At 71.7% G+C, this 54,882-nt stretch carries 61 protein-coding genes (2 of these 61 running past the window's edge); 23 read left to right on the forward strand and 38 right to left on the reverse strand.

Going from position 1 to position 54,882, the window contains the following annotated elements:
- The 4 genes in view from ACU436_RS39265 to ACU436_RS39280 are tightly spaced (at most 14 nt apart) and all read right to left on the reverse strand, a layout consistent with a single transcriptional unit that may run on beyond the window.
- Positions 1–197, reverse strand: the 5' portion of a protein-coding gene (locus ACU436_RS39265; RefSeq protein WP_459032214.1) for a xanthine dehydrogenase family protein molybdopterin-binding subunit. It extends 823 nt beyond the left edge of the window; 197 of the gene's 1,020 nt are visible here — the first part of the coding sequence; the start codon lies at positions 195–197; the stop codon falls past the left edge of the window.
- Positions 197–1,576 carry a xanthine dehydrogenase family protein molybdopterin-binding subunit gene (locus ACU436_RS39270; protein ID WP_459032215.1) on the reverse strand — a complete coding sequence of 460 codons (1,380 nt, stop codon included), beginning with the start codon at positions 1,574–1,576 and terminating at the stop codon, positions 197–199. Before ACU436_RS39270 ends, ACU436_RS39265 begins: the two co-directional genes overlap by 1 nt.
- Entirely contained in the window at positions 1,576–2,064 is a 489-nt protein-coding gene (locus ACU436_RS39275) for a (2Fe-2S)-binding protein (RefSeq protein ID WP_459032216.1), read from the reverse strand. Before ACU436_RS39275 ends, ACU436_RS39270 begins: the two co-directional genes overlap by 1 nt.
- A gap of 14 nt (positions 2,065–2,078) precedes the next feature.
- Complete coding sequence (locus ACU436_RS39280; protein WP_459032217.1) at positions 2,079–2,876, reverse strand: FAD binding domain-containing protein; 798 nt, start codon at positions 2,874–2,876, stop codon at positions 2,079–2,081.
- A gap of 124 nt (positions 2,877–3,000) precedes the next feature.
- On the opposite strand from ACU436_RS39280, the gene ACU436_RS39285 reads away from it, so the two are divergent.
- A complete protein-coding gene (locus ACU436_RS39285; protein WP_459032218.1) occupies positions 3,001–3,690 on the forward strand; it encodes a GntR family transcriptional regulator in 690 nt (229 codons plus the stop codon).
- A gap of 64 nt (positions 3,691–3,754) precedes the next feature.
- On the opposite strand, the gene ACU436_RS39290 is transcribed toward ACU436_RS39285, so the two are convergent.
- Both ACU436_RS39290 and ACU436_RS39295 read right to left on the reverse strand, forming a co-directional pair.
- A complete protein-coding gene (locus ACU436_RS39290; RefSeq protein WP_459032219.1) occupies positions 3,755–4,867 on the reverse strand; it encodes an enolase C-terminal domain-like protein in 1,113 nt (370 codons plus the stop codon).
- A complete protein-coding gene (locus ACU436_RS39295; protein WP_459032220.1) occupies positions 4,864–5,787 on the reverse strand; it encodes a ketopantoate reductase family protein in 924 nt (307 codons plus the stop codon). Before ACU436_RS39295 ends, ACU436_RS39290 begins: the two co-directional genes overlap by 4 nt.
- A gap of 106 nt (positions 5,788–5,893) precedes the next feature.
- Here ACU436_RS39295 and ACU436_RS39300 point away from each other — a divergent pair, with 106 nt between their 5' ends.
- Positions 5,894–6,478: a TetR/AcrR family transcriptional regulator gene (locus tag ACU436_RS39300; RefSeq protein WP_459032221.1), complete on the forward strand. Its 585-nt coding sequence runs from the start codon at positions 5,894–5,896 to the stop codon at positions 6,476–6,478.
- A 98-nt stretch (positions 6,479–6,576) separates the two neighbouring features.
- The gene (locus ACU436_RS39305) at positions 6,577–7,314 is read left to right on the forward strand and encodes a response regulator transcription factor (RefSeq protein ID WP_459032223.1); all 738 of its coding nucleotides are present in this window, start codon (positions 6,577–6,579) and stop codon (positions 7,312–7,314) included.
- Between the two features lie 30 nt (positions 7,315–7,344).
- Here ACU436_RS39305 and ACU436_RS39310 read toward each other — a convergent pair whose 3' ends face one another.
- Positions 7,345–8,802, reverse strand: coding sequence for a sensor histidine kinase (locus tag ACU436_RS39310; RefSeq protein ID WP_459032224.1), 1,458 nt, complete (start codon positions 8,800–8,802; stop codon positions 7,345–7,347).
- Here ACU436_RS39310 and ACU436_RS39315 point away from each other — a divergent pair.
- Together ACU436_RS39315 and ACU436_RS39320 are read left to right on the forward strand one after the other, a co-directional pair.
- The gene (locus ACU436_RS39315) at positions 8,732–10,000 is read left to right on the forward strand and encodes a lipid II:glycine glycyltransferase FemX (RefSeq protein WP_459032225.1); all 1,269 of its coding nucleotides are present in this window, start codon (positions 8,732–8,734) and stop codon (positions 9,998–10,000) included. The genes ACU436_RS39310 and ACU436_RS39315 overlap by 71 nt on opposite strands.
- Positions 10,001–10,264: 264 nt before the next feature.
- A complete protein-coding gene (locus ACU436_RS39320) occupies positions 10,265–10,837 on the forward strand; it encodes a histone-like nucleoid-structuring protein Lsr2 (protein WP_459032226.1) in 573 nt (190 codons plus the stop codon).
- Positions 10,838–10,849: 12 nt separating this feature from the next.
- Here the strand turns inward: ACU436_RS39320 and add are convergent, their stop codons facing one another.
- Entirely contained in the window at positions 10,850–11,863 is a 1,014-nt protein-coding gene (gene add, locus ACU436_RS39325) for an adenosine deaminase (RefSeq protein ID WP_459032227.1), read from the reverse strand.
- 51 nt (positions 11,864–11,914) lie between these two features.
- Between add and ACU436_RS39330 the strand changes: the two genes are divergently transcribed.
- Entirely contained in the window at positions 11,915–12,286 is a 372-nt protein-coding gene (locus ACU436_RS39330; RefSeq protein ID WP_459032287.1) for an SIP domain-containing protein, read from the forward strand.
- Here the strand turns inward: ACU436_RS39330 and ACU436_RS39335 are convergent.
- From ACU436_RS39335 to ACU436_RS39350, 4 genes are all read right to left on the reverse strand, one after another.
- A complete protein-coding gene (locus ACU436_RS39335; RefSeq protein ID WP_459032228.1) occupies positions 12,202–13,200 on the reverse strand; it encodes an iron-siderophore ABC transporter substrate-binding protein in 999 nt (332 codons plus the stop codon). The genes ACU436_RS39330 and ACU436_RS39335 overlap by 85 nt on opposite strands.
- Before the next feature lie 61 nt (positions 13,201–13,261).
- The gene (locus ACU436_RS39340) at positions 13,262–14,035 is read right to left on the reverse strand and encodes a hypothetical protein (RefSeq protein WP_459032229.1); all 774 of its coding nucleotides are present in this window, start codon (positions 14,033–14,035) and stop codon (positions 13,262–13,264) included.
- A 153-nt stretch (positions 14,036–14,188) separates the two neighbouring features.
- A complete protein-coding gene (locus ACU436_RS39345) occupies positions 14,189–14,404 on the reverse strand; it encodes a hypothetical protein (protein WP_459032230.1) in 216 nt (71 codons plus the stop codon).
- Between the two features lie 26 nt (positions 14,405–14,430).
- Entirely contained in the window at positions 14,431–14,784 is a 354-nt protein-coding gene (locus ACU436_RS39350; RefSeq protein WP_459032231.1) for a DoxX family protein, read from the reverse strand.
- 92 nt (positions 14,785–14,876) lie between these two features.
- On the opposite strand from ACU436_RS39350, the gene ACU436_RS39355 reads away from it, so the two are divergent.
- Positions 14,877–15,770 carry a LysR family transcriptional regulator gene (locus ACU436_RS39355; RefSeq protein WP_459032232.1) on the forward strand — a complete coding sequence of 298 codons (894 nt, stop codon included), beginning with the start codon at positions 14,877–14,879 and terminating at the stop codon, positions 15,768–15,770.
- Positions 15,771–15,858: 88 nt separating this feature from the next.
- Here the strand turns inward: ACU436_RS39355 and ACU436_RS39360 are convergent, their stop codons facing one another.
- Genes ACU436_RS39360 through ACU436_RS39370 form a run of 3 tightly spaced genes read right to left on the reverse strand, consistent with a single transcriptional unit; the run spans position 15,859 to position 18,077 of the window.
- A complete protein-coding gene (locus tag ACU436_RS39360) occupies positions 15,859–16,926 on the reverse strand; it encodes a methyltransferase (RefSeq protein ID WP_459032233.1) in 1,068 nt (355 codons plus the stop codon).
- Positions 16,919–17,143: a hypothetical protein gene (locus ACU436_RS39365; RefSeq protein ID WP_459032234.1), complete on the reverse strand. Its 225-nt coding sequence runs from the start codon at positions 17,141–17,143 to the stop codon at positions 16,919–16,921. The genes ACU436_RS39360 and ACU436_RS39365 overlap by 8 nt, the downstream gene beginning before the upstream one ends.
- Positions 17,144–17,171: 28 nt before the next feature.
- Positions 17,172–18,077: an LLM class flavin-dependent oxidoreductase gene (locus tag ACU436_RS39370; RefSeq protein ID WP_459032235.1), complete on the reverse strand. Its 906-nt coding sequence runs from the start codon at positions 18,075–18,077 to the stop codon at positions 17,172–17,174.
- Positions 18,078–18,232: 155 nt separating this feature from the next.
- Here ACU436_RS39370 and ACU436_RS39375 point away from each other — a divergent pair, with 155 nt between their 5' ends.
- The 13 genes from ACU436_RS39375 to hypB all read left to right on the forward strand — a co-directional run bounded on the left by ACU436_RS39375 (position 18,233) and on the right by hypB (position 29,866).
- A complete protein-coding gene (locus ACU436_RS39375) occupies positions 18,233–19,363 on the forward strand; it encodes a helix-turn-helix transcriptional regulator (protein ID WP_459032236.1) in 1,131 nt (376 codons plus the stop codon).
- Between the two features lie 147 nt (positions 19,364–19,510).
- Positions 19,511–20,557, forward strand: coding sequence for an NADH-quinone oxidoreductase subunit B family protein (locus ACU436_RS39380; protein WP_459032237.1), 1,047 nt, complete (start codon positions 19,511–19,513; stop codon positions 20,555–20,557).
- 10 nt (positions 20,558–20,567) lie between these two features.
- Positions 20,568–22,376, forward strand: a complete 1,809-nt coding sequence (locus tag ACU436_RS39385) for a nickel-dependent hydrogenase large subunit (RefSeq protein WP_459032238.1) — start codon at positions 20,568–20,570, stop codon at positions 22,374–22,376.
- Between the two features lie 12 nt (positions 22,377–22,388).
- Entirely contained in the window at positions 22,389–22,922 is a 534-nt protein-coding gene (locus ACU436_RS39390) for a NifU family protein (RefSeq protein WP_459032239.1), read from the forward strand.
- A complete protein-coding gene (locus tag ACU436_RS39395; RefSeq protein WP_459032240.1) occupies positions 22,919–23,560 on the forward strand; it encodes a DUF5947 family protein in 642 nt (213 codons plus the stop codon). Before ACU436_RS39390 ends, ACU436_RS39395 begins: the two co-directional genes overlap by 4 nt.
- The gene (locus ACU436_RS39400; RefSeq protein ID WP_459032241.1) at positions 23,553–24,203 is read left to right on the forward strand and encodes a DUF6084 family protein; all 651 of its coding nucleotides are present in this window, start codon (positions 23,553–23,555) and stop codon (positions 24,201–24,203) included. Before ACU436_RS39395 ends, ACU436_RS39400 begins: the two co-directional genes overlap by 8 nt.
- On the forward strand, positions 24,200–25,549 hold the full coding sequence (locus ACU436_RS39405) for a hypothetical protein (protein WP_459032242.1): 1,350 nt from the start codon (positions 24,200–24,202) through the stop codon (positions 25,547–25,549). The genes ACU436_RS39400 and ACU436_RS39405 overlap by 4 nt, the downstream gene beginning before the upstream one ends.
- The gene (locus ACU436_RS39410) at positions 25,546–26,070 is read left to right on the forward strand and encodes a hydrogenase maturation protease (protein WP_459032243.1); all 525 of its coding nucleotides are present in this window, start codon (positions 25,546–25,548) and stop codon (positions 26,068–26,070) included. Before ACU436_RS39405 ends, ACU436_RS39410 begins: the two co-directional genes overlap by 4 nt.
- 128 nt (positions 26,071–26,198) lie before the next feature.
- On the forward strand, positions 26,199–26,480 hold the full coding sequence (locus ACU436_RS39415; RefSeq protein ID WP_459032244.1) for a HypC/HybG/HupF family hydrogenase formation chaperone: 282 nt from the start codon (positions 26,199–26,201) through the stop codon (positions 26,478–26,480).
- Positions 26,477–27,604 (forward strand): hydrogenase formation protein HypD, encoded by a 1,128-nt coding sequence (gene hypD, locus ACU436_RS39420; protein ID WP_459032245.1) that lies wholly within the window; start codon positions 26,477–26,479, stop codon positions 27,602–27,604. Before ACU436_RS39415 ends, hypD begins: the two co-directional genes overlap by 4 nt.
- Positions 27,601–28,761, forward strand: coding sequence for a hydrogenase expression/formation protein HypE (gene hypE / locus ACU436_RS39425; protein ID WP_459032246.1), 1,161 nt, complete (start codon positions 27,601–27,603; stop codon positions 28,759–28,761). The genes hypD and hypE overlap by 4 nt, the downstream gene beginning before the upstream one ends.
- 15 nt (positions 28,762–28,776) lie before the next feature.
- Positions 28,777–29,106, forward strand: a complete 330-nt coding sequence (locus tag ACU436_RS39430) for a hydrogenase maturation nickel metallochaperone HypA/HybF (RefSeq protein ID WP_459032247.1) — start codon at positions 28,777–28,779, stop codon at positions 29,104–29,106.
- 1 nt (position 29,107) lies between these two features.
- Entirely contained in the window at positions 29,108–29,866 is a 759-nt protein-coding gene (hypB, locus tag ACU436_RS39435) for a hydrogenase nickel incorporation protein HypB (protein ID WP_459032248.1), read from the forward strand.
- Here the strand turns inward: hypB and hypF are convergent.
- From hypF to ACU436_RS39510, 15 genes are all read right to left on the reverse strand, one after another.
- Positions 29,846–32,113, reverse strand: a complete 2,268-nt coding sequence (hypF, locus tag ACU436_RS39440; protein WP_459032249.1) for a carbamoyltransferase HypF — start codon at positions 32,111–32,113, stop codon at positions 29,846–29,848. The genes hypB and hypF overlap by 21 nt on opposite strands.
- Positions 32,110–32,772, reverse strand: a complete 663-nt coding sequence (locus ACU436_RS39445; RefSeq protein ID WP_459032250.1) for a D-sedoheptulose-7-phosphate isomerase — start codon at positions 32,770–32,772, stop codon at positions 32,110–32,112. Before ACU436_RS39445 ends, hypF begins: the two co-directional genes overlap by 4 nt.
- A complete protein-coding gene (locus ACU436_RS39450) occupies positions 32,769–32,981 on the reverse strand; it encodes a HypC/HybG/HupF family hydrogenase formation chaperone (protein ID WP_459032251.1) in 213 nt (70 codons plus the stop codon). The genes ACU436_RS39445 and ACU436_RS39450 overlap by 4 nt, the downstream gene beginning before the upstream one ends.
- Positions 32,978–33,508 carry a phosphoheptose isomerase gene (locus ACU436_RS39455; RefSeq protein ID WP_459032252.1) on the reverse strand — a complete coding sequence of 177 codons (531 nt, stop codon included), beginning with the start codon at positions 33,506–33,508 and terminating at the stop codon, positions 32,978–32,980. The genes ACU436_RS39450 and ACU436_RS39455 overlap by 4 nt, the downstream gene beginning before the upstream one ends.
- Positions 33,459–33,965: a PadR family transcriptional regulator gene (locus ACU436_RS39460; protein WP_459032253.1), complete on the reverse strand. Its 507-nt coding sequence runs from the start codon at positions 33,963–33,965 to the stop codon at positions 33,459–33,461. The genes ACU436_RS39455 and ACU436_RS39460 overlap by 50 nt, the downstream gene beginning before the upstream one ends.
- A gap of 61 nt (positions 33,966–34,026) precedes the next feature.
- The gene (locus ACU436_RS39465) at positions 34,027–34,635 is read right to left on the reverse strand and encodes a mycothiol transferase (protein ID WP_459032254.1); all 609 of its coding nucleotides are present in this window, start codon (positions 34,633–34,635) and stop codon (positions 34,027–34,029) included.
- 97 nt (positions 34,636–34,732) lie between these two features.
- On the reverse strand, positions 34,733–35,989 hold the full coding sequence (locus tag ACU436_RS39470; protein ID WP_459032255.1) for an MFS transporter: 1,257 nt from the start codon (positions 35,987–35,989) through the stop codon (positions 34,733–34,735).
- A gap of 18 nt (positions 35,990–36,007) precedes the next feature.
- A complete protein-coding gene (locus ACU436_RS39475) occupies positions 36,008–37,189 on the reverse strand; it encodes an LLM class flavin-dependent oxidoreductase (protein ID WP_459032256.1) in 1,182 nt (393 codons plus the stop codon).
- Positions 37,190–37,436: 247 nt separating this feature from the next.
- Positions 37,437–38,459, reverse strand: coding sequence for a branched-chain amino acid ABC transporter permease (locus ACU436_RS39480; RefSeq protein ID WP_459032257.1), 1,023 nt, complete (start codon positions 38,457–38,459; stop codon positions 37,437–37,439).
- Positions 38,456–39,316 (reverse strand): branched-chain amino acid ABC transporter permease, encoded by an 861-nt coding sequence (locus ACU436_RS39485; RefSeq protein WP_459032258.1) that lies wholly within the window; start codon positions 39,314–39,316, stop codon positions 38,456–38,458. The genes ACU436_RS39480 and ACU436_RS39485 overlap by 4 nt, the downstream gene beginning before the upstream one ends.
- Positions 39,313–40,011 carry an ABC transporter ATP-binding protein gene (locus ACU436_RS39490; protein ID WP_459032259.1) on the reverse strand — a complete coding sequence of 233 codons (699 nt, stop codon included), beginning with the start codon at positions 40,009–40,011 and terminating at the stop codon, positions 39,313–39,315. Before ACU436_RS39490 ends, ACU436_RS39485 begins: the two co-directional genes overlap by 4 nt.
- The gene (locus ACU436_RS39495; protein WP_459032260.1) at positions 40,004–40,792 is read right to left on the reverse strand and encodes an ABC transporter ATP-binding protein; all 789 of its coding nucleotides are present in this window, start codon (positions 40,790–40,792) and stop codon (positions 40,004–40,006) included. The genes ACU436_RS39490 and ACU436_RS39495 overlap by 8 nt, the downstream gene beginning before the upstream one ends.
- 6 nt (positions 40,793–40,798) lie before the next feature.
- Positions 40,799–41,983: an ABC transporter substrate-binding protein gene (locus ACU436_RS39500; RefSeq protein ID WP_459032261.1), complete on the reverse strand. Its 1,185-nt coding sequence runs from the start codon at positions 41,981–41,983 to the stop codon at positions 40,799–40,801.
- A 106-nt stretch (positions 41,984–42,089) separates the two neighbouring features.
- On the reverse strand, positions 42,090–42,650 hold the full coding sequence (locus ACU436_RS39505; protein WP_459032262.1) for a MerR family transcriptional regulator: 561 nt from the start codon (positions 42,648–42,650) through the stop codon (positions 42,090–42,092).
- Between the two features lie 44 nt (positions 42,651–42,694).
- Positions 42,695–43,420, reverse strand: coding sequence for a hypothetical protein (locus ACU436_RS39510; RefSeq protein WP_459032263.1), 726 nt, complete (start codon positions 43,418–43,420; stop codon positions 42,695–42,697).
- 330 nt (positions 43,421–43,750) lie between these two features.
- Here ACU436_RS39510 and ACU436_RS39515 point away from each other — a divergent pair, with 330 nt between their 5' ends.
- The gene (locus ACU436_RS39515; protein ID WP_459032264.1) at positions 43,751–44,767 is read left to right on the forward strand and encodes a fatty acid desaturase family protein; all 1,017 of its coding nucleotides are present in this window, start codon (positions 43,751–43,753) and stop codon (positions 44,765–44,767) included.
- A gap of 125 nt (positions 44,768–44,892) precedes the next feature.
- Here ACU436_RS39515 and ACU436_RS39520 read toward each other — a convergent pair whose 3' ends face one another.
- The 7 genes from ACU436_RS39520 to ACU436_RS39550 form a co-directional block, all read right to left on the reverse strand.
- Entirely contained in the window at positions 44,893–45,504 is a 612-nt protein-coding gene (locus tag ACU436_RS39520; RefSeq protein ID WP_459032265.1) for a GntR family transcriptional regulator, read from the reverse strand.
- Between the two features lie 117 nt (positions 45,505–45,621).
- Positions 45,622–46,998, reverse strand: coding sequence for a mycothione reductase (locus tag ACU436_RS39525; protein ID WP_459032266.1), 1,377 nt, complete (start codon positions 46,996–46,998; stop codon positions 45,622–45,624).
- A gap of 160 nt (positions 46,999–47,158) precedes the next feature.
- The gene (locus ACU436_RS39530) at positions 47,159–48,454 is read right to left on the reverse strand and encodes an SLC13 family permease (RefSeq protein WP_459032267.1); all 1,296 of its coding nucleotides are present in this window, start codon (positions 48,452–48,454) and stop codon (positions 47,159–47,161) included.
- 16 nt (positions 48,455–48,470) lie between these two features.
- Positions 48,471–49,343, reverse strand: coding sequence for an isocitrate lyase/PEP mutase family protein (locus tag ACU436_RS39535; RefSeq protein WP_459032268.1), 873 nt, complete (start codon positions 49,341–49,343; stop codon positions 48,471–48,473).
- Positions 49,336–49,845 (reverse strand): LeuD/DmdB family oxidoreductase small subunit, encoded by a 510-nt coding sequence (locus ACU436_RS39540; protein WP_459032269.1) that lies wholly within the window; start codon positions 49,843–49,845, stop codon positions 49,336–49,338. Before ACU436_RS39540 ends, ACU436_RS39535 begins: the two co-directional genes overlap by 8 nt.
- An 8-nt stretch (positions 49,846–49,853) precedes the next feature.
- Positions 49,854–51,086, reverse strand: coding sequence for a 3-isopropylmalate dehydratase large subunit (locus ACU436_RS39545; RefSeq protein WP_459032270.1), 1,233 nt, complete (start codon positions 51,084–51,086; stop codon positions 49,854–49,856).
- A gap of 106 nt (positions 51,087–51,192) precedes the next feature.
- Positions 51,193–51,894, reverse strand: coding sequence for a GntR family transcriptional regulator (locus ACU436_RS39550; RefSeq protein ID WP_459032271.1), 702 nt, complete (start codon positions 51,892–51,894; stop codon positions 51,193–51,195).
- 148 nt (positions 51,895–52,042) lie between these two features.
- On the opposite strand from ACU436_RS39550, the gene ACU436_RS39555 reads away from it, so the two are divergent.
- Positions 52,043–52,444 (forward strand): GlcG/HbpS family heme-binding protein, encoded by a 402-nt coding sequence (locus tag ACU436_RS39555; protein WP_459032272.1) that lies wholly within the window; start codon positions 52,043–52,045, stop codon positions 52,442–52,444.
- 123 nt (positions 52,445–52,567) lie between these two features.
- The gene (oxc, locus tag ACU436_RS39560; protein WP_459032273.1) at positions 52,568–54,298 is read left to right on the forward strand and encodes an oxalyl-CoA decarboxylase; all 1,731 of its coding nucleotides are present in this window, start codon (positions 52,568–52,570) and stop codon (positions 54,296–54,298) included.
- A gap of 111 nt (positions 54,299–54,409) precedes the next feature.
- Here the strand turns inward: oxc and ACU436_RS39565 are convergent, their stop codons facing one another.
- On the reverse strand, positions 54,410–54,882 hold the 3' portion of the coding sequence (locus tag ACU436_RS39565) for a hypothetical protein (protein WP_459032274.1). Its footprint extends 64 nt past the window's final position; only the last 473 of its 537 coding nucleotides appear in the window; its start codon lies beyond the right edge, outside the window — the gene reads right to left on this strand; its stop codon occupies positions 54,410–54,412.

Below are 54,882 nucleotides of genomic sequence, written 5' to 3' on the forward strand. Positions count from 1 at the left end.
TACGGGATGCCGAGCACCTCGGCCGCGCACTGGGCGACCACGGTTCGCAGGCCCTGCCCGAGATCCACCGAGGAGAGGGTGACGACGAACGCCCCCGTCGTGGTGGCGTGGATCAGTGCCTGGGACGGGTCACCGCCCAGGTTCATCCCGGTGGGGTAGTTGACCGCGGCGTAGCCCCGGCCGCGACGCAGTGCCATCAGCCCTCCCGGGGTGTGGTGGAGGACAGCCGGCGGTACTGCGGGTCCAGCTCGTGGCCGACCAGGTCGGCGGCGCGCTGGATGACCTCGATGAGGCCGGTGCCCGACGCCTTCTTGCGGTGAGCCTTGACGTCACCGTCGCGGTAGGCGTTCTTCAGGCGCAGCTCCAGCGGGTCCATGTCGAGCGCACGCGCGATCCGGTCCATCTGCGACTCCAGCGCGAAGTCCCCGATCGTGACGCCGAACCCGCGCATCGCGCTGGACGGCGTCCGGTTGGTGTACACGCAGTGGGCGTCGATGTGGACGTTGGGGATCGTGTAGGGCCCCGGGAAGTGGGCGGCGGCCTTCGTGGTGCCGTAGGGGCTGTGCCGGGAGTACGCGCCCGCGTCGACGTGCAGGACGACCTTGCGGGCGAGGATGCTGCCGTCGTCCCGCACGCCGTCGGTGATGACGATCCGCTCCGCGGCGCGAGGCGAGGAGACCTGCATCTCCTCCTCCCGGCTGTAGCTGAACTGGACCGGACGGTTGGTGGCCGAGGCGGCGATGCAGGCCAGCGGCTCGACCATCACGTCCACCTTGCCGCCGAACCCGCCTCCGACCGTGCCGCCCACGACCTGCAGGTCGGCGAACGGGCGATCGATGATCAGCGCGGTGTTGTCGAGGGTGAAGAAGGCCGCCTGCGTGTTGCTGTGGATGCGCAGCCTGCCGTCGCCCTGCGGGACGACGATGCAGCCCGTCGTCTCCGTGGGGGCGTGCTCGATCGGGGCGGATCCGTAGGTCCAGGAGAAGACGTGGTCGGCGGCGGTGAACCCGGCGTCGACGTCGCCGAACCGGACCCGGCGGCAGTGGTGCCCCTCGTAGACGAAGTAGTTGGTGCCCGACTGCTTGATCACCGGGGCTCCGGGGGCGAGCGCCTCCTCCACGTCCAGCACCGCGGGGAGGTCGGTGTAGTCGACGGCCACGAGGCCCGTCGCCTCCCAGGCGGCCTCCTCGGTCTCGGCGACGACGGCGACGATCGGCTCCCCCCGGTAGAGCACCCGGTCCTCGGCCAGCACCGGCTCGTCGTTCGGCTCGATCCCGATCAGCCGCAGCACGGTGTACCAGTTGTTCGGCACGTCCTCGTGGGTGAGGACGGCGACCACCCCCGGCACCTGCCGGGCTGCGCCGACGTCCACCCGGTCGATCCGGGCGTGGTGGCGGGTGGACCGGTGCACCTTGAGGTGGAGCAGCCCCCGCGGCGCGGTGTCCTCGAAGAACCGGGTGCGCCCGGTGACGTGACCGTGCGCGTCCGAGCGTGGGACGGTGGAGCCGATGACGCTGAACGAGCCGCGCCGCTCGTGCGGGAAGTAGTCGTGGTCGATCGGGTTGACGCGGACCATCAGCTGCCCACCTCCGCGGAGTTCCGCTCGGCGGCGTCCAGCACCGCGGCCACGATCGGCTGGTAGCCGGTGCAGCGGCAGACGTTGCCCGAGAGCCCCTCGTGGACCTGGTCGCGCGTGGGTGCCGGTGTGCGGCGCAGGAGCGCGCACGCGGACATGAGCATGCCCGGGGTGCAGAAGCCGCACTGCTGGGCGAAGTTGTCGACGAACGCCTGTTGCAACGGGCTCAGCCCGCCGTCGCCGCCTGCGAGGCCCTCGACGGTGGTGACCTCCGCACCGTCCACGGTGACCACGGGCACGAGGCACGACACGACGGGTTCGCCGTCGAGGAGCACCGTGCACGTGCCGCAGGCGCCTTGCGCGCATCCGCGCTTGGTGCCGGTCAGGCCCAGGTTCTCCCGCAGGGCCCCGAGCAGGGTGGTCGACGGACGGGCGATCAGCTCCCGTGGCGAGCCGTTGACCGTGAGGGTGACGATCTGGGATGGCACCACACACTCCTCGATCAGTGGCCGAGCAGGGCTCGGCGCAGGTGGACGGGGAAGACGCGACGGCGGTACCAGGCGGAGGCGTGGGCGTCGTCGAAGGGCTCGATCACCGGCTCCGCGGCACGGGCGGCGGCGCGCACGCTCTCCTCGTCGAGTGCACGGCCCGCGAGCGCTCGTTCGGCGGCCTCGCACCTCATCGGCCGCGGCGCGAGGCCGCCGAGCGCGACGCGCACGTCCCGCACCACACCGTCGGCCATGGTGAGCACCGCCGCGACCGTGACGATGCTGGCGGAGTTGAACCGCCGCCTGCCGGCCTTGTGGTAGCGGAAGACCGCCGGCCGGGCGAACCGCACGCCCGTGACCAGCTCGTCCGGCGCCGAGCCGGTGAGGAGCATCCGCTCGAGCGGCTCGGTGCGGGAACCTCCGGGTCCCCGGATCTCGACGTCGGCGTCGAGCGCGAGCAGGGCCACCGCGAGATCGCCGTACGGCTGACGCACGAAGAGGTTCCCGGCCACGGTCGCCAGGCTCCGCACGGGGCGGGCGGCGATGGAGCGGATGCACGGGTGCAGGACGGCGAGACGCTCGTCGTCCTCGATCCGCGCCAGGGTGGTCGTCGCCCCGATGCTCACCGCGTCGGCGCCCACCGCGACCCGGTCGAGACCGGCGCGACGCAGGCTGACCAGGCGCGTCGGCGGCGTGGAGCGGTCGTTCAGGCGTGGCATCAGGTACGTGCCGCCGGCCAGCGGCCGGGCCTCGTCGGCAAGTGCGGCCTGCACCGCGTCGAGGCTCTCCGGCACCAACACGGCGGTCAGCATCTTGTCGAGCCTCCAGCGTCGTCGCAGGATTATCGATATCGATAATTAGCGTAGGAGCGGCACCGTCCCCCGGTCAAGCAGTGCCGGGCGGCGTACCGCCACGGCGAGGACGGAGGATGGCCGCATGACGGACCACGAGCGGCGGCCCGCCGACGAGAGCGGCGCCAGGCGCTCCGTCGCCCCACGCGTGTCCCGCCCGACGTTCAGCCGCCAGATCCGGGACGGGTTGCTCGAGCGCATCACGTCCGGCGAGTACGCCCCCGGTGAGCGGCTGGTGGAGACGAGGATCGCGGCCGAGTTCGGCACGAGCCAGGCGCCGGTCCGCGAGGCGCTGCGCGACCTCGAGGCCCTCGGGCTGATCGAGAGCCGCCCGCGGTTGGGCAGCACGGTCGTCCCGTTCGCCGAGCAGACCCTCCGCGAGGCCTACGTGGTCCGGGCCGCCCTGGAGGAGGGGGCCACCCGGCTGTGCATGCTGCGCGGCGCGGTCCCCCGCTCCGCGATGGAGAAGGCGATCACGGAGATGCGCCGCAGCGCGGAGGCCGGGGATCCCGCCCTCATGAGCACCTCGAGCACCGCCTTCCATCGCGTGGTCGTCGAGGCGAGCGAGAACCGCCTGCTCATCCGGGCCTGGGAGGCGCTGCAGATCGAGGCCCGCACATCCATCGCGCTGATGGTCCTCGAGCCCGATCTCGCCACGGTGGCCGAAGAGCACCAGCAGCTGCTGCAGGACATGCTCGCCGGCGACGTCGAACGCGCCTGCCGGCACGCCCGCGAGCACCAGCTGGCCTACGCGCAGCTCCCCCATCGCCGGTAGGTCCGCGACCCGGTGCATCGCGCCTCGGGTCGCGGAGAGGCTCCCGACGCAGGGTGGCGTTGCCTCAGCCGATCCGGTGCCGCGCGACGGCCGCTGCGTCCCACTCGAGGCCGTTGCCAGGTCGTTCTGGCGGTATCGCGTGTCCGTCCACGATGCGCAGGGGCTCCCGCAGGATCGGTGCGGCCCAGTCGACGTACTCGAGCCATTGGGCCGTCGGGGTTGCGGCCAGTAGGTGTGCGCTGGCCTCGGGGAACAGGTGCGACGACACGGGGATGGTCGCGACGTCGGCCAGTGCCGCGGCTGCGATCCACCCGCTGACGCCGCCGATGCGTTCCAGGTCGAACATGACCAGGTCGCCGGCGCCGTGCTGCAGGGCGATCGAGAGGGCGCGGGGGCCCGCGAAGTTCTCTCCGATCTGCACGGGTGTGCGCAGATCGGCGGCCAGCTGGGCGCATGCCGGGAAGGCGTCGTGGCGGACCGGTTCCTCGATCCAACACAGCCCGAGGTCGTCGAGAACCCGACAACGCGCGTGGGCCTCGACGGGGCTGAGCGCCTGGTTGAAGTCCGCCATCAGCGCGACGTCCGGCCCGATCGCGGCGCGGACGGCGCGGGCGGCCGCCAGGTCGTCGTCGGCGGACGGGCGTCCGAGTCGCATCTTGATGGCGCGGAAGCCTTCTCCCACCAGCTCCCGGGCCTCCTCGGCGGCGGCGTCCGGTGCGATGAGGCCCAGACCGTTGCTGTTGTAGGCGGGGGTCGGCCGCAAGGTCGAGCCGAGCATCCGGGCCAGGGGCAGCCCGGCGGCGACGGCCTGCGCGTCCCAGCAGGCGGCGTCGACGCCTGCCATGACGGCGGAGACGAGGCCGCTGGTGCCCAGCAGCCTGAAACGCGCCTCCAGCGCCCGCCGCACGGCCGCAGGGCTTGCCGGGGTCCCGGCCAGGACGGCGTTGACGTCGTGCAGCAGGGCGAGCGACGCGTGCCCCGCGGACTCGAGGTAGCAGAACAGGTAGGTGCGCCCGGTGATGCCCTCCTCCGTCCGCAGGTCGATCAGCAGCAGCGGGGCCTCGGTGATGCGCGCGATGCTCGTCCCGAGCGCCCGGCGCATCGGCACCCGGACCAGGGTGGCGGCGACCGAGTGGACGGTCAGCCCGCCTTCCTCGACCGGACCCGATGCCGTCATGCCGTGCGTCCTTCGCTGTGCACGGCGAGGATGTCGGTGATCGCCCGGTTGCACGGGGTCGGAACGCCGAGGGCCGCGCCACGCTCGACGACGTCGCCGCTGAGCCAGTTGACCTCGAGCCGGTTGCCGCGCTCGAGGTCGTGGTGCATCGACGACGTCATGGTCTCGGCCACGCTGTCGGTGAAGGCGAGCCGCTCGTCGGCGAACTCGGTGGGCAGTGGCACCCCCTGGGCACGCGCGACCTGCACCACCTCGTCCATCACATCGTGCAGGAAGGCGCGGGACCGCGGGTTGCTGCGGATCGGTCCGATGGGCGTGCGTGACGTGCTGGTCGTGCCGGAGAGCCCGACGAGGAAGACGAACTTCTCCCAGATGGTCTGCTCGATCCGGTCGCTGATCTCGACGTCGATCCCGCTGTCGGCGCACGCGTCGTGGAACTGCTGCACGCGGGCCGACGGCGTGCCGTCGTACTCGCCGAAGACCAGCTTCTGCAGGGTGTTGGCGTGGTTGATGACGCCAGGCTCGGCGATCGTGGCGGCGATGTAGCACACCCCACCGAGGACGTGCTGCGCGCCGAGGACGTTGCGCAGGATGTCGTCCTTCGCCACCCCGTTCTGGAACGACACCACGGCTGTCCGGTCGGCGAGCAGCGGCTTGACGAGCATCGCCGACGCTTCGGTGTCCCAGAGCTTCACCCCGAACAGCACCAGGTCGACGGGGTCCAGCTCGGACGGGTCGTCGGTTGCGACGACCTCCGGCAGGTGCACGTCACCCTTCGGGCTCTGCACCCGCAGCCCCTCGGCGCGCAGGGCATCGAGATGGCGTCCCCTGGCGATGAACGCGACGTCGTGACCACCCTCGGCCAGCCGGGCGCCGAAGTAGCCGCCCACCCCACCGGCTCCCATCACCGCGATGCGCATGCGCACTCCCTTATTTGAACGTCCATACAACTTCTGAACACCGTGCGTTCTACCACGGGCCGCATGCGACGTCGAGATTCTTGATCAGCCGTCCTACAATCATCCGATGGGGCGGACGCGTACCTTCGACACCGATGTGGCGCTCGGCGTGGCGCTGGAGACGTTCTGGCGAAGGGGCTTCGAGGCGACGTCGGTTCAGGTCCTGTGTCAGGCCATGGAGGTTCAGCCGGGCAGTGTCTACGCCGCGTTCGGCAGCAAGCGGGACCTCTTCGTGGCGGCCTTGCGCTCCTACGCGGAGACCGTGTCCGCCGAAGCCGTCGAGCGGATCAACGACGCGCCCAGCGGCATGCAAGGCATACGCAGCTACTTCGACCACCTGGTCGACGCCATGGTCGGCGGGCGACGCCGCTGGGGTTGTCTCATCACCAACTCGCTGATCGAGCTGGCCGAGCGGGACCCGGAGCTGGCCGGAATGTTCCAGCAGCATCTGGCCAAGCTTCGGACCAGCTTCGCCGGCGCGCTCGTGCGGGCACGCGCGGAGGGGGAGCTGCGCCCGGGCGCCGGACCGGAAGCGGCCGATCTTCTGGTGGCCGTCGTGCAGGGCATGAATGTGATGACCAAGACCCACCCGGGCCGCAAGGCGCTCCAGGCCGTCGTCGACGCCGCATTGGCGGGCCTGATCGCGGCCTGAGCCATCATGGAGACCCGGCTTCGACACCGTCTGCTACCGAGGTATTACCTGCAGCAGGCCCAACCAGCGGGCCTGTCAGGTAGTGCCATGCTGAGGCGGTGCTGACCACGGCCGGCCGGATCCTGCTGATCGAGGACGACCCGACGATCGGTGAGGTCCTGACTTCGAGCCTCCGGACACACGGCCACGAGGTGCAGTGGGAGCGGGCGGGACACCACGGGCTGGCCCGGGCGGCCGAGACCGAGTTCGACCTCGTCCTGCTCGATCTCGGCCTGCCGGATCTCGACGGCGTGGAGGTGTGCCGGCGACTGCGGATCGCGCAGCCCGACACCGTCCTCGTCATGCTCACGGCCCGCACCACGGAGATGGACGTGGTCGTCGGCCTCGAGGCGGGGGCCGACGACTACCTCACGAAACCGGTTCGGCTGAACGAGCTGCACGCACGGATCCGAGCCCATCTGCGGCGCAGCGCGGCCATACCGGCCGACAGTCCGATGCGGACCCTGGGCGACCTCGTAGTCGACCCGACCGGGCGACGGGTCACGGTCGCCGGTCATGAGCTGCGGCTGCGGGCGAAGGAGTTCGACCTGTTGTCCCGGCTGGCGGCCGAGCCGAGGGCCGCGGTGAGTCGAGAGACGCTGATGGCCGAAGTATGGGACGAGCACTGGTTCGGCTCCACCAAGACCCTTGACGTTCACGTGGCGGCATTACGTCGGAAGATCGCGGAGGTCCCGGGGTCGGCAGGGGCAGGTGCCCCCCGGATCGTCACGCTGCGTGGCTACGGGTACCGGCTGGAACTCCAGACCCCCGAGCCCGGTTCCCGCCCCTCCAGGTAGCTCTTCGTCCCACGGTGCTGAAGATCGATCTCACGACGCCGGCGGCAGCAGCAGGGTGAAGATCGGTGGCGCCGGCTTGGTGAGCTGCAGGCGCCCGCCCTCGGCCTCGGCCAGTCGACGGGCAAGGGCGAGGCCGATGCCGTGCCCGTTCGCCGTGGCGGAACGGCGCGCGAACAGTTCGGGCTCGGGTTCGCTCACGCCGGCGCCTTCGTCGCCGACGTCGACCGCCACCGCGTCGGGCGCCTCCCGGACGCCGACCGAGATGGTGCCGGCGCCGTGGTCGGCGGCGTTGTCGATGAGCACCGTGAGCACTTGGCGGACCGCCGCAGCGGACGCCCGAGGTTGTGGGGCCCGGGGGTCGAAGGTCAGCTGAATGCTGCGGCCCTGCGTCTCCAGGCGGGGGCTCCAGTCCCGCTCGATCGCGCCCAGGATCTCGGCCAGGTCCACCGCTCGCCCATGGTTGGTCGAAGAGCCGCGGGCCAGGCTCAGCAGCTCATCGATCGTCTGTTCCAGGCGGTCGGCGTCGGTGAGACTCGCCGTGATGGCCGTTCGTGGGTCCTGGTCGGGTCGTTCGAGTGCCGCTTCGAGCCGGAGTCGCATGCCGGCCAGAGGTGTGCGCAGCTGGTGTGACGCGTCGGCGGAGAACGCACGTTCCCGAGCGAGCATGTCGTCGAGCCGAAGAGCGGTGTTGTTGAGCGCAGCGCCGACCGCGTCGATCTCCGGGATGTCGTTGGCGCGGGCCCGGACGCTGAAGTCGCCGTGCCCGAGCTGATGCGCCGTGACCGCGAGCTGCTCGAGCGGACGGGCCAGCCGACCGGCCTGACGCCGCGCGATCAACCACACCGCACCGACCGCGATGCCCGCAAGACCGACCATGCCGGCCCAGACCTCCGCGACCTGCGCCAGGACCTTGCTGCGCGGCACCTCGGCCCGGGCCACGCCGATGAAGTCACCGTCGCGCGTCACCGGCACCGCCACGATCAGTTTGCCGTCGCGGCCGGCCGAGGCGACGTCGCCGTCGAGGGCCTCGGCGACCTCAGGGTCGCCGAGGCCGGGACCGGTGCCACCGATTCGCTCACCGTGCTCGTCGTACACGGCCACCTGGGCCGACCCGGTATCGGTATCGGGAAGCCCTTCCAACTGCTCGCCGGGGGCCACATCAGCCGCCACCCCGATCGCCACCTCGTTGGCGGTGCGCTCGAGCCCGCTGCGCTCCTGCGCCAGCGCGTACTGCAGGACGCCGACCGCCAAGGGGATGCCGAACAAGGCGGTCGCCAGCACAGCGGCCCAGACCGCCAGGCCGATGATCCGGGTCCGCACGAGCCCATCTCCATTCTGTTGCCGCACGCGACAACCATGCTGAACAGCGATCAGGATCCTCGCCGCATCCCGCGATGTCACCGCTTCCCATCGCCTGGTGGATGATTTGCCTTCCGCTAACCTGCGGCTTGCAGCCCGACTACCAGCGCCTTCATACGCTGCAGCCATGCTGCAATCGACGAGCCGACGGTCCGCCGTCGTTGTGATGCACCACAGGACGGGCGACGCCGAGCCCGGTGCACGCGAGCCGCTGCTCGGCGACGAGGTTGTCGTCTCGGTCTCCTCCCAGCCGGACGCATCCGCTCTGCGAGAGTGGGACCGGCTGGTGGCAACGACTGTCGGGACCGACGTGGCGCAGACTTCGGCCTGGGCGGGCGTGCGACGGCACGCCGGCTTCACACCGATCTTCGTCCTCGCCCACAGCGCCGGCCGGATGGTCGGTGGCGCTGTGGTCCTGCAGCGCCGGCTGCCCGGGCTCGGTGGGATCGGATACGTGCCCTACGGCCCGGTGACCTTCGTCCACAGCAGCCGCGCCGCAACCGAGGCGGCGCTGTGCAGCGCCTTGACGGACATGGCCCGTCAGCAGCTCCGATCGCTGTTCGTGCAACCGCCCCGCGGCGCCGACACGGCCAGCCGTCGGCTCCTCGAACTCGGCTTCCGCCCGTCCACCGCGGGGATAGCTCCGACCGCGTCGCTCGAGCTCGACCTCTCAGCGCCGCCCGACCTGCTCCGGGCGAGCCTGAGCAGCGGCACCCGCGGCGGTATCAGGCGCGCATCAGCGGGTGGGGTCCGAGTGCGGATGGCTGCCGAGCAGGACCTGCCCGCTGTCGCCGAACTGCTGGCCGAGACCGCTGCACACCACCACTTCACGCCGCAGTCGCTCGCCTACCTGCACGCCCTGTATCAGGAGCTCAACCCCGCCAACCACATCAAGATCTTCCTCGCAGAGCGCGACGGTGTCCCCGTGGCGACGCAGGTGATCACCACCTGCGGCGGTGTCGCCAAACTGCGGTTGACCGGGATGCGCCGCGCCGCCGCTGGGACCGGCGCCCCCGCATTGCTGCAGTGGGAGACGATCCTCGGGGCCAGAGCGAACGGATACAACACGTTCGACTTCGGCGGGATCTCGCCGCCGGCCGTCGACGCCGTTCGAGCGGGACGGTCCGACCTGGCCTCCCGCCTGAACGGCCGCGACTACTTCAAGGCGTCCTTCGGCGGCCAGCCCTTCCGGTACCCGCCCGCGGTCGAGCTGTTCAGCTCGACGGCCGCTCGGGTCGGCTACGACCTCACCCGCCGGTCCAAACTGGGCCGGCAGACCATCCGGCGTGCCCAGAGTCTCCTGCGCACCGGCGGAGTGGCCGGCTGACCGCCGTTCTTATGACGGCCGCCGCGCCGACAACCAGTCCAAGATCGCGTTCGGGCTCGAAGTGATTCACCACGGGATCGAGCCGACGGCCAAATGGTCAGCGCCGAGATCAGATCCGTCAGCCACGCGCCTGGATTCGCCCGGTGGTAACGTTGCCAGTCGCCGCGTCCAGCTGCACCGATCCCTTGAGATATCGCTCACTCGATCAGGCAAGCTTCGCTGCGAACCCAATCGCCCAAGAATGTTGAGGACTGGAGAGTATCGGTGGCGCAGAAGGTCAACGTGATGCTGGTGGACGACCTCAACGGATCACAAGCATCCGACACCGTCACCTTCGGGCTCGACGGACGCACCTATGAGATCGACCTCTCCGAGGCCAACGCGGCCAAGCTGCGTGACACCTTTGCCCCCTACGCGGCCTCGGCCCGCCGAATCGGCGGCCGCCGGGTCCGACGTGCCGCCGCACCGGGAACCACCGCGAACGGCACCACGAACGGGGGGAAGGCCGACACCGCCACGGACCGTGCCCGGACCGCCGCGATCCGCGCATGGGCAAGTGAATCCGGGCTCGACGTGTCCACTCGGGGTCGCATCCCGAACTCCGTCCTCGACGCATACAACAACCGCGACGCTCAGCGGGCCACCAACGAACCGGCTTCGGCTCCGGATCCTCGTCCGAAGGACGCGACCGCGAAGAAGCCGGCCGCCAAGAAGGCATCCGCGACACCCGCACCGACGGCAGCGAAGCCCCCGACCTCAAAGGCAACGGCGCCGAAGAAGCGACGGCCGACCAAGAAGGTCACCGACCCGTTCAACCCCGAAGGGGTCACCTCCTGACCTCGTCCGTCGTCAACCGACGAACGCGCCGTTCGTCGGATCAGGGGCGGATGTGAGCCACTCCTCCACCTGGTCCACCGCGTCGGACATCAGCTCGGGCGGGGCGCCCGAGCCCACCAGGCTCGACCGCGCCAGCTGGGCCAACCGCTCGTCGGGCAGGCCGAGGGTGTCGCGCACCAGCTCGTACTCGGCGAGCAGGCCCGGGCCGAACAGGAGGGGGTCGTCGGCGGCCAGCGAGCAGCGCACCCCGGCGTCGAGCAGCGCGACGAGCGGGTGCTCCTCGATCGAGGGCACCACGGCGAGCATCACGTTGGACGTGGGGCAGACGTCGAGCACCACCTCGTCGGCGGCGAGCCGCTCCACCAGCGCCGGGTCCTCCACCGCCCGCACTCCGTGGCAGATCCGCTGCGCGCCCAGAGCGTTCAGCGCGCCGTAGACGCTCGCGGGCCCGACCAGCTCACCCGCGTGCGGCGCGGAGATCAGCCCGGCGGTGCGGGCGATGCCGAACGCCTCGGCGAACGGCTCCGGCGGGAAGAGCGCCTCGTCGGCGGCGAGCCCGAACGCCACGACCCCCGCCCCGGCGTACTTGGCGGCCAGGGTCGCCAGCTCGACAGCCTGGCCCGGGTCGAAGTCGCGGAGCGCCGAGACGATCCAGCCGCACCCGATGCCGCGGGCGGCGGCCGCCCGCCGCCCCTCGTCGATGACGATCTCCAGCACCTCGTCGACCGGGCCGAGCTGCCCGGCGTAGCGCGACGGGTAGAAATGCGGCTCCACCCAGACCACGCCGTCGTCCGCGGCGTCGTCGACCACCTCCCGGACCACGCGCCGCAGGTGGTCCTCCGTCTCGATGAGCGCCGAGGCCGCCCGGTACCGCAGCCCGAACTCACGGAACGACGTATAACCCCGGACCGGGGGCGTGGGAACTCCTGCTTCGGCCGCCAGCTCGGCGAGCGTCGCCGGGCGCATCGCGCCCTCCAGGTGCAGGTGGAGGTGGGCCTTCGGGAGCTGACGGAGATCGCGGGGCATCAGATGGTCGACCTTCCCTGGAAGACGGCGTCGAGCACGCCTGTGTCGATGATGCGCGAAACCTTCCGGGAGCGGGAGACGCCGGCGGCGGGCACGGCCGCGGCCGGATCAGTACGGGGAGGCACTCCGCGGGGACGCTTCGGCGCGGTGTCGCGGCGTGACGCCGTGCGCGACCTGCGCCCCCCGGACGGCCCCGGATGCGTCGACGTCGCAGGCGAGGGCGCGGTAACCCGGTCCATCCGCTCCCATCTCCGGCAGGAGCGAAACCTCCCGCGGCACGCGTGCACCGCCGTCGCGTACTGGCAGGCGCCCACGTCGAGGTGGTCCGGTGGCGGGACCTACTCGCTCGACAGCCGCTCGGCGATCAGCGGCACGACGGCGTCGAGCGCGAAGTGGATCGACAGCACCGAGTTCGTGGAATAGGCCTTCTGCACGTCCGGGTTCTCGAACACGATGGCCCGACCGGCCTGAACGGCCGGGATCTCGGCGAACAGCGGCGTGGCGTTTACCTCGGCCGCCGTCCGTTGGATCGGGAAGACGACCAGCAGGTCAGCATCGAGCACGGAGAGCCGCTCCTCGGATACCGGGTGCGAGAACCGCACTTCGGGCAGTGACTCGATCCGCGGATTCGGGACGAAGCCGAGCCGCGTCATGAACTCCACCCGTTCGGTGCTGGACGCGTACACGCCCCAGCCGGTTCCGGATCGCGCCGCGACGGTGACCGTTCTGCCGGCGAACTCCGGATGCGCCGCGGCGGCGGCCGCGAACCGCCTTTCGACATCGGCGATCAGCTCCGAGCCCCGCTCCGGGACGCCGAGCGCCGCGGCGACCATCGTGACCTGGTCGGCGAGGGTGGTCTTGTAGTTGTCGGCGCCCGGCGGAAGCGCGATCGTCGGAGCGATCCGGGACAGCAGGTCATATCGCTGCTCGTCACCGGAGCTCTTCGTGTCCAGGATGAGATCCGGCCGCAAGGCGGCCACCTGCTCGTACGAGGGTTCGAGGGTGCCGATGATCGCCGGCGGTGCCGGGTAGCGCCCGGCTGCCCACGGACCGACACCCTCGCCGCCGAAGTCGAGCCAGTCGGCCGCACCGATGGGTTGCACGCCGAGCGCGAGAGCGGTCTCCGCGTCACCCCACCCCATGGCGACGACCCGCGTCGGCGACGCGTCGACGGTGACATCGCCGAACTTGGTGGCGACAGTGACCGGGAAGGCGGCATCCGAGTCCGGACGCTGCTGGCTCGGCTCACCCCTCGCAGTCGCGCTCCCGCCACCACAGGCGGCGAGCAGGACAAGCGCAGCCAGGCATCCGACGAGACAGAGCCACCTCGATTTCATGAGGAAAGGCTAACCATACCGCGGAGCCAAGACGGCCACCGGCTGTTGCGCGATCCGGTCCTCACACGCCTCGGCGTCGTCGGTACTCGTCCGTGTCGCGGCCCAGCGCGACGGCGTGGGCGAGGCGCAGCGTGGTGGCCAGCCACAGCAGGATGTCGTGCAGCCGAAGCCGCGTCGGCTCGGCGTCTCCGGTGAGGACCCTGAGCACCCGTTCGAGCTCGGCGAACACCTCGGCGTTCGCGCGCAACTCCCGCCGCACCACCGCTTCCACCCCGCTGTCACCCTCCTCGAGGTGCGGCATCAGCGCGCGGCGGGTGGTCCGTGTCAGGTGCGGCACTAGGTGGGGACGTTCGTGGTGCAGGATCGCGCTGACGTACGCGGGGTGCCCCCCGCTCCCGAGCCCGATCTCACGCAGCGCCGCACCCACGGTGCCCGGCTCGCCCAGCACCGACAGCTCGACGTCGGGCAGCTCCCACAGCGCCCGAGAAGCGGCACGGTCGGCCGCTGTGTCCGCGAGCGGCCGGACCCGACCCAGCGCCTCGCGCACGTCGTGCCAGGCCTCGCGATCGAGCCGGCCATGGAGCGCCTCACCGATGATCGTGTCGCATCGGGAGGCGCTGGGCGGCCGCGCGTCGAACCGACTCCAACCGAAGGCCGGCAGCATCACCCACCTGCCGCGCGATGCGCCTAGCGAGCGGAAGTACAACGGACGCATGCCGCGCGAGTACCCGAGCAGCGCGGCAACGGCGGTGTCGAACGGCATCGGGTCAGGACCGGCGCTCGGCAGCCGCAGCACTGACGTCTCGCTCCCGGAAGCCACTCGACCAGTCTCCATCGGCGAGATCATCCGCTGCCACCGGCCAAGCCGGTACCGACGTCCTGCTGCGCCTCCACATCAACGGCGTTCACCGTATTGCTCGCCGGCCTCGGGTGGCTCCTGCTGGACCCGACCACCGACGGGTTCTCCGCCACGCCGCTCGGCGCGTTCCTACTGATCGGCCTCGGCCTCGGACTCGCCGGCGGCATCTCCTTCACCACCGCCTTCCTCGGCGAGTGCGTACTCGTCCTGATCGCCATCGCGATCGCACTCGTCGCGGCCGACGGAGACTCCACCTTCCTGGTGCAGGAACTCCACCAATGCCGAGTTGACCTCGGCCGGGCGGTCTTCGTGGACGGGGTGCCCGGACTGCGTCACCTCGATCATCTTTTCCGATCTTCGTTGGATCGCGCTCAACCGAGTTGGTACGCCACCGTGACGGCCAGCGTTGCCGTGACCAGCGCGAGAGCAGGCAGGACAGCGCTGAATTGGCGATCACCCACACGCAGATGCGCGACGACAGCCCCGATGAAGAACAGCACCAGTCCGCTGGCCGCCGCCAAACCGATCGGGGGGAAGGCGAAACCTGCGATCAGCCCCAGTGCGCCGGCACCCTGAAGGGTGCCCAGCGGGACCATCCAGGACTCCGGCACCTGAACCTGCCTTGCCGCGGCGACCGGGATCGGGTGATGCGTGTAGTTCATCCATGTTCCGGCTGCGGCGGCGAGCGCGGTGACCGAGGTCAGGATGGCGTAGACGACGAACACAGGGGTGACTCCTTCCTGGGGCAGGCCGTGCTCATCCAGTGTTGGATCTCCCGGCGTTGCCGGTCCAATACCTGCGTCCATAACCTGATGGAATGGATGTCGACACCCGGCTGCTGCGCTACTTCGCGGCCGTCGCCGAGGAGGGGAATCTGACCCTGGCGGCAGAACGGTTGTACGTCTCGCAGCCGGCCCTCACCAAGCAGGTCAGGCGGCTCGAGACGCTGCTCGGTGTCCGCCTGTTCACTCGTTCACACGCGGGGATGTCCCTGACCGAAGCCGGGCGCACCCTCGCCCGTTCGGTGCCTTCACTGCTTGCCGATTGGCAGCGCGCGGTCGCCGAGACGAAGGCCGCGGCGGCCCGGGAGACCCGTGTGCTGCGCGTCGGGTTCCTCGCCAGCGCCGCCAACGAGGAGACCCAGAAGATCATCGCGGGGTTCGGCGAGCGCCGGCCCGGCTGGCGAGTCGATATGCGGCAGAGTTCCTGGTCGGATCCCACGGCAGGCCTGTCCACGGGCAGCGTGGACGTCGCCCTGTTGCGGTTGCCGTTCCCGGGTCAGGACTCCTGGCGGGTGGAGGTGCTGCTGACCGAGCCCCGCTGCGTCGTCCTGCCCAGCACACACCGCCTCGCCGATCGGATCGAGATCGCTTTCCACGAGTTGCGGGACGAACCGTTCGTCGCCGCCCCGGACGCAACCGGCCCGTGGCGCGACTACTGGCTGGCCGTCGAGGAGCGGCAGGGCGACCCGCCCCGGATCGGTGCCGTCACCGAGCATCCCGACGACTGGCTCAACGCGATCGCCAACGGATACGGCGTCGCCCTGGCCCCTGAATCCAGCGCCCGCTTCTACCACCGTCCCGGTGTGGTCTTCGTGCCGGTGATCGACGTCAGCCCCAGCCGGGTGGGGATCGTCTGGAACCCCGCCGACGACGACAAGCCGACCGTCCAGGACTTCGTCCTGAGCTGCCTGCGCTTCAAGCAGTCGTGACGGACCTCTGATGAGGAGGTCGTCCCGACCTGGTCCGACCACCGGGTGGTGATTCTCGACCGGGGGTGGCGGTGGAGTGCCTGGCCGCCTATTTGTAGGCGATCGCTGCCGATGCGGGCCCTGCCAGGGGAACGACCTCCACCGAGCGGAAGCCGACCTGCTCGCACCACCCGCGATAGTCGGCGCCGGTGAAGTCGAAGGCGTCGCCGAACTCGATGAGCATGTTCAGCGACATCATCAGTCCGAAGACGTTCTCGCGGCGGTCGTCGTCGATGATGTTCTCGACGGCGACCAGCGCGCCGCCCGGCGGCAGAGCCCGGTACGCCGCGCGGATGAGGTGCAGCTTCCGATCGAGGTTCCAGTCGTGCAGGATCATGCCCATCACGATGACGTCCGCCTCGGGCAGCGGGTCGACAAGGAAGTCGCCGGACGCGGCGGTCACCCGGTCCGCGACGCCGGCGGCCCCGATGGACCGGCGAGCGATGGGCTCCACCGCCGGTAGGTCGAAGCTGGTGCAGCGCAGGTGCGGATGGTGCTGCGCCAGGATGATCGAGAGCTGCCCGGTGGCGCCGCCGACGTCGCAGACGGTCTGGTAGCGGGACAGGTCGAGCTTCTCGGCCAGCGCGTGGAAGTTGCCGGCCGAGATGCCGGACATGGCGTTCATGAACTGTTCGAGGCGGGCGGGGTCGGCGTAGAGCTCGTCGAACACCGGCCGCCCGGTGTGTTTGATCTCGTTCTGCGGGCGGCCGGTCCGCAGCGCCTCGGTCAGGTCCCCCCAGAAGCCGTACAGCCGGGCGTTGCTCATCTCCAGGAATCCGCCGATGTACCGCGGGCTCTTTGCGTCGAGGAACGCTGCGGTCTCGGCGGTGTTCCGGTACGACGCAGCCGCTCCCGAGCCGTCCCGCTCGAGCAGGCGCAGCGCGACGAGGCCGTCGAGGAAGTCGGCCACGGCCCGGGAACGCAGGTCCAGCGCGTCGGCCAGTTCGTCGGCAGTGCCGGCACCGGTGCCCAGTGCGGTGAACAGGCCGAGCTCGACCGCGGTCAGCAGCGTCTTGGACGGCCAGAACCCCATCCCGACCTGCATGATCAGTGACGGGTCGGGGACGTCGACCGGCCCGTGCTCCTCGGTCACCGTCCTGGCGGCAGCCTCAGTCATTCGTTCCTCCCTGCTGCCGAACGACCGCGGCGGCGGTGGCCAGCGGCTGCCCGTCCAGCGACACCAGCCACGTCCCGCAGGCGCAGCGGGCATAGGCCACCGTGCCCGCAGACGTCTGGTGCGTGGACCGCAGCCGCCGACCCCATGGCGTGCGGTGGTCGCAGGCAACGCGCGGGACGGGCCACGGCGCGGCGGGGAGAACGGTGGAGGTGCTCATGTCGGTGTCCTTCCGGATGGTGGGGGTGTCAGACGAGGGCGGCGCGGCGCAGGGCCACCGCGGCGAGGTGCTCGAGCTGTGCGGGGTCCGCGGCGCAGGGCAGGACCATGACCTCGTCGGCGCCGGCGGCCGCGAAGCCCGCCAGCCGCTCGTGCACCTGGGCCTCGGAGGTGGCCGCGGTTCCGACGATGTAGCGGGCGATGTCGCGGCCGAGCCAGTCGTAGTAGCCGCCGACGGCCTGCTCGACCACCTGCGGCGCGTCGTCGCCGAGCGCGGCGTAGAAGACGGCCATGGTCGCGGGAGCGCCGGCGCGGCCGGCCGCGGTCCAGCAGCCGCGCACGACCTCGACGCCGGCGGCGAAGTCGGCCGGGGTGCCGACCATCATCGTCCAGCCGTCGCCGTGCCGGGCGGTGCGCGGGCCGGCGTGCCGGGCGGCGCCGCCCACCAACACCCGGGGCCCGCCGGGACGGGCGGGTGCCGGGCCGATGTCGGTGCCCCGCCAGATCCGGCGCAGCTCGCCGAGCTGGGCGTCGAGCATCCGGCCCCGCCCGCGGGTCGGCAGCCCGCAGGCGACGAAGTCGTCGTCACGGCCGCCCAGGGCGAGGCCGAGGGTCAGCCGCCCGCCGCTGGCCCGGTCCAGGCTCGCGGCCTGCTTGGCCAGCATCCCGGTGTTGCGCAGCGGGGCGATCACCACGTTGGTCACCAGCTCGATGCGCTCGGTGACCGCGGCGGCCATCGCGAGGGCCAGCAGCGGCTCGTAGCTGTCGTAGACCACGCGGTCGATCACCCCGAGGGAGTCGAAACCGAGCTCCTCGGCGCGTTGCGCCCAGCCGACCAGCCGGTGGCCCTCGGTGCCGGGGATGACGTTGGGCAGGCCGATGCCGATCTTCATGACGTGCTCCAGCCGTCGTCGGGTGGTTGCGGTGACGACCATGGCGGCACCCCGGCGCCGTTCCCATCCCGCGAGACGCCGGTCCTCCCGGCGGTGACCCCCTACAGCCGGGGGGGTTGTCCGCGCGGTGACCTGGCCCGACCATCGACACGGGCACACCGGCCGGTGCGGCCCGCGACCCGGACGAGGACGGCTCGATGGCGGTAACCGCGAGTACCGAACGCCAGGTGGAGGCGCTCGTCGCGAGCTGCGCCGCGCCGGGCGACAGCACCGAGCTGTTCGAGTCCGTATCCCGCCGGCTGCGCCGGATGGTGCCCTTCGACGGGGCGGCCTGGTTCGCCACCGACCCGGTGACGGCGTTGGCGACCTGCCCCGTGCGCATCGAGAACGTCGAGGCCGGGCACTGCGAGTCCTACTGGGACCGCGAGTTCCTGGTCGAGGACTCGCTGCTGTTCCGCGACCTGGCCCGCGGTGCCCGGGGTGCGGGCACCCTGTTCGCGGCCACGGACGGCCATCCCGCCCGCAGCGCCCGCTACCGGGAGTTCCTCGCCCCGCAGGGCTACGGAGACGAGCTACGCGCGGTGTTCCGGCTCGGTAACAGCATCTGGGGCGTGCTCGACGTGTTCCGCGAGAGCGGCCGTGAGCCCTTCTCCGAACGCGAGGTCGACCTCATCGCGGGCATGGGCCCGGCGTTGGCGGCCGCGCTGCGGGCCCGGGCGCTGACGGAGCCGACTCCGGGTGCGGCGCACGACGTCGACGGGCCCGGCACCGCGCTGTTCGACGCCGCCGGGACCCTGTGCTCGTTCGACGAGCAGGCGGACCACTGGTTCACCGAGCTGGCCGGCCCCGGCTGGTACGGCGACGAGCTGCCCACGCAGCTCGCCATCGTCACCGCCGTCCTCGCCCGGGCCCACGCAGTGGCCGCAGGACGCGACCGCGGGCCCACGTCGGCCCGACTGCGCTCGGCGTCCGGACGCTGGCTCGCCGTGCACGCGTCGTGCCTGCGGACCCCCGGCGACGAGCCCGGTCCCGTGGCGGTGGTCGTCGAACCGGCGAAGTCGGCGCAGATCGCACCGATCATCGTCGAGGCGTACCGCCTGACGCCCCGCGAGCAGCAGATCACCCAGGCGGTGGCCCGCGGGATGTCGAACCCGGAGATCGCCGCGGATCTGCACCTGTCCACGCACACCGTGCGCGATCACCTCAAGGCGGTCTTCGGCAAGGTCGGTGTCGGCAGCCGCGGCGAGCTGGTGGCCAAGCTGTTCGCCGAGCACTACCGGCCGTCCTTGCACGCGCCCGGGGCGCCGGTCACGCACGTGCAGTACTGATCCGCGCCACCGTGTGTTCGGGTGAGTGTCAGGCGCACCTAGAGCGCACGCTCACTTACCCCGGGCAGCGGTGCGCCGTTAGAACGGGGGCACCATCACACCCGATGGGCGCCCGAGCACGGCCCGGCGCCCTCCGAGGGGGCACCGATGTCCACCACCGAGGCCGACACACCCACCATCCACATCCTCTGGATCAACGCCGGCCTCAGCTGCGACGGTGACTCGGTCGCCCTCACGGCGGCGACCCAGCCGAGCATCGAGGAGATCGCGCTCGGGGCCCTTCCGGGACTGCCGAAGGTCGCGGTGCACTGGCCTCTGATCGACTTCGACAACGGACCGGTCGGCGGGAACAACGACTTCATCGAGTGGTTCTTCAAAGCCGAGCGCGGTGAGCTGGAACCGTTCGTACTGGTCGTCGAGGGCTCGATCCCCAACGAGAAGATCAAGCCCGAGGGCTACTGGTGCGGGTTCGGCAACGACCCGGAGACGGGCCAGCCCATGACCACGAGCGAGTGGCTGGATCGGCTCGCTCCCAAGGCGCTCGCCGTGCTGGCGGTGGGCACGTGCGCCACCTACGGCGGCATCCACGCGATGGCCGGCAACCCGACCGGCGCGATGGGGGTGGCCGACTACCTCGGCTGGAACTTCAAGACCCCGGCCGGGCTGCCGATCGTCAACGTGCCCGGCTGCCCGGTGCACCCGGACAACCTCTCGGAGACGATCCTCTACCTGCTCTACCAGGCCGCAGGTTCGGCTCCGATGATCCCGCTGGACGAGGCCCTGCGCCCGACGTGGCTGTTCGGCCAGACCGTGCACGAAGGGTGCGACCGCGGCGGCTACTACGAGCAGGGCCAGTTCGCCGGCGAGTACGGCTCGCCGCAGTGCCTGGTGAAGCTGGGCTGCTGGGGTCCGGTCGTGAAGTGCAACGTGCCGAAGCGCGGCTGGATCAACGGCGTCGGCGGGTGCCCGAACGTCGGAGGGATCTGCATCGGGTGCACGATGCCGGGCTTCCCGGACAAGTTCATGCCGTTCATGGACGCGCCGCCCGGGAGCCGCGTCTCCGGCGCGGCCAGCGGTCTCTACGGCGGCATCATCCGCCGGTTGCGTGGAATCACCGAACGCAAGCTCGACAAGGAACCGAACTGGCGGCACGGCGGCCGCGAGCTGACCACGGGATTCCGGAAGTCCTGGTGAGGGGACGATCATGACAACGACAGCGCCGAAACCGGGCGGCACCGGCGTCGACAAGCAGGGCCTCACGGAGATGTCGTGGGATCCGATCACCAGGATCGTCGGGAGCCTCGGCATCTACACCAAGATCGACTTTCCGCAGCAGCGCGTCGTCGAGTGCCACTCGACGTCCTCGATCTTCCGCGGTTACTCGATCTTCATGAAGGGCAAGGACCCGCGGGACGCGCACTTCATCACCAGCCGCATCTGCGGGATCTGCGGCGACAACCACGCGACCTGCTCGGTCTACAACCAGAACATGGCCTACGGCGTGCGTCCACCGCATCTGGGCGAGTGGATCGTCAACCTCGGCGAGGCCGCCGAGTACATGTTCGACCACAACATCTTCCAGGAGAACCTGGTCGGGGTGGACTACTGCGAGCGGATGGTCGGGGAGACCAACCCCGGAGTCCTCGAGCAGGCCAACCGGACCGAGGCCCCGCACGGCGCGGAGCACGGCTACCGCACGATCGGTGACATCATGCGGGCCCTCAACCCGTTCACCGGGGATTTCTACCGCGAGGCATTGCAGGTCAGCCGCTACACCCGCGAGATGTTCTGCCTGATGGAGGGGCGCCACGTGCACCCCTCCACGCTCTACCCGGGTGGTGTCGGCACCGTCGCCACCGTCCAGCTGTTCACCGACTACTACACGCGGCTCATGCGCTACGTGGAGTTCATGAAGCGGGTCGTGCCGATGCACGACGACCTGTTCGACTTCATGTACGAGGCGCTGCCCGGTTACGAGGACGTCGGGCGACGCCGGGTGCTGCTGGGGTGCTGGGGCGCGTTCAACGACCCGGAGCACTGCGACTTCCAGTACCGCACCATGACCAACTGGGGCCGGCGGATGTTCGTCACCCCTGGCGTCGTCGTCGACGGCGAGCTCGTGACCACCGACCTGGTCGAGATCGGGCTGGGCATCCGGATCCTGCTCGGCAGCTCGTTCTACCGGGACTGGGAGGACCAGGAGATCTTCGCGACGCACGACCCGCTGGGCAACCCGGTCGACCGCCGCCACCCCTGGAACCAGCACACGATCCCCGCGCCGCAGAAGCGCGACTTCGACGACAAGTACAGCTGGACGATGTCGCCACGCTGGTTCGACGGCACCGACCACCTCGCCCTGGACACCGGCGGCGGCCCGCTGGCCCGGCTGTGGGCCACCGCGCTGGCCGGGCTCGTGGACATCGGGTTCGTGAAGGCCACCGGGCAGAGCGTGCAGATCAACCTGCCGCGCACGGTGCTCAAGCCCGAGGTGAGCTTCGAGTGGCGGATCCCGCGCGACCGTCAGGGTCAGCCGCTGTCCAACGCCATCGAGCGCAACCGGGCCCGCACCTACTTCCAGGCCTACGCCGCCGCGTGCGCCCTGCACTTCGTCGAGAAGGCGCTCGCCGAGGTCCGCGCGGGCCACACCAAGACGTGGGAGAAGTTCACCGTCCCGGACGAGGCCCTGTCGGTCGGCTTCACCGAGGCCGTCCGCGGGGTGCTGTCCCACCACATGGTGATCCGCGGGGGCAAGATCGCGAACTACCACCCGTACCCGCCGACGCCGTGGAACGGCAGCGTCCGCGACAGCTTCGGCACCCCGGGGCCCTACGAGGACGCCGTGCAGAACACCCCGATCTTCGAGGAGAGCCGCGGCGACGACTTCAAGGGCATCGACATCATGCGCGCCGTCCGCAGCTTCGACCCGTGCCTGCCGTGCGGGGTGCACATGTACACCGGCTCGGGCAAGCCGCTGTTCCGCATGACCTCGCCGTCGATGCTCAACGACGTCTGAGGCCGGGCGACGATGGCGTCCACCGACCTCGATCCGCAGGGGCTCGCCGCACGCGTCGAGGAGCTGCTGGAGGGGATCACCACGGAGGGCGGCCCGGCCGTCGGGCACGCCGCCGAGGAGCTGGTCCGCGTCCTCATGCGGTTCTACGGCAGCGGGCTCGAGCAGGTGGTGTCGGTCGTCCGGGCCGGGGCCGGCGACACGATCGTGCACCGGCTGGCGGCCGACCCGCTGGTCGCGGCCCTGCTCGCGCTGCACGACCTGCATCCGGTGCCGGTGCGGCAACGGTTGGAGCACGCGCTCGTGACCGCGCGGCGCCGGCTCGGGTCGCACGGCTCCGGCCTCCAGCTGGCCGACCTGGACGCCGCCGGGCGCGTGCACGTCGAGATCTCCGGCGGCGGCTGCGGTGCCGACACCGTGAAGGACGTCGTCACGACGGCGATCGAGGAGCTCGCCCCGGAGGTCGCCGGCGTGGTGTTCGACACCGTCCCGGCCGGGCCGGCGCTGCTGCAGATCGGGATGCGGCCGCCGGAGGGTGCGCGGACGTGACGGCGCTCGGGTCCCTGCGCCGGCTGCTCGCCGAGCCCGACACCACGGTCCCGGTGCCGGAGGTGTGCGAGCTGTGCGCCACCCCGGTACCGGCCGAGCACCCGCACCTGGTGCAGGTGGAGCAGCGGCGGCTGTTGTGCGCCTGCGGGCCGTGCGCGTTCCTGTTCGACAACCCGGGCGCCGGCGCCGGCGAGTACCGGCGGGTGCCGGACCGCTACCTGTCCGACCCCGGGTTCCGGCTCGGCGACGCCCGGTGGGACGCGCTGCAGATCCCGGTGAGCATCGCGTTCTTCCTGCGGAACTCGGCGCGCGACGCGATCGTCGCCTGCTACCCGGGGCCGGCCGGGGCCACCGAGAGCGAGCTCGGCCTCGACGCGTGGGAGTCCGGCGTCGGCACGAGCCGGCTGGCCGCCGCGCTGACCCCGGACGTCGAGGCGCTGCTCGTCCGGCACGGGCGGGATCACGACGAGTGCCTGCTCGTCCCGGTCGACACCTGCTACCGGCTGGTCGGGCTGGTGCGCCGGCACTGGAAGGGCTTCGACGGCGGCACCGAGGCGTGGCAGGAGATCGACGCCTTCTTCGAGGATCTGCGCGACGCCGCCCGACCGGTGACCGAGCTGCCGTCGGGAGGTGCCTGAGGTGTTGCGGTTCACCTGCACCGGGTCGCGACCGGAGGCCTACGCGGCAGGCCCGTCGATACTGCTCGACCTGCGGATCGACGAGGCCGCCGGCCAGCGGGTGCACGCGGTCGCGCTGCGCACCCAGATCCGCATCGAACCGCGCGGGCGCACGTACACGCCGGACGAGGCCGCGAAGCTCACCGACCTGTTCGGCGAGCCGTCCCGCTGGGGCGAGACCCTCAACCCGCTGCAGCTCGCGACGATCGCGAGCACCGTCCCGGGCTTCTCCGGCTCGACCACCGTGGCCATTCCCGTGCCGCTCACCTACGACCTGGACATCGCGGCGACGAAGTACTTCCACGGTCTGTCCGACGCACCGGACGAGGAGCGCGGCGTCCCGCTCCTGCTGCTGTTCTCGGGCAGCGTCTTCTACGCCGGTCCGGACGGGGTGCAGGTCGGGCCGGTCGCCTGGCACGAGGAGGCGACCCACCTGCTCCCGGCGTCGGTCTGGCGGGCCGCCGTGGACGAGCACTTCCCCGGCTCGGCGTGGGTGCGGGTACGCCGGGACACCGTCGACGCGCTGGCCGGCTATCGCTCCGAGCACGTGCTGCGGGACTGGGACGACACGATCCTGCGGCTGCTGAAGGATGCCGGCTCGTGAGCGGGCCCGCACTCACCGCCGCCCTGGACGAGGTGGCCGCCGTTGCCGACGCGGTGCTGTTCGAGGGCTACCTGCTCTACCCGTACCGGGCATCGGCCCAGAAGAACCGGCTGCGCTGGCAGTTCGGCGTCCTGACCCCCCCGGCCGACCCGGGCGAGCCCACCGCCAGCCGCACCGAGTGCCTCCTGGAGCCGGGCCGCGGTCCGGGCGTCCTGCACGTCCGGCTGCGCTGCCTGCAGCTGCAGGCCCGCACCCCGCACGACGCGGCGGGCCGGGCGGTGGACGAGCTGGCCGTCGACGATCGGCGCCACCTGCGGTTCGAGGAGGGGGTACCCCGCGAGCTCGACGCCGAGCTGGCCGTCGCCGACCTGATCGCCGGCCCGTGCCCGGTGCCGGTGCGGCTGACCGGGGACCGCTGCGTCGAGCAGCTGCACGACGCCGCCGGGGCCGTGGTCGGCACGCTCGTGCGCGAGAGCTGGCCCGTTGTCGGGCGGATCGTCGTCACGGCGCTGGAGGTGCCGGGGCCGAGCCCGCTGCTGCGGGTGCGGCTGGACGTCGTCAACGAGGGCGACTGCGGTGCCGGCGCGCCGCGCGAGCAGGTGCTGCGATCCTCGCTGATCGCCGCGCACACGCTGGTCGCGGCCCGACCGGGCAGGTTCCTGTCGCTCACCGACCCGCCGCAGTGGGCCGCGCCGTTCGCCGCGGAGTGCGTCAACGAGCACACCTGGCCGGTGCTCGCCGGGCCGCCGGACCGCGCTGACCTGCTGCTGTCCTCGCCGATCATCCTGGCCGACCACCCGCAGCTCGCCCCGGAGAGCACCCTGAACCTATTCGACGGGCTGGAGAACGACGAGATCCTCACCCTGCGAACGCTCGTGCTCACCGATGAGGAGAAGGCCGAGGCGCGGGCCACCGACCCGCGTGCCGCCGCGATCATCGAGGCGGTCGACCGGATGCCGCCGGAGATCATCGACCGGCTGCACGGCGCGATCCGGTCGATGCGCCCCGCCGGCGCCGACAGCCCCGTGGAGCAGCCCCCCGACCGGCTGCCCTGGTGGGACCCCGCCGCCGACACCGCGGTGGACCCGGAGACCGACTCCGTGTCGGTCGGCGGTGTCGCGGTGGCGAAGGGCAGCCGTGTCGTGCTCCGGCCGGGCCCCGGCGGGGACGCACACGACCTGTTCCTCGCCGGGCTGCCCGCCACCGTCCACGCGGTCGTCCACGACGTCGACGGCGGCGTGCACGTCGCCGTCTCGCTGGACGGCGACAGCGACGCGCACGCGATGCAGCTCGCGCACGGGCGGTTCCGGTACTTCCGCCCCGACGAGCTGGAGGTGGCGACGTGACCGGCCCGGGCACCGGGCGGGTGCTGGTGGCCGGCGTCGGCAACGTGCTGCTGTCCGACGACGGGTTCGGCGTCGAGGTCGTGCGCGCGCTGCGCGGGCGGGACCTGCCGCCGGCTGTCGAGCTGGTGGACGCCGGGATCCGCGGGATGCACCTGGCCTACCAGCTCCTCGACGGCTACGCCGCGCTCGTCCTGGTGGACACCGTGCAGCGGGACAGCCCGCCCGGGACGGTCCACACCCTCGAACACGACCTCGGCAACGGGGACGACCACCGGCCGGCCGCGGCCTGGGACGCGCACGGGATGGACCCGGCGTCGGTGCTGGCTCAGCTGGACGGGCTCGCGGCCGCGACCGGTGCCGTACGACCGGTGACCCGGGTGCTGGTGATCGGGTGCGAGCCCGCACGGCTCACCGACGGCATCGGGCTCAGCCCACCGGTCGCGGCCGCGGTCGGGCCGGCCGTCGACGCCGTCCTCGGCCTCGTCGCGCACCTCGCACGGACCGAAGGAGCCACCCGATGAGACGACTGTTCCTGTTCGCCGCGCTGCTCGCGCTCGCTGCTGCCGTCGTGCTCGCCGTGCAGTCCCGCGGTGAGATCGCCCGCTACCGCGACATGCGCCGGATGTAGTCCGGCGGGGAGGAGAGCGTCATGTGCTTGGGCATCCCCGGGGAGGTGATCGAGCTGATGCCCGATCACGAGGACCTCGCGATGGTGAGCGTGGAGGGCGTCAAGCGCGCGGTGAACATCGGCCTGCTGCGCGAGGACGGCGAGCTGGACCTGCAGCCCGGTGACTGGATCCTCATCCACGTCGGGTTCGCCCTCTCCAAGATCGACGAGCAGGAGGCGAAGGCGTCGCTGGACTTCCTGACCGGCCTCGGGGACGCCTACACCGACGAGCTGGAGGCGCTCGCGGCGAGTGATGTCACATGAGGTTCGTCGACGAGTTCCGCGACGCCGAGCTGGCCCGCGTCCTGGCCGGGAAGATCGCCGCGCTGTGCGAGCCCGGCCGCCGCTACAAGTTCATGGAGGTGTGCGGCGGGCACACGCACACGATCTACAAGCACGGGTTGGAGGACTACCTGCCCGACACCGTCGCGCTGGTGCACGGCCCCGGCTGCCCGGTGTGCGTCATCCCGATGGGCCGCGTGGACGACGCCATCGCGATCGCCGAGCAGGACGAGGTCATCCTCACCTCGTTCGGCGACATGATGAGGGTGCCCGGCGGCCGGGGCTCGTTCTTCGACTCCAAGGCCGCGGGTGCCGACATCAGGATGGTCTACTCGCCCCTGGACGCGCTGAAGATCGCCCGGAAGAACCCCGACAAGCGGGTGGTCTTCATGGCCATCGGCTTCGAGACCACGGCACCGTCCACCGCGATGACCGTGCTGCGGGCCGCCGCCGACGAGCTGGACAACTTCTCGGTCTTCTGCAACCACGTCACGATCCTCCCGGCGATCAAGGCCATCCTCGACTCCCCCGACCTGCGGCTGGACGGGTTCATCGGCCCCGGCCACGTCTCGACCGTGATCGGCTGCCGGCCGTACGAGTGGATCGCCCGCGACGCCGGGAAACCCCTGGTCTGCGCGGGGTTCGAACCGCTGGACATCCTGCAGTCGGTCTACCAGCTGCTCCTGCAGCTGCACGAGGGCCGCTGCGAGGTGGAGAACCAGTACGCGCGGGTGGTGCCGTGGGAGGGGAACACCAGGGCGCTGCAGGTGATCGGTGAGGTCATGGAGCTGCGGCCGTACTTCGAGTGGCGGGGGCTCGGGTTCATCTCGCACTCCGCGCTGCAGGTGAAGCAGGCGTACGCGGCGTTCGACGCCGAGCGGATCTTCCAGGTTCCGGGCGTGCGGGTGGCCGACCCGAAGGCCTGCCAGTGCGGCGAGGTGCTCAAGGGCGTGCTCAAGCCGTGGGAGTGCAAGGTCTTCGGCACGGCGTGTACCCCGGAGACGCCGATCGGGACCTGCATGGTCTCGTCGGAGGGGGCCTGCGCCGCGTACTACAACTTCGGCCGCTTCAGCCGAACCCGGCTGCAGGAGGCGAGCCGGGCATGACCACGCACGACCTGGGCCCGAGCATCCCGACCCGAGCGAGCTGGGCGGAGGAGGCGGTCGCGGCGCACGCCGGTGCCGAGCACCTCACCCGCGAGGAGCAGGTGCTGGCCCGCATCGCCAAGGCCCGAACCCGCAGAGCGCGGATCAAGGAGGAGCGGATCACGCTCGCCCACGGCGCCGGCGGCAAGGCCACCCAGACGCTGGTCGAGGCGGTGTTCCTCGACGCGTTCCGCAACCCCGTGCTGGAACGGCTGGAGGACGGGGCGCAGCTCGCCACCGCCGCCGGGCGGCTGGCGTTCACCACCGACTCCTACGTGGTGTCGCCGATCTTCTTCCCCGGCGGCGACATCGGCGACCTCGCCGTGAACGGCACCGTCAACGACCTCGCGATGTGCGGGGCGCGGCCGCTCTACCTGTCCTGCGGGTTCATCCTCGAGGAGGGCTTCCCGGTCGCGGACCTGCAGCGGATCGTGGCGTCGATGGCGGCAGCCGCCCAGCGGGCCGGTGTGCAGATCGTCACCGGCGACACCAAGGTGGTCGAGCGCGGCAAGGCCGACGGCTGCTACGTCAACACCGCCGGCGTGGGCGTGCTGGAGCGGCCGGTGACCCTGTCGGCGGCCGCCGCGCAGCCCGGGGACGCGGTGCTGGTGTCCGGCCCGATCGGCGACCACGGGGTCACCGTGATGCTGGCGCGCGGCGAGCTGGACATCGAGGCCGACATCGAGTCCGACACCGCACCGCTGCACGAGATCGCCGCCGCCGTGCTGGACGCCGCGGGGGACGGGGTGCGGATGCTGCGCGACGCCACCCGCGGCGGCGTGGCCACCATCTGCAACGAGGTGGCGGCCGCCTCGCAGGTCGCCGTGGTGCTGGACGAGGCATCGGTGCCGGTCCGCCCCGTCGTCAACGGTGCGGCCGAGCTGCTGGGCATCGACCCGCTGTACGTGGCGTGCGAGGGCAGGTTCGTCGCCGTGGTCGCGCCGGACCGGACCGAGGCCGCGCTCGCCGCGCTGCGCGCCCACCCGCTCGGCGCCGAGGCGGCCGTGATCGGCCGGGTGGCCGCCGACCCGCCGGGCCTGGTGCTGCTGCACACGGCCTTCGGCGGCACGCGGATCGTGGACCTGCTGGTCGGCGACCCGCTGCCCCGGATCTGCTGAGACACCGCGACCGACGTGCACGAGTTGTCGATCACGCAGAGCGTCGTCACGGCCGTGGCGGAGCGGCTGCCCGACGCGCGGATCCGACGGGTCCGGCTCGAGGTCGGGCAGCTGTCCGGCCTGGTACCCGACGCGATGCGGTTCTGCTTCGAGCTGGTCGCCGCGGGCACCGTGTGCGAGGGCGCCGACCTGGAGATCGACGAGGCGCCCGGCCTCGCCCGCTGCCGCAGCTGCGGCGTCGACTTCACGACCGCGGAGGTGCTGCCGCTGTGCGACTGCGGCAGCGCGGACGTCGAGGTGCTGGGCGGACGCGAGCTACGCATTCGAGACGTGGAGGTGGTGTGAGATGTGCACGACCTGCGGTTGCTCCGACGGCACCGGGGTCCGGCTCTCGGTGCCGGACCACGACCACGACGACGGGCACGGGCACGGCCATGGGCACGAGCGGACCGTCGCCCTCGAGATCGACCTGCTCGCGAAGAACGACGACCTCGCCGAGCGGAACCGCCGCCGCCTGGGCGAGCTCGGCGTCACGGCGCTGAACCTGATGAGCTCCCCCGGGTCGGGGAAGACCACCCTGCTGGAACGCACGATCCACGACATGGGTGCCCGGCTGCCCTGCGCCGTACTGGAGGGCGACCAGGAGACGCAGCTCGACGCCCGCCGGATCGGCGCGACCGGAGCGCCGGTCGTGCAGATCAACACCGGAGCGGGGTGCCATCTCGACGCGACGATGGTGGCCGCCGGGCTCGACCGGCTCGACCCGTCGCCGGGATCGCTGCTGTTCGTGGAGAACGTGGGCAACCTCGTGTGCCCGGCGCTGTTCGACCTGGGCGAGTCGGCCCGCGTCGTGATCATGTCGGTGACCGAAGGGGCCGACAAACCACTCAAGTACCCCCACATGTTCCGCACGGCGGACCTGATGCTGATCAACAAGATCGACCTGCTCCCGTACGTCGACTTCGACGTGGCCGACTGCGTGGGGTACGCCCGCCGGGCCAGCCCCCGCGTGCAGGTGATCGAGGTGTCGGCCACCCGCGGCGACGGGCTCGACCACTGGTACACCTGGCTCGACGCCACCCGGCTAAGGACCGCCGCCCCGTGACGTCGCGGCCACCGCGACCTGTCCGAGCGCGATGCCGCCGTCGTTGCACGGCAACCGCGAGTGCACGAGTGCCCGCAGCCCGGCGTCCCGGAGCCGGCCGGTGACGCCCTCCAGCAGGCGCACGTTCTGGAACACCCCGCCGGACAGCGCCACCGTGTCCCGCCCGGCCGCCCCGGCCGCCTCGACCGCCGCCCGGGCCAGCACATCGGCGAGACCTTCGTGGAACCGCGCCGCGACGAGCGGGACCGGGGCGTCCCGGCGCAGGTCGGCGACGACGGCGGTGACGAGATCACCCGCCCGGATCAGCCCGCCCTCGACCCGGGCCGGATAGCCCTCGCACGCCGGCACCGCCGCGGCGCGCTGCTCCAGCTCGATGGCCGCCTGCCCTTCGTACGTCACGGTGTCGCGTACTCCCGCAAGCGCCGCGACCGCGTCGAACAGCCGCCCGACGCTCGTCGTGACCGGCTGGTGCAGCGCTCCGGACCGGCCGGCGTCCAGCAGCCGCTCCACCTGCTGCCACCGACCGGCGTTGCGCTGCGCCACCGCGAGTCCCGCGCCCGTCAGCCCGGTGGCGCGCAGCCACGCGGCGGCGGTTCGCCACGGCTCCCGGATCGCGGTGGCCCCGCCCGGGAGCGTCACCGGCTCCAGGTGAGCGAGTCGCCGGAACCCCGTCAACGCGACGTCGAGCACCTCGCCGCCCCACAGCGTGCCGTCCGTGCCGTAGCCCAGCCCGTCACAGGCGAGCCCGATGACCGGGCCCGGCTCGCCGTTCTCGGCCAGGCAGCCGGCGAGGTGCGCGTGGTGGTGCTGCACGCCCACCAGCTCCACCCGCGGGTCGGCCTCCGCCCGCGCGAACGCGTACTTCGTGGACAGGTACTCCGGGTGCAGGTCGTGGGCCAGCAACAGCGGTGCCGCGTCGAGCAGCTGCTGCAGGTGCGCGATCCCGTCGGTGTAGGCGGCGAGGGTCTCCGCGTTCTCCAGATCGCCGATGTGGTGGGAGACGAACGCCTCCGACCCGCGCAGCACGCAGAACGTGTTCTTCAGCTCGGCGCCACAACCCAGCACGGGCCGCTCCGCGGTCACGGCGAGCGCGATCGGCTCCGGCGCGTACCCGCGCGACCGGCGCACCGGATACGGCCGACCGCCCACGACACGCACCACCGAGTCGTCCGCGCGGGTGCGGATGGGCCGGTCGTGGGTCAGGAACGCGTCCGCGATGCCGGCGAGCCGCCCCATGGCGTCGTCGTCCCGGTGGGCGATGGGCTCGTCGGAGACGTTCCCGCTGGTCAGGACGATCGGTGCGGCAACGTCGTCGAGCAGGAGGTGGTGCAGCGGGGTGTAGGGCAGGAGCACACCCACGTGGTCGTTGCCCGGGGCGACGGCGGCTGCCAGCGGCGCGTCCGGGCGGCGGCGCAGCAGGACGATCGGGGCGCGTCGGGAGGTGAGCTCCGCGGCCTCGCCCGGGCCGACGGCGGCCAGCGCGCGGGCACCGGCGAGCCCGGGGACGAGCACCGCGAACGGCTTGTCCTCGCGGTGCTTCCGGGCCCGCAGCGCCGCGACCGCCGCCTCGTCGGCCGCGAGCGCGGCCAGGTGGTAGCCGCCGAGTCCCTTGACGGCGAGCACCGCGCCGTCCCGCAGGGCGGCCGCGGCAGCGCGCACGGGATCGCCGCCACCGCCCGTGAACCGCAGGGTGGGGCCGCAGTCCGGGCAGCAGATCGGCTGCGCGTGGAAGCGCCGGTCGGCCGGGTCGTGGTACTCGGCGGCACACGCCGGGCACATCGGGAACCCGGCCATCGTGGTGGCCGGGCGGTCGTAGGGCACCCCGGTGACGATCGTGAACCGTGGGCCGCAGTTGGTGCAGGTGACGAACGGGTGGCGGTATCGGCGGTCCCCCGGGTCACGCAGCTCCGCCACGCAGTCGGCGCACGTGGCGGTGTCCGCGGCGACCAGGGCGGCCAGCCGCCCGTTGACGGCGCTCGCGGTGATCCCGAAGCCGGTCCCCCCACACGGCGCGACCGGCTCCGCGTTCACCGCCGTCACGCACGCGAGCGGCGGGGGCCGCTCGCGCAGCACCGCGACCAGCTCGGCGACCGCCTCCTCCCGGCCTTCGGCCTCGATCACCACGCCGGCCTCGTCGTTGCCGACGAACCCGGCGAGCCCCAAGCGCAGCGCCGTGCCGTGCACGAACGGCCGAAAACCGACACCCTGCACGATGCCGCTGACCCGGATCCGGGACCGGACGATCACGGCAGGCGGAGGTCGGCGAGGGAGAGCTGCACCAACTCCCACAGCACGTGGTAGGTGGTGGTCTGGGCTTCCTGGATGCGGTGCACGGAGTCCGAGGACATCACGAACAGGTGGTCGATCTCGCCGCGCGCCGCCGCCTCGGCCATCGCGCCGCCGCGGTATCCGGCCAGGCCGACGGTGAGCAGCCCGCGCTCGTGCGCGACGGTCAGGGCCCGCAGGACGTTCGCCGAGCCGCCACTGGTGGACAGGCCCATGGCCACGTCGTCCGGCCGGCCCGCGGCGGCGAGGGGCCGAGCGAACACGTTCTCGAACCCGACGTCGTTGGCCAGTGCGGTGAGCGTGGCGACGTCCGCAGCGAGCGCCGACGCGGGGACGGGGACGGTGCCCGGCCCGCCGGCCACGAACATCGTGGCCACGGCGGCCGCGTCCGTGCTGGAGCCACCGTTGCCGAAGACGAACAGCCGCCCGCCCGCGGCGAACCGGGCGGCCATCGCCCCGGCACAGGCCGCGATCCGGTCCCCGTCGGCGGCGACGACGTCCTGGCGCAGCCGGCCGATCTCGGCCACCTTCTCGGCCGTCGACCGCGCGACCTCGGCGATCAGCACGTCCCGGTCGGCGCTCCCGCGGTGCAGGAACGGGTAGAGCGAGTCGGTGCTCACGTCGCGGCCACCGTCGCGATCGCCTCGCCCGCGTGCACGAGCACCGTGTCGCCGACGGCCGCGTCGACCAGCGCGACGCTGACCTCCTCCGTGCCGGCACCGGTGTCGACGCGGGCCAGGCCGCCCGGCAGCAGCGCGGTCACGACGACCGGCACCGCGGCGTCGGAGCAGGTGATGCACACCTCGCCCGGGTGCTCGTCGGGAATCATGCGAGCACCTCCGGCGCGTCGAGGAACACGTGCACCAGCTCCCAGAGCACGTGGTAGCCGGTCACGTGGCCCTCGCGGACGATCCGCGGGTCCTCGGCCGCCACCGTCAGCACGTGGTCGACGCCGCGCACGGCTGCGACCGGGCCCGGGCGAGTGCCGCGCAGGACGACCGTGAGCAGACCGCGGTCCCGCGCGGCCACGAGCGCGGCCGCCACGTCGGGTGCGTCGTCGACGGCGACGACGGCGAGCGCGATGTCGGCCGCCTCGCCGAACAGCTCCACCTCCGCGGCGTACCCGGCCGTTCCCGGCAGCACGAGTGCCGGCAGCGCGCGTTTACCGACGATCACCGGGTGCACGAACTCGACGACGACGTGCGCGGCGTCCGCTGCGGACACCCCGCTGCCGAACGCGATCAACCGGCCGCCGCGGTGGAACCGGCACGCCATCGCGTGGCACGCGACGGACAGCGCACGCGGGTCACCAGCCAGCAGGCCGGTCGGAACCGACCGTCGGGCGAACGCCGCCACAGCGTCCGCACCGTTCGGCGCTGCCGCCACGATCCGCGACACCGGCACCGTCGATGGCGTGGCCGGATACCTGGTCATGTCCCCTCCCTTCGTGTATGCCCCGGATCTTCGAGGTGATGCGCGCATACCGTTCGAGGAACACATGCAGGGCCTCGTGTGTCTGGCACAGGCTCGCCACCAGCTCGTCGAGCACCGTGACCCCGTCGGCCGTCACGAAGTACGTCCGCTTCGCCGGCCCCACGTCCGATGTGTGCCACTCGGACCGAACCAGGCCCTGCCTCTCCATCCCACGCAACGCGCGATACACGCCGCCCGCATCGCCATCGCCGTCATGCATCGGCCGCAACCGCGACACCAGTTCGTAGCCGTGGTCGGGATGCTCCCGCAGAAGCAGCAGCAGGCACGGTTGCACGAAGTTGCGTGGTTCGAGCTCGGCCATGGGCTCGACGCCCTTCATCGGCGGTGGTGGACGCCTTCCGATGCATCCTTACACCGTGTGATACCCGCCACAAGAACGCCTAACCGACGGTTCGCAGCGCCAGGAGGGTGCCCGGGGCCGGCCGGTAGGGCTGGAAGAAGTCGTTGGCGCTCGCCCCGGCCAGGGTGAGCACCAGCGCCGGCACCGCCACACCATCGATCTGCTCGCGGATGATGTCGGCGTGCCCCGCGTGCCGGGCACACTCCTCGACCAGGTGCACCAGGTAGTAGCGGGCGTGGATCGGTCGGGCGTCGAAGATCCCGTGCCACGGCGCGGGCGGCGCCGTGCTGCCGGCGGCCGGGTCGGTCGCGGCGACCGCGGCACGCAGCTCGGCCCGCACCCGGTCGAACTCCTCGATGGTCCCGGCCACCGTCTCGTCATCCCGCACGGCGAAGCTGTCGGTGAACGCGGCGTACGCCGCCGCATCGACCGGCTGCTCGGTGACCTCGGTTCTCAAGCGCTCCAGCGCTCCTCGCATGACGTAGGTCGCGTGCTTGATGATGCCCCCGACCGACAGCGCACTCCGGCACGGCGTCGCCCGCGCCTGCTCCTCGGTCAGACCGAACGCAGCGGCTCGGATGGCGGTGAGCTGCTCGTCGATGTAGTTGACCAGGCCGGTGACCTCGTCGTGCTGGGCGGGTGCGTACATCGTGCGACCTCCGGGCTGCATGGTGCTGGTGTGGACACCAGTCTGCCGAAGACAGCGGTCAGTTCCTGACCGCTGTCCGAGCAGCCGATCCGCGACCTCAGCTGCCGGGTGCATCCCTGGCCGCGAGCTGCGCCTCATGGCGCGCCCGCACCCGTGGGGCGGTCTCCGGGAGGAACAGCGCTGCGACCCCGGACACCGTGATGAGGCCGGCCGCGAGCAGTACCGCCGCCCGCAGGCCGAAGTTGTCGGCCAGGACGCCGCCCAGGATCGGCATCAGGAAGGTACCGACGATCACACCGGCGAAGTTGATCGAGCCCATCGCCGAACCCTGCTCGTCCTCCGGCAGCAGCTCGGAGACCACGGTGGCGGCCGCGAGCGGGATGATCAGGCCGTTGAAGAACGAGCTAAGCGCCAGGAACGTGGCCGCAGCCGCCACGCCGACGTCGCCGACCACGAACAGCACCATGAACACGCCGCTGAGCACGCCACCGAAGAAGATCGCCGGTTTGCGGCCGGTGAAGTCCGAGCAGTACGGCAGCAGCAGGGTTCCGGCCACCCCGGCGATACCGAAGATGGACAGGATGGTGCCCGCGGTGACCAGGCTGACGCCGACCTCGTCGGTCAGGAACAGCGTGTTGTACGCGACGCCGACCTGCAGCCAGCCGAGCGCGGCGGCCTGAATGATCATCAGGACGACCACGCTGGGGTACCGGACCACCCCGACCAGCTTGCGCCAGTCGGGCTTCGACCGGGCCCGCGTGGCCACGGCGGCCCGGGGCGGCTCGCGCATGACGAAGTACAGCGCCAGCACGACGAAGAAGAAGACGCCGCCGATGACGGCGAACGCCGACCGCCACCCGAGAGCCTCGGCCATCTGCGTGATGGCGATCGCGCCGATCACGCTGCCGAACAGCGGGTAGCCCATGGTGAACACCGACTGCACGAATGCGCGGCGCTCGGCCGGGAACTCGGCGGCGAGCACCGCCTGCGAGTTCGGCCACCCGACTCCGTCACCGATCCCGACGAACTCCCGGACGACGAACAGCGACCAGAAGTTCCACGTCCCGCCCATCGCGGCGGTCGCCCCCACGGCGAGGAAGGCGCCCGGGAGGAGGACCTTCCGCCGACCGTAGTGGTCGGACAGCCAGCCGGAGAGCCAGCTGGTGATCGCCCAGGTGAACGAGGTCCCGGAGACCAGCAGGCCCGCCTGCCAGAACGCGAGTCCGAACTCGTCGCGGATGGCCGGCAACACGAATCCGATGCCGACCCGGTTGAGCCCGACCAGCCCCCAGAACGCGGTCAGCAGACCCAGAATCACCCACGGGTACGTCGAGCGGCCATTGCTCGTGGTCATCGTGATCACATCCTCGGTTCACCGGCGCACCTGGACGTCATGGGCTTGCAGCGCGGGCAACACCTCCTCGGCGAACCGCCGGATCTGAGCGAGGAACAGCTCCTGGGGCATCGCACCGCGGTTGAGGTTGACCAGCACCCGGCCCGCACCGGTGGCGTCGGCGTGGTCGATGATCCGCTGGGTGACCTCGTCGGCGGTGCCCCATGGCCACTGCTGCGCCCGCTGGGCGATGTCGTCGAGGGTCAGGTTGCGGTAGTCGGCCCGCGCGCGCTGTGCGGCGGGGAGGTTCTCCGGCCGGACGTAGTCGAGCGACGAGTCGCTCACGTAGCCCGCCTTGCGCTGCAGGTCGTGTTCGGTGATGTTGCCGTGGCTGAACAGGGTCTGGTTGAAGTAGCGCAGGTACGGCCCCGCCTCGTCGACCGCGTGCTGCAAACTGTCGGCCACGTACGGGCTCATCGAGAGGTGCACGTGCGCGGGGGTCCGCTCGCGGCCGTGTTCACGCAGGCAGTCGGTGTAGTGCCGGAGCACGTCCGCGCGCAGGCCGGGATGCTCCACGCCCGGCGTGATCGACACGTTGTTCCGGGCGGCCCACTCGATGGTCTCCTTGCTGCTGGTGACCGGGACCCAGATCGGCGGGTGCGGCTGCTGCACCGGGCGGGGCCAGATGGCGACGTCGTGGCAGGACCAGAACTTCCCCTCGAAGGAGAAGACCTCATCCGTCCACAACCCGCGGATGATCTCGGCCGCCTCTTCGAACCTGGGTCGCGACTCGGCCATCGGCACCCCGAATACGGCGTGCTCACGCGGGATTCCTCGCCCGAACCCGGCCACGATCCGCCCGTTCGACAGGCAGTCGAGCATCGCCAGTTCCTCGGCCAGCCGGATCGGGTCGTGCAGCGGCAGCAGATTGGCGTAAATGTGCAGTTTCAGCCGGGTCGTTCGCTGCGCCGCGGATGCCGCGAGCAGGTTCGGCGAGTTCATCAACCCGTATGGAGAGGTGTGGTGCTCGTTGAACCCGACGCCGTCGTAACCGAGCCGGTCTAGTTCCTCCCAGGCGTCGAGGTGCTCCGCATAGGTGCGGACCGCTACGGCAGGGTCGAAGTGCCGCTTGGCCAGCGGCCACGGAAGCTCCCCATCGTCCTGTTTGAGGTGCTCGACGTGCTCTGCGTACGGCACCAGGTCGAAGACCACTACCTCCATGGCGCGGCTCCCAGCCGTGAGGTCTTGTCAGTGTGCATACAGGTATGGAATGTCCATACGCCATCCGCTGCAGGTTGGACAACGTGTAGCGGTCAAGATTGCGTCTGATGTCGGTGATGGTCTGGTCAATTTGTCTCGGAGTGGTGCACTGGGAACCAGCTCATCGGACCAGCAGTGGTCGGAGACCTGCTGCCGGGTCATCGGTTTGTCCGCGGTGCCCAGGACCCCTTCCACCCGGTACAGCAGCTCACGACCGTCGGTCAGCGTCAGCTCGATGATCGCCTGGCGCGAATGATCGGCGGCGAGATCGTCTCCGGCGGATCCACTCCACGCCGGTGGGCAGCAGCCCGCGAGGCAGGAACAGCAGCACCGACACCAGCAGGAGGGCGTAGATCGCGTAGGACAGCACCGACGACGCGTACGGCGGCATCCCCGGCTGCGTGCCGAGCGCGTTGAGCACCTGCACGAGGATCGTGATGACCACCGCCCCCACCACCGGACCCCAGATCGTGCCCAGCCCGCCGACCACGGCCATCACCACGAACTGGATCGACAGCAGCACCGGGAACGAGCCTGGTGCGATGTAGCCGATGAAGAAGGCGTAGATCCCACCGGCCAGCCCGGCGAATGCCGCGGCGAGCGCGAAGACCGCGAGCTTGTACCGCGCCACCGGCACCCCGCAGGACTCGGCCGCGACCTCGCTGGTCGCCAGCGCGCGCAGGCCCCGGCCCGCCCGCGAGGTGATGACGTTGCGCGCGACGAGCAGCACGAGCGCGACACCCGCCAGCGTCAACCACGCGTACGAGCGGGGCTGCGACAGCTGCGCGGACCCGATGCCCAGGCGAGGGATGCCCTGCAGCCCGATGTCGCCGCCGAGCACCTCGATCTGGCCGATCACCGACAGCAGGATCAGCTGGAACGCCAGCGTGGCGAACGCCAGGTAGTGGCCGCGCAACCGCATGATCGGGATGCCGATCAGGGTCGCGATGAGCGCGGCGACGAGCGGCGCGCACACCAGGCCGAGCGCGGGTGGCAGGTCGTGGACGGCCATCAGCCCCGCGGTGTAGCCGCCGACCGCGTAGAAGGCGCCCTGGCCGAGCGAGACCTGCCCGGCGTACCCCATCAGCAGCGACACCCCGACCGTCACCATCGCCGCCGTGCCCAGCAACACGTAGATCGTCAGATGCGAGCGGGACAGCACGAGCGGGGCCAGCAATGCGGCGACGGCCACGGCGCCACCCAGCACGACCCCGATGCGGTGCTCCGTCACGCCGCCTCCTCGGCGATACCGAGCCTGCGGCTGGCCTGCCAGATCATGATCGCGAGCATCAGGCCGAGTGCGACCTCGGTCTGGTACGAGCCGCTGAGGTAGCCCGCTACGAACGCCTCGGCGACGCCGAGCACGAGCCCGCCCACCAGGGCGAGCCCCGGACGGTTGAGGCCGCCGACGATCGCGGCCGCGAAGCCGTTGACGGCCAGCGCGACGTCGGAGTCGAACGCGATCGGCTGCAACGGCGTGATCAGCACCCCGGCCAGCCCGCCGAGCAGCCCGCCGAGCGCGAAGGCCAGCAGCCCCATCCGGGTGACGTTGAGGCCGGCCAGCCGTGCGGCGTACGGGTTGGCCGCGCACGCGGTGAGCGCCTTGCCCAGGTAGGTGCGGCCGAAGAAGAGCCCGAGCGCGGCGAACGTGACCAGCGTGACGGCGATCACCAGGAAGTACTGGGACTGGATTCGCGCCGGCCCGACCTGCACCGCCCCCGGCAGCCCCGGGAAGGAGAGCGGCTGATCGCCGAAGACGATGATCTCGATGGCGTAGGCCAGGATGCCCAGCCCGAGCGTGATCACCAGCGAGGCCAGCGGCGGGGTGCCGCGCCTGCCGATCGCGACGACGCCGACCGCCAGCCCGACGAGGCCGGCGAGGGCGATGGCCGCGACCTCGGCCACGCCGTGCGGCAGCCCGCGGCCCAGCAACGCGCCCGCGGCCAGCCCGGCCACGACCGCGAAGGTGCCCTGCGCGAAGTTGACCACGCCGGTGACCCGGTGGATCGTCACGAAGCCGGACGCCACCAGCGCGAAGGAGCAGCCGAGGGCCAGCCCCGTGATCAGGTAGGTGAGGAACGCGCTCACGAGTCCCCTGCCCCCTCCGGCTCGGACCCGGTCCCGCCTCCCAGGTAGGCCCGCGCGACCTCGGGGCTCTCGGCGAGCTCGGCGGACGGCCCGGCGGCGGTGACCCGGCCGGCCTCCAGGACGTAGGCGCGTCGGCACAGGTCGAACGCGAGCCGGGCGTTCTGCTCGATCAGCAGCACCGCGGTGCCGCGGTCGGCGTTGAGCTCGCGCAGGTGCCGGGCGAGGTCGGCCACGATGAGCGGGCCCAGCCCCAACGAGAGCTCGTCGATGGCGAGGATGTCCGGGTCGGCCATGAGCGCCCGGCCCACCGCCACCATCTGCTGCTGACCCCCCGACAGCGTCCCGGCCCGCTGGCCGGCCATGGCGCGCAGGTCCGGCAGCACCTCGTACACGCGGGCCGGGTCCCGCCGCGCCCGGTCCCGCCGCACCCGCCACGCGCCGAGGCGCAGGTTGTCGGCGACGCTGAGCTCGGCGAACAGCTGCCTGCCCTCGGGGACCTGCGCCAGCCGCCCGTCCAGGCGCACGGTCCCGGCGGCGGGCGCGACGATGCCGGACAGCGTGTTCACGAGGGTCGACTTCCCGGCCCCGTTCGGCCCGACCAGCGCCACCATCTCCCCGCGTTCGACCGAGAGGCTCACCCCGTCCAGCGCGGTCGCCTGCCCGTAGCGCACCACCAGCCCGGTGACGTCAAGCATCACGCCCGCCCAGGGCCGCGCCGTCGCCGAGATAGGCACTGATCACGCGCTCGTCGCGGGTGACCTCCTCCGGTGTCCCCTCGGCGATCACCTCGCCGAGGTCGAGCACGGTCACCCGGTCGGCCAGCCGCGCGACGAACCCGACGTCGTGCTCGATCAGCAGCATCGTGAGCCCCTCGGCGTGCAGCTGTTCGATCAGCTCCCGCAGCGTCGCGCGCTCCCCGGCCCGCAGCCCGGACGCGGGCTCGTCGAGCAGCAGCAGGCGGGGCTCGGCGCACAATGCGCGCGCGACCTGCAGCTGGCGCTGCTGGCCGAGCGGGAGCGCCTCCGCGGCGCGGTCCGCCCATGCCGCGAGGCCCACCCGCTCCAGGGCGGCGACGGCCCGACGGCGGATCTCCCGTTCCTCCCGGCGCTGCGCGGGCAGCCGCAGCGCGCCGGCGACGAACCCGCACCGGGTGTGCGCGTGGGCGCCCACCATCACGTTCTCCAGCGCCGTCATCCCGCGGAAGATCCGCGCGCCCTGGAAGACGATCGCGATCCCCTTCCGCGCGCGCCGATGCGCCGCGCGTCGCTCCAGGTGCGTGCCCAGGTACGAGACGCTGCCGTGGTCGGCCCGCAGGTGGCCGCTGATCAGGTTGAACAGCGTGGACTTGCCCGCCCCGTTCGGCCCGATGATCCCGCGCAGCTCACCGTGGGCCACCGACAGCGACACGTCGCGGACGGCGTACACGCCGCCGAACGACCGCGAGACGCGGTCCACCTCCAGTATCGGTTCGCGCACCCGTGCCTACTGGAGGGCGCCGGCCAGCTGCTGCTGCGACCAGTCGGTGGGTACGAACGCGCCGTCGCGCACCACGTTGATCGCCACGTCGTCGACGCCCAGGCCGGCGTGGTCCTCCGGCGTGTAGCGGTACTCGCCCTCCGGGGTCAGGAGCGTGAGGTTCTCCAGCGCCTTCTGGATCTCCGGGGGCTCGGCGCTGCCCGCCTGGTCGATGGCGGCGGCGATGAGCTTCACCGCGCAGTAGCCGTCGAACGCGAACTGGGGCGGGTAGTAGCCCTGCTTCTGCTGGAACGGCTCGGCCATCGCCAGCACCACGTTCTTCAGCTCCGAGTCGGGCAGGTGCGGGCCGATCACGGCGAGCGAGCTGGCGACGATCACGCCCTCGGCAGCGGGGCCGGCGGGCTCGGTGTAGAGCGTGCTGGCCTCGGCGTGGCTCATCACCAGCGGCATGTCCAGCCCGGCAGTGTCGAACTGCTTGGTGACGATGACCGCGGGGGCCCCGGTGGCCCACACCATCAGCCCCTGCGCGCCGCTGTCGCGCACGTGCGTGAACACCGGGCTGAAGTTGGTGGTGCCGGTCTCGAAGACCTCCTCGGCGACGAACTGGATCCCGTACTGCGCGGCGAGCTCCTTCTGCTTGGTCCAGCCGGTCACGGCGAACGCGCTCTGGGTGTCGTAGGCGACGGCCATCCGGGTCATCCCGCTCGCCTGGAAGTAGCGCAGCAGCTGCTCCGCCACGGCCCCGGCGGTGGGCGGCGTCATGAACCCGTACGCCCGCACCGGCTCGACCTGCTCGTCGGCCGCCGCGGTGGAGACGTAGGGGATCTCGTTGCGCTCGGCGATCGGGATGGCCGCGAGGCTCGAGTTCGAGAACGAGGAGCCGACGACCGCGGCCGCGCCCTGGTCGACGAGGTCGTTGTACGCGATGACGGCCTGGTCCGGCTGCGTCTTGTCGTCGCGGACCGTGATCTGCAACTGCCGGCCGCCGAGTACCCCGCCGGCGGCGTTGATCTCCTCGACCGCCTGTGCCGCACCCTTCTCGTCGTTCGTGCCGAGGGGCGTGTAGTTGCCGGTGAGGGAGGCGATCTGGCCGAGCTGGATCGGCCCGCCGCCCCCTCCCCCGGACTCACCTCCGCCGCACGCGGCGAGGAAGAGCGCGAGTACTGCTACGAGCGCACCGCGCATGCGCATGATCTACCTCCTGGCCACACTGCCAGGCTGCCAGGACGGCAGCGATTCATCGAAGGGAACGGGGGGACCCGGGGCGGCTCACCCTATGCGGCCGCATCTGTCCCCATCAAGGCACGCGGTGGTCACGGTGCGGATCGCAGCCCGAAAGGTCACCGGCGGGCTCAGGGGAGCCGGCCGATCCCCACCCGGCCGGCCGGCCGCGTGCCGGCACAGCGGGCGGCGTCGCCGGTGACCGCGGATCACGGGGCTGGCAAGTCCGCTTCCGGCTTGACCCTCCCCCTGGGAGAGACCGGACGGTGGGGTCATGAGCCTCGACGTGGATGTCGGCGGAGTCGGGGCGCAGCAGCCGCCGCAGCGACACGACAGCGGCTCGGGTCCGGTCCAGCTCGGCCTCCAAGCGCTCCAGGTGCCGCATGACCACGTCGGCACGCTGCTCCGGATCGTCGGTGGCGAGGATGGACCTGACCTCGGCCAGAGGCACGTCGAGCTGCCGGAGCCGGTGGATGACCTGCGCAGTGGGTATCTGCTCCGGCTCGTAGTACCGGTAGCCGGTGAACGGGTTGACCGTGGCGGGCTGCAGAAGCCCGGCTTCGTGATAGCGGCGCAGCGTCCGCACACTCAGGTGCGTCACCGTCGCGAACTCCCCGATGGTCAGTCCGGAGCGCATGAGGCCAGTCTCCCTTCGGCCCGCCCGGCCGGCCGTCAGGGCCATCAGCCCACCGGGGCGCAGCTCATCGGATCGGTCTGCAGCACCGGGTCCCCGGCGGCCACGTCCTCGATCGGGGTGGACTGCACCGGCGTGACGATGCCGTCCGACACCGAGTAGGCGTTGTAGCTGCCCGAGTAGCGCGGCTCCCCACCCGCGGGCAGGTCCTCGCGCAGCGTCACGCCCACGAGGCCGAGGGAGCGGCCGTCGTGGTCGTCGGCGCACTCGTAGCCGTTCACCGCGGACACCCCGCCCCCCTCGTAGAGGAAGAAGGGGTGGCCGTCGGGGCCGCTCACCGGCACGAGCCCGAGCTGCGGGTCGTAGAGGTACACCGCCGACGAGACGGTGTTGGCCCCGATCGAGACCGGGACGACCACCTCCGGGACCCGGTCACCGTCCATGTCACTGACCCGCCGATCCGCCTCCAGCACCGCAGGCTCGTCGGTGGGGAGCTTCGCGGTGACGGTGCGGCCGGCGAGGTCGACGCGCAGCTGCCAGCCGCCGCCCGGGTCCGCCTGCACGGTGATGCGGTCGTCGGTCCCGTCGGCGTCGAGATCGGCCAGGGTGACGTCGACCGGCGCCGGATCGGCCGGTGAGCCGGCCACCGGCGCCTCCGGCGCAGCGGGCGGCGCAGCGGGCGACCCACCGATCGCGGCGCTGGCGTCCGGCGCGCTCCCCCCGCAGCCGCCGAGCAGCGCCGCCGTCCCGGCCACCACCAACGCGCCCATCATCGGCGTGCTCCTCGCGGCCGCCGGGCCTCCCAGAATCCGGGCCATGTCGATCCCTCCCCCGATCCGCCCACGGCGGATCCTCTCGGTCGATCGTCACCTCTGGGACGCAGTACGCCGGGTTCCGGTTGGCTCCCCATCGGGTGGTTGCCCTCGCCGAGCCGGCTCCCCCACGGGGGTGGTGGGCGACCTGCCCCATGGCCGGCCAGGCCCGTCACCTCGCAACGCCCCCCGAGGGCGCTGAAGTCCCGTACGGTCAGCGGTGGCCGCGGCACGCGCGGCGCTGGCGGCCCCGGACCTCGGTGCGCCAACCAGCGCGACCCCGGGAGTCCCGTGACCAGCACCGTCCCCACATCCTCAGCCCAGCGCGGCAGCGATTTCGCCGAGCTGTCCCGCCGTATCCGCGCGGCCGGGCTGCTGGATCGACGCCCGGGCTGGTACGCCCGGACCGTCGCACTGACATTCGGCGCTTTCGCGGCCTGCTGGACCGTGTTCGGGCTGCTGGGCGACTCCTGGTGGCAACCGTTGGTGGCGGCGGCCCTCGCCGTCGTGTCCACCCAGCTCGCCTACCTGGGACACGACGCCGGGCACAAGCAGATCCTGCGCGGCCGCCGCCCGAACAACGCCGTCGGCCACTTCCACGCCCTGCTGACCGGCGTCAGCTTCGGCTGGTGGGTGACCAAGCACAACCGCCACCACGCCAACCCCAACCACGAGGACGAGGACCCCGACCTCGAGATCCCCGTCCTCGCGTTCACCGTCGAACAGGCCCGGGGCCGCACCGGCCTGGTCCGCTGGACCGCGGCGCACCAGGCCGCGCTGTTCTTCCCGCTGCTCACGCTGGAAGGCGTGATGCTGCACTGGGCCGGGATCGACGCCATCGCACGCGGCACGGTCCGCGCCCGGGCGCTGGAGGGGTTGCTGCTGACCGCGCACCTCGGCGCCTACGTCGCGGCGGTGTCGCTGGTGCTCCCGCCCGGCAAGGCCCTCGTCTTCGTCGCCGTGCAGAAGGGCCTGTGGGGAGTGCTGATGGGGTGCGCCTTCGCCCCGAACCACAAGGGCATGGACACGATCGGACCGGGTGAGTCGCTGGACTTCCTGCGCAAGCAGGTCCTCACCTCACGCGACGTCGGCGGCGGGCGCTGGGTGGACGTCGCCCTGGGCGGGCTGAACCACCAGGTGACCCATCACCTGTTCCCGAACATGGCTCGGCCGCACCTGCGCCTGGCGCAGCCGCTGGTCGAGACCTTCTGCGCGGAGCGCGGCATCCCCTATGTCCGCTGCGGCCTGCTCACCTCCTACCGGCAGGTCCTGGAGCACCTCCACGCGATCGGCGCGCCGCTGCGCTGACCCCGGCCGCCCTCAGCCGTCGATCCCGTACTCGGCCCACCTGCTGTGGGCCAGGTTCAGGTCGGCGGCGGAGGCGCATCGAGCGCATGAGGGAACCGCGTCACCGACGCGGGTAGGCCCGGGGATCAGGCCTGGAGCAGCACCTGCATGGTGCGTTCGAGGTGCGCGTCGATCGCACCCACGGCCGCCGCCTCGTCCCGGGCGGCGAGCGCGCTGAGGATCTCACCGTGCTCCTCGCACACCGCGAGCTGCCGATCGGCACCACGGAACAGCGCCGTCACGCCCATCCGGCGCTGCCGCACACGCAGGTTCGCGTAGCTGCGCGCCAGGATCACGTTGTCGGCGGCGTCGACCAGCGCCTGGTGGAAGACCACATCGCGCTCGATGAACGAGGCGGCGGACTCGGAGCTTCCGACGTCCCCGGTCGTGGCCAGGGCCTTCTGCTCCTCCAGCAGCTCGCGCATGACCTGGACCGGCACCGTGTCGGTCGCGATCGTGCGCGCCGCGGCGTGCCGCTCGAAGAGCCCACGCAACTCCATCAGCTCCCGGACCTGACGACCCGAGAGCGGGGGGATGTAGGCACCGCGGCCGGGGAGCATCTCCACCAGGCCGTCGGCGACGAGCAGCAGCAGCGCCTCCCGCACCGGCGTCCGCGACACACCGATCTGCTGCGCCAGGTCGACCTCGTTGAGGAAGGTGCCCTGCAGGTTCGGATCCGCCAGGATGGTCTCGCGCAAGAAGTGCAAGGCGCGATCACGGCCGGACTGCTGCATACGGCTTGTATACCACCTCTGGATGGGCGAGGTGCCGGCGGACAGAATGGCACTGAGCCGGGTCCGGCCACGCTGCCCCGCTCAGCTCGCCAGGAGCGCCTGCTCGACGACCTCGGTGAGAGCGGGGTGGATGTAGATCACGTCGCGCGCGAGCTGGTCGACGGTCAAACCGAACGTCATCCCCTGGATCAACGGCTGGATCAACGTCGACGACTGCGGCCCGATCACGTGCGCTCCGAGCAGCACCCGCTCCACAGGATCGACGAGGATCTTCACGAAGCTCGTCGTGTCCTCCAACGCCCAGCCGTAGGCGGTGTCCGCGTAGTCCCGCACGCTGACCACGTGGGGGATCCCCCGCGCCCGCGCGTCCTGCTCGGTCAAGCCCACCGAAGCGACCTGCGGATCGGCGAAGACCGCATGCGGCACCAGCCGGGAGGACACCGTCCGCGGGTCCTCGGGATGCAGGATGTTGTGCCCCACAGCGCGGGCCTCGACGTTGGCCATGTGCTTGAGCTGGAAGTGGTTGGTGGCATCACCCAACGACCAGACCCCGGGCACCGACGTGCGGTACGCGTCATCGCTCACGACGTGACCGTGCCCGTCGAGCTCGAGACCCCCGGCCGCGGCGTCGAGCAGGTCGGTGTTCGGCCGCCGACCGGTCGCCACCAGCAGGCAGGCGCCCTCCAGAGTCTCGGCCGCGCCGGCGCCCCCGGCCCCGACCACCTCGACCGCCACCCCACCCGGCCGCGGTCGCACCGACAGCGTGTGGGTGTCGAGCAGCACGCGGTGACGCTGCTCGGCGAGTTCCGTGAACCGCCGCGAGACCTGCTCGTCCTCACCCATGAGCAGGCGCGGACCGCGTTGGACCATCGTGACCCTGGCGCCGAGCCCACCGAAGATGTGCCCCATCTCGGCCGCGATCACACCCCCACCGATGATGATCAGCGACTCGGGCACCTCGTCGATGCGCATGATCGTGTCGGACGTGTGGAAATCCACGTCCGCGAGCCCGTCGATGGCCGGTGCCACCGGGCGCGACCCGGTCGCCACCACGATCGTCTCGGCAGTGATCGTCTCGGCGGCGCTCCCGGTGCCGACCTCGATCACCTTGCGTCCGACGAACCGCGCGGCGCTGGTGTAGACGTCCACGCCGGAACCGCGGCGGTAGTCGACGGCGCTCTCGTGGAGCGGGTCGATCCGGTTGAACACGCGATCGCGGATCGCCTTCCACTCGATCGCCTCGATCCTCGCGTGCACCCCGAGCCGGGAAGCCGCGTCGACGCCGATCGCCGCGTCCGCCGCGACGACGAACATCTTCGACGGGATGCAACCGCGGTTCAGGCAGGTGCCGCCGAACCGGTCCGGCTCGACGATCGCCGTCCGCAGGTGCGCGAACCCGGGACCGAGCACCATGTTCCCGCTCCCCGCACCCAGGATGACGAGGTCGTACTGCTTCATGGATGGCTCATTCCCCTCGTGACGACACCCGGACCGCGGGACACGGCCCTCGGCAACGCCTGTCTACCGGCTTCCGGGTCACCCGTGCCTTACGAAGCGCGGATCACCCGGGTCGCGACGTCGCCGACGCCACCATCGCACTGATCCCCGAAGGGGCAGCTCAGAACCATCCCGTTGCGACCAGCACCGCCCAGCTCCCGAGCGGGCCGAGCACGGCCACCGACGCGGCGAACGTGAGGAGGCCCCGGTAGATGCTGCGACGCTCGTCCTCGGCCGCGTTCGCCATGGCGAGAGCGCCGCAGGTGGAGAACGGCGAGACATCCACGAGAGAAGCCGAGATGCCGAGCGCGACGACCACGGCGACCGCGCTCACGTCGCCGGTCAGCACGAGCGGAGCCGTCATCGGCACGAGCGCCGTCATCATGCCGAGGGTCGACGCGAACGCCGAGGCGACCGCCGCGATGACGCAGATCAGCAGGGCGGCGAGCAGCGCGGGCTGGATCGATGCGACCGCCTCGCCGGCCCGGTCGATCGTGCCGTTGCGGTCGAGGACCCCGACAAAGGTGACGATCCCGGTCAGCAACAGCACGACGTTCCAGCTGACCTCGCGGACGGCGGCGCGCCCCGTGGCGGGGTAGGCCATCGTGAGGACGACCGCGAGGGTCAGCCCGAGGAAGCCGATGTCGACGCCGAACACGAGGGAGCCGACCACCAGCGCGCCGAAGCTCGCGAGCGTGACCGCCCGCTCGGTGTCGAGGACGGCACGCGGCGCCGCGTCGGCCGCGGTGTCGAGGTGCGTCCCGTCGCCGCCGTGGCGGACCAGCGCCGGCGCCGGCACCTGTGGGACGACGGCCGAGCGGCCCGAGCCGACGAGCACCGTGGCGGCGCCCGCCGCCACGATCCCGGCGACGAGGGTCGCGGCGAACAGGAGGCTCGGATCGAATGGCAGCCCGTTGGCCTCCTGGACACCCCGGATGGTGATGCCGAGAACACCCAGCGGCGAGAAGGTGCCCGCCGTCGACCCCATGCCGATCGTGATCGCGACGACCAGGGCGCGCACGCCGTGCGCCGACGCGATGGTCATGCCCACCGGCAGGAGGATCACGGCCACGGCGGCCGGGTTGCCGCCGACGCCGCACAGCACGGTGGAGAGCCCGAAGAACACCCAGGGGAGCGCGCCCGCCCTCCCCCGCACCGCGCGGAAGGTCGAGTCGATCACCCAGTCGACCGTCCCGTTGCTGTGGGCGATCCCGAACAGGTAGGTGACGCCGACCAGCATGACGAACAGGTCCGCGGGAAAGCCGCCGAGCACTTCCCTGGTGGACTCCCCGCCCATGAGGCCGCCGACGGCGAACGCGGCGACGAACCCGAGTGCGCCGAGGCTCACCGGCCCGACGGTCGCGAGGACGATGACGAGTACGAGAACCGCGATCGAGATGACGGCGGTGACGGTCATGCCGGCTCCGGTGAGATCAGCGGGCTGCGCGAGCCACCCGGGTGTCGAGGTCCAGCCAGTCCGTCAGCCCGACGAGGTCGAACAGGCCGGCCGGGGACATCTGCAGTGCTTCCAGGTGGGCGTCCGTGCCCGTCCGGTGCAGTTCGGTCGCGGCGCTCCGCAGCGCGTGGACGACGGGGTAGAGGGCGACCGTCGGGCAGATCACCACGCCGTAGCCGAGCTCGCCGAGGCGGTCCACCGGGACGGCCGGGCTGCGACCGCCGGTGGCGAGGTTGTAGACGGCGCGGCCGGGGAACCGGGCCCCGATCCGCTCGACCTCGTCGAGGGCGGTGGGCGCCTCCACGAACACGAGGTCGGCGCCTGCGGCCACGGCGCGCCGCCCCCGCTCGAGCGCCTCGTCGAGCCCGTGGACGGCCAGCGCGTCGGTCCGGGCCACGATCATGGTGTCGGAGTCGCCGCGTCCGATCACCGCGGCGGCGATCCGCTCGACGAACTCGTCGGTCCCGACCACCGCCTTGCCCGCGAGGTGGCCGCACCGCTTGGGCGCGACCTGGTCCTCCAACTGGATTCCGGCGACGCCGGCACCGACCAGCTCCTCGACGGTGCGCAGCACGTTGAGCGCCCCGCCGAAACCGGTGTCGGCGTCGACCAGTACCGGCAGCCCGGAACGCCGGACGATCGGCCGGACGGCGTCGAGCAGCTCGGGCAGGGTGAGCAGCCCGAGATCGGGGACGCCGAGCCTGCTCATGGCCAGGCCGGCCCCGGAGACTCCCAGGGCGGTGAACCCCGCCTGCTCCAGCACCGCGGCCGAGATGCCGTCGTAGCAGGCCGGCACGAGGACCGGGCCGTCGTCGACGAGCGCTCGCAGGGAACGGGGGCCGTCACTCATCGGTGGCCCCGCCGACGAGCAGCCCTTCCTGCTCGAGCTGCTTGAGCAGTCCCCCGGCCGCCACGATCTGGAGGAGCTCCGGCGTCCACGGCACGCCGCGCACCCGCCGCCCGGTATCGATGTTCTCGACCTCCCCCGCGGCCAGGTCCAGCCGGGCGTGCTGCCCCTCCCGAAAGGTCGCGCTCGCCCCGGGGCAACCCAGGGCCGGCAGGGCGAAGTTCACGCAGTTGCGGAAGAACAACCAGTTGATCGAGTCCGCGATCAGCGCACCGATCCCCAGGTCGACCAGCAGCTTGGCCGCCGGCCGGCTGGAGCCGGTGCCGAAGTTGCGTCCGGCGACGATCACGTCGCCGGGCTCGACGAGATCGACCCAGCCGGGCCGGTTCGCCTCGAAGACGTACCGGTGCTGCTCGGCCACCGGCTTGAAGACCGTGTGCATCGGCTGGATGAGGTCGGTGTTGACGTCGTCGCCGAAACACCAGACCCGGCCCGAGACCTCCATGCGTCCCCCTAGAACTCGCGGATGTCGGCGATGGCGCCGGCCACTGCGGACGCGGCGACCGTCCCGGAGGACGCCAGGTAGATCTGCGCGTCCGGATGCCCCATCCGCCCGGCGAAGTTGCGCGTGCTCGAGGCGATGCACACGTCGGTCGGCCCGAGGGAGTTCTGGAACCCCGCGCACATGCCGCACGACGACACGGTCACCACGGCTCCCGCGTCCGCCAGCGTGGCGAGCAGCCCCTCGTGCGCGGCCTGCTGGTAGATGGCCTGCGACCCGGGGGTGACGAACAGCGTCACCCCGGGTGAGACCCGGCGGCCCGACAGCACGGCGGCCGCCTCGCGGAGATCGTCGATCGTGCCGTTGGAGCACGACCCGATGAACGCGCGGGTGACGGGGGTGCCGCGGACGCTGCCGACCCCGGCCGTGTTGTGCACGACCGACCCGGGCAGCCCGACCGCCGGCTCCACGTCGGACAGGTCCAGGGTGCGGACCGCGTGGTAGTCCGCATCGGGATCGGGGTGGACGGCGCCGTCCGCCGTGCGGCCGCGCGCCTCCAGGTGCCGGCGGAGCACCTCGTCCGGCTCGACGATGGCGAACTCGGCGCTCACCTCGGCGCACATCGTGGTGAGCGTGCGCCGCTGGTCCATGGTCAGGCTCGCCAGCGACGGGCCGCCGAACTCGATGTTCTGCCCGACGTGCGCGCCGTGGCGGTCGGCGAGGTGCAGGAACACGTCCTTCGCCGCCACGTGGGGGGCGAGCGCACCCACCAGCTCGTAGCGGACCGTCTCCCCCACCTGGAACCAGGTGTAGCCCTTCGCCATCGTGTAGATCAGCTCCGGGGCGCCGATCCCGCGCGCCGCGCAGTTCAGCGCACCACCGCTGCACGTGTGGCTGTCCACGCACACCAGCAGCTCCCCCGGCATCGCGTAGGGCACATCGGCGATCAGCTGGTGGCAGATCCCCTGCGCCGGGCCCACGTCGTGCACGCGGGTGATCCCGTGCTTCGCCGCGAACGCCCGACCGCGCTCCAGCGCCTCCCCCACCTGCCGGTTCGGGGCGGGGACCACGTGGTCGAAGATCACCACGATGCGGTCGGGGTCGAACACCCTGGTCGGCTCGGCCCACATCGAGTCGTAGAAGTTCATGTCCAGCGGCACGACGGTGTCGACCGAGGTCACCACGATGTCGCCCGGGCGGACCGCGTCCCGGCCGGCGTGGCGGGCCAGGATCTTCTCGGTCATGCCCATGCCGGTCACGTGCAGGCCTCGGCAGTTTTGCCACTTTGCACTACCACGTTGTAGGACAATAAGGTCGGACGCTGATCCGGTCAAGGACTCCCGGAGCTCCTCAGCCGGCGCCGGCCGGGCCGGGCGCACCCTCACGATCGACGGCAAGGATGCCGTCCCGCGTCTCCCGCTGGTGCTCCCGCATCAGCCGTTCTGCGAGCTCGGCGTCACCCCGCAGGATCGCCAGGCCGATCTCGCGGTGGCTCCGCGCGGAGCCGGCGACCGTCAGCGGCGACGCGAGCGCGGTCGCCCTGGCCACCCGGGTCGTGTGGAGGTGGTAGGCCATCACGTGCAGCTGCTTGCCGAGTCGCGAGAGGAACTCGTTGTCCGCGAACTCCAGCACGAGCTCGTGGAAGCGGACGCTGCTCCCGACGTAACGTCCGAACGCGCCGCCACCGGCGAACTCCTCGTGCTCGCCGAGCACGGCCTCGAGCACGCCGCGATGGTCGCCCTCGTCGATGCGCTTCGCCGCGGCGAACGCGGCCTGCCCCTCGATGGCCGCTCGCGCCTCGTACAGGTCCTCGATGTCCTTCGCCAGCATGCGCCGCACGACGGCGCCCCGCTTCGCCTCGATGACGACGAGCCCCTCGCTCGCCAGCCGGCCCAAGGCCTCGCGAACCGGACCGCGGCTGACCCCGAGCTCCCGCGTCCAGTCGGCCTCGACCAACCGCTGCCCGCCGACGAGATCGCCCCGCCGGATCCGCCGCCGGAACTCGTCGGCCACCCGGTCGACCACCGAACCTGCCGTGGGAACACCGCTCACCGGGAAATCATCGCAGCGTCCGACAACATCCCCCAACCGGATCGTCCTACAGCAGCTCCGGAACCCGAGAACGACTCACTGGTGACACGACGCCGAACGGGTACCCGGCCGGGAACCGAGACCGGACCCCCAACCCGAAGGATCAGCCATGAACACAGTGACACTCGCCGACGCCCGCAGGGTCATCGCCGCCGCCGAGGCGAAGGCCGAGGAGATCGGCCAACCCATGAACATCGCCGTGGTCGACGCCGGCGGCAACCTCGTCGCCCACGCCCGCATGGACGGTGCGTGGCTCGGATCGGTCGACATCTCGATCAACAAGGCCTGGACCTCGCGCGCCTTCGACATCACCACCAAGGACCTCGGTGAGAACTCCCAACCCGGCCAGGACTTCTACGGCATCAACGCCTCCAACGAGGGCAAAGTGATGATCTTCGCCGGCGGGATCCCGCTCACCCGCGACGGCCAACCGGTCGGCGCGATCGGCGTCAGCGGCGGAACCGGCGAGCAGGACCATGCCGTCTCCGAGGCGGCCGCGACCTCCTTCTGATCCCACGAGGATCGGCGCGGATCGCCGGAGTGCCGGACATCTCCCCCCTGGCACCCGCAGCCGTACTGGTGTACTGCATACAATCGACACCAACCAATGGCACATACAGGGAGGACCCGGGCCATGACGGACACAGTCGCGGACGCCGCGGAAGCGGGGGGCGGCGACACGCCTGCCCTGACGGACGGGATTCACCTGGTCGTCGACGCGCTGAAGCTGAACAAGGTCGAGACGATCTACGGTGTCGTTGGCATCCCCATCACGGACCTGGCGCGCCTGGCACAGGCGTCCGGGATCCGCTACATCGGGTTCCGGCACGAGAGCGACGCGGCACACGCGGCCGCGGCTGCCGGGTTCCTGACGCAGCGGGCGGGGATCTGCCTGACGGTCTCCGCGCCGGGCTTCCTCAACGGCCTGGTCGGGCTGGCGAACGCCACCACCAACTGTTTCCCGATGGTGCAGATCTCCGGCTCCAGCGAGCGGCACATCGTGGACCTGCAGCGCGGTGACTACGAGGAGATGGACCAGCTGGCGGTCGCCAGGCAGCTCTGCAAGGCGGCGTACCGGGTATCGAGGGCCGAGGACATCGGACGGGGCATCGCGCGGGCGATCCGCACGGCGGTGAGCGGCCGGCCGGGTGGGGTGTACCTGGACATCCCGGCCGCGGTGCTGGGCGAGATCATGGACAAGGACGAGGGCGAGAAGTCCCTCTGGGAGGTCGTCGACCCGGCGCCGAAGCAGATCCCCGACGCGGCGGCCGTCGACCGGGCCATCGAGCTGCTGGCAGGCGCGCAGCGCCCGCTGATCGTGCTCGGGAAGGGCGCGGCGTACGCGCGGGCCGACGACGCGATCCGGCAGTTCGTGGAGTCGAGCGGCATCCCGTACGTCCCGATGTCGATGGCCAAGGGGCTGCTGCCCGACGACCATCCGCAGTCGGCGGCCACCTCGCGGTCGCTGGCACTGAAGCAGGCGGATGTCGTGCTGCTGGTCGGCGCGCGGCTGAACTGGCTGCTGGGGCACGGGGACGCGCCGCAGTGGAACCCGGACGCGAAGTTCATCCAGGTCGACATCGCAGCGAACGAGATGGACTCCAACCAGCCGATCGCCGCCCCGCTGGTCGGCGACATCGGCTCCGTGATGGACGCGCTGCTGGAGCGGACGAAGCCCGGTCAGATCGCGGCACCGTCCGGGTGGCGGGAGGCGCTGGGCGAGAAGTCCGCGGCGAACGTGGCGAAGATGGCCAAGCGGCTGGAGGCGGCGAAGGCCGCGCAGCCGATGAAGTTCCTCGGCGCGCTCCAGGCCATCCGCGACGTGATCGCCGAGCGCCCCGACGTGTACCTGGTGAACGAGGGCGCCAACGCGCTCGACCTCACGCGCAACACCATCCCGATGTCCGTGCCACGGCACCGGCTGGACTCCGGTACGTGGGGCGTGATGGGCATCGGAATGGGCTACGCCATCGCGGCAGCGGTGGAGACGGGGCAGCCGGTGATCGCCGTCGAAGGCGACTCGGCGTTCGGCTTCTCCGGTATGGAGGCCGAGGTCATCGCCCGTTACGACCTGCCGGTGATCACGATGGTGCTCAACAACAGCGGCGTGTACCGCGGTGACGACGCCTCCGCGTCGGGCGACCCGGCGCCGACGTACCTGAGTGCCCGGCACGACATCCTCATGCAGGCGTTCGGCGGCACGGGCTACCAGGCCACGACGCCCGACGAGGTCGGCGAGATGCTGCGGAAGGCGCTCGCGGAGGGCAAGCCCGCGCTGATCGACTGCATCATCGACCCGGCGGACGGCACCGAGTCCGGCAACATCGCGCACCTCAACCCGAAGGGCCTCAGCGGGAAGAAGTGAGCCCGGTCCGATCAGCGGCACCGTGCTGCCATCGGCTGCCGGTGCCGCTGGTCGGCTCGCGCGCATCCGGGCCTGCCTCCGGGCTGACTCCAGCACCACCGAGGATCGTCGTCACGGCCGGCTCAGCACCACCGTGAGCAGCACGAGCGCGGCCGCCCCCGCGATCCCGACGGCGGGCAGCACGGTCGCCGCGGTGCCCCCCGCGACGGGCGCCAGCACCGCGAGCACGGCGAGCGCCGCGGCCTGCACGGGGACCTGCACGGCCACGAACCGCAGCAGCGGGCGCCGGAGTACGGCCAGCTGCACCCGGCCACGCCACGGGAGGGCGAGCGCCTGCGCGGCCAGCACGTGAAGCAGGTGCAGGCCGGCGAGTAGCAGGAAGAAGCGCCCGTCCTGCGGTGCCGGCTGCTCGAACAGCTGGGTCGCGGCGAGCAGGAGCAGCAGGCACCAGGCCGTCGGCACGCGGGGCACGGCGACGGCGGCGGCGGTGAGCGCGAACCCGACGGCGGTCCAGAACCCCCACGGCAGGCGCTGCAGGCAGAGCAGGATCCCGACCGCGCCCAGCGCCGCCCGGAACGCGGCCG

It is taken from the genome of Pseudonocardia wallangbongensis (assembly GCF_054486945.1).

Excerpts from the sequence above, each read along its gene's own strand:
- ACU436_RS39530 (WP_459032267.1), bottom strand. The coding sequence starts at position 48,454 with ATGACCGTCACCGCCGTCATCTCGATCGCGGTTCTCGTACTCGTCATC.
- ACU436_RS39375 (WP_459032236.1), top strand. The coding sequence starts at position 18,233 with ATGGCGGTAACCGCGAGTACCGAACGCCAGGTGGAGGCGCTCGTCGCG.
- ACU436_RS39525 (WP_459032266.1), bottom strand. The coding sequence starts at position 46,998 with ATGAAGCAGTACGACCTCGTCATCCTGGGTGCGGGGAGCGGGAACATG.
- add (WP_459032227.1), bottom strand. The coding sequence starts at position 11,863 with ATGCCCCGCGATCTCCGTCAGCTCCCGAAGGCCCACCTCCACCTGCAC.
- ACU436_RS39545 (WP_459032270.1), bottom strand. The coding sequence starts at position 51,086 with ATGACCGAGAAGATCCTGGCCCGCCACGCCGGCCGGGACGCGGTCCGC.
- ACU436_RS39380 (WP_459032237.1), top strand. The coding sequence starts at position 19,511 with ATGTCCACCACCGAGGCCGACACACCCACCATCCACATCCTCTGGATC.
- ACU436_RS39505 (WP_459032262.1), bottom strand. The coding sequence starts at position 42,650 with ATGCGCTCCGGACTGACCATCGGGGAGTTCGCGACGGTGACGCACCTG.
- ACU436_RS39490 (WP_459032259.1), bottom strand. The coding sequence starts at position 40,011 with ATGCTTGACGTCACCGGGCTGGTGGTGCGCTACGGGCAGGCGACCGCG.
- ACU436_RS39535 (WP_459032268.1), bottom strand. The coding sequence starts at position 49,343 with ATGAGTGACGGCCCCCGTTCCCTGCGAGCGCTCGTCGACGACGGCCCG.
- ACU436_RS39415 (WP_459032244.1), top strand. The coding sequence starts at position 26,199 with ATGTGCTTGGGCATCCCCGGGGAGGTGATCGAGCTGATGCCCGATCAC.
- ACU436_RS39385 (WP_459032238.1), top strand. The coding sequence starts at position 20,568 with ATGACAACGACAGCGCCGAAACCGGGCGGCACCGGCGTCGACAAGCAG.
- ACU436_RS39500 (WP_459032261.1), bottom strand. The coding sequence starts at position 41,983 with ATGCGCATGCGCGGTGCGCTCGTAGCAGTACTCGCGCTCTTCCTCGCC.
- ACU436_RS39390 (WP_459032239.1), top strand. The coding sequence starts at position 22,389 with ATGGCGTCCACCGACCTCGATCCGCAGGGGCTCGCCGCACGCGTCGAG.
- ACU436_RS39310 (WP_459032224.1), bottom strand. The coding sequence starts at position 8,802 with ATGGCTGCAGCGTATGAAGGCGCTGGTAGTCGGGCTGCAAGCCGCAGG.
- ACU436_RS39335 (WP_459032228.1), bottom strand. The coding sequence starts at position 13,200 with ATGAAATCGAGGTGGCTCTGTCTCGTCGGATGCCTGGCTGCGCTTGTC.
- hypE (WP_459032246.1), top strand. The coding sequence starts at position 27,601 with ATGACCACGCACGACCTGGGCCCGAGCATCCCGACCCGAGCGAGCTGG.
- ACU436_RS39450 (WP_459032251.1), bottom strand. The coding sequence starts at position 32,981 with ATGATTCCCGACGAGCACCCGGGCGAGGTGTGCATCACCTGCTCCGAC.
- ACU436_RS39300 (WP_459032221.1), top strand. The coding sequence starts at position 5,894 with ATGGGGCGGACGCGTACCTTCGACACCGATGTGGCGCTCGGCGTGGCG.
- ACU436_RS39470 (WP_459032255.1), bottom strand. The coding sequence starts at position 35,989 with ATGACCACGAGCAATGGCCGCTCGACGTACCCGTGGGTGATTCTGGGT.
- ACU436_RS39510 (WP_459032263.1), bottom strand. The coding sequence starts at position 43,420 with ATGATGGGCGCGTTGGTGGTGGCCGGGACGGCGGCGCTGCTCGGCGGC.
- ACU436_RS39270 (WP_459032215.1), bottom strand. The coding sequence starts at position 1,576 with ATGGTCCGCGTCAACCCGATCGACCACGACTACTTCCCGCACGAGCGG.
- ACU436_RS39555 (WP_459032272.1), top strand. The coding sequence starts at position 52,043 with ATGAACACAGTGACACTCGCCGACGCCCGCAGGGTCATCGCCGCCGCC.
- ACU436_RS39365 (WP_459032234.1), bottom strand. The coding sequence starts at position 17,143 with ATGAGCACCTCCACCGTTCTCCCCGCCGCGCCGTGGCCCGTCCCGCGC.
- ACU436_RS39340 (WP_459032229.1), bottom strand. The coding sequence starts at position 14,035 with ATGGAGACTGGTCGAGTGGCTTCCGGGAGCGAGACGTCAGTGCTGCGG.
- ACU436_RS39330 (WP_459032287.1), top strand. The coding sequence starts at position 11,915 with ATGCGCGAAACCTTCCGGGAGCGGGAGACGCCGGCGGCGGGCACGGCC.
- ACU436_RS39285 (WP_459032218.1), top strand. The coding sequence starts at position 3,001 with ATGACGGACCACGAGCGGCGGCCCGCCGACGAGAGCGGCGCCAGGCGC.
- ACU436_RS39355 (WP_459032232.1), top strand. The coding sequence starts at position 14,877 with ATGGATGTCGACACCCGGCTGCTGCGCTACTTCGCGGCCGTCGCCGAG.
- hypD (WP_459032245.1), top strand. The coding sequence starts at position 26,477 with ATGAGGTTCGTCGACGAGTTCCGCGACGCCGAGCTGGCCCGCGTCCTG.
- hypB (WP_459032248.1), top strand. The coding sequence starts at position 29,108 with ATGTGCACGACCTGCGGTTGCTCCGACGGCACCGGGGTCCGGCTCTCG.
- ACU436_RS39465 (WP_459032254.1), bottom strand. The coding sequence starts at position 34,635 with ATGTACGCACCCGCCCAGCACGACGAGGTCACCGGCCTGGTCAACTAC.
- ACU436_RS39460 (WP_459032253.1), bottom strand. The coding sequence starts at position 33,965 with ATGAAGGGCGTCGAGCCCATGGCCGAGCTCGAACCACGCAACTTCGTG.
- ACU436_RS39540 (WP_459032269.1), bottom strand. The coding sequence starts at position 49,845 with ATGGAGGTCTCGGGCCGGGTCTGGTGTTTCGGCGACGACGTCAACACC.
- ACU436_RS39370 (WP_459032235.1), bottom strand. The coding sequence starts at position 18,077 with ATGGTCGTCACCGCAACCACCCGACGACGGCTGGAGCACGTCATGAAG.
- ACU436_RS39475 (WP_459032256.1), bottom strand. The coding sequence starts at position 37,189 with ATGGAGGTAGTGGTCTTCGACCTGGTGCCGTACGCAGAGCACGTCGAG.
- ACU436_RS39290 (WP_459032219.1), bottom strand. The coding sequence starts at position 4,867 with ATGACGGCATCGGGTCCGGTCGAGGAAGGCGGGCTGACCGTCCACTCG.
- ACU436_RS39345 (WP_459032230.1), bottom strand. The coding sequence starts at position 14,404 with ATGATCGAGGTGACGCAGTCCGGGCACCCCGTCCACGAAGACCGCCCG.
- ACU436_RS39280 (WP_459032217.1), bottom strand. The coding sequence starts at position 2,876 with ATGCTGACCGCCGTGTTGGTGCCGGAGAGCCTCGACGCGGTGCAGGCC.
- oxc (WP_459032273.1), top strand. The coding sequence starts at position 52,568 with ATGACGGACACAGTCGCGGACGCCGCGGAAGCGGGGGGCGGCGACACG.
- ACU436_RS39360 (WP_459032233.1), bottom strand. The coding sequence starts at position 16,926 with ATGACTGAGGCTGCCGCCAGGACGGTGACCGAGGAGCACGGGCCGGTC.
- ACU436_RS39295 (WP_459032220.1), bottom strand. The coding sequence starts at position 5,787 with ATGCGCATCGCGGTGATGGGAGCCGGTGGGGTGGGCGGCTACTTCGGC.